At 42.6% G+C, this 57671-nt stretch carries 48 protein-coding genes and 1 riboswitch (2 of these 49 only partly in view); of the genes, 27 read left to right on the forward strand and 21 right to left on the reverse strand.

Translation table 11 applies throughout. The annotated features are described in order from the left end of the window. Window positions 1-476, reverse strand: the start of a protein-coding gene (gene putA / locus JMX18_RS04205) for a bifunctional proline dehydrogenase/L-glutamate gamma-semialdehyde dehydrogenase PutA (protein ID WP_201584758.1). It extends 2761 nt beyond the left edge of the window; 476 of the gene's 3237 nt are visible here — the first part of the coding sequence; it begins with the start codon at window positions 474-476; its stop codon lies beyond the left edge, outside the window. A 603-nt stretch (window positions 477-1079) separates the two neighbouring features. Next, on the reverse strand, window positions 1080-2375 hold the full coding sequence (locus JMX18_RS04210) for an NCS2 family permease (protein ID WP_201584760.1): 1296 nt from the start codon (window positions 2373-2375) through the stop codon (window positions 1080-1082). Between the two features lie 494 nt (window positions 2376-2869). On the opposite strand from JMX18_RS04210, the gene tolQ reads away from it, so the two are divergent. From tolQ to JMX18_RS04230, 4 genes are all read left to right on the forward strand, one after another. Then, window positions 2870-3619, forward strand: a complete 750-nt coding sequence (tolQ, locus tag JMX18_RS04215) for a protein TolQ (protein ID WP_201584762.1) — start codon at window positions 2870-2872, stop codon at window positions 3617-3619. A gap of 1 nt (window position 3620) precedes the next feature. Then, window positions 3621-4079 (forward strand): protein TolR, encoded by a 459-nt coding sequence (gene tolR / locus JMX18_RS04220; RefSeq protein ID WP_201584764.1) that lies wholly within the window; start codon window positions 3621-3623, stop codon window positions 4077-4079. Window positions 4080-4170: 91 nt separating this feature from the next. Beyond that, the gene (locus JMX18_RS04225) at window positions 4171-5118 is read left to right on the forward strand and encodes a TonB C-terminal domain-containing protein (protein ID WP_201584765.1); all 948 of its coding nucleotides are present in this window, start codon (window positions 4171-4173) and stop codon (window positions 5116-5118) included. 99 nt (window positions 5119-5217) lie between these two features. Continuing rightward, a complete protein-coding gene (locus JMX18_RS04230; RefSeq protein ID WP_201584768.1) occupies window positions 5218-6525 on the forward strand; it encodes a PD40 domain-containing protein in 1308 nt (435 codons plus the stop codon). Window positions 6526-6645: 120 nt separating this feature from the next. On the opposite strand, the gene JMX18_RS04235 is transcribed toward JMX18_RS04230, so the two are convergent. The 6 genes from JMX18_RS04235 to JMX18_RS04260 form a co-directional block, all read right to left on the reverse strand. Next, window positions 6646-7293: a c-type cytochrome gene (locus JMX18_RS04235; RefSeq protein ID WP_227674552.1), complete on the reverse strand. Its 648-nt coding sequence runs from the start codon at window positions 7291-7293 to the stop codon at window positions 6646-6648. Window positions 7294-7371: 78 nt separating this feature from the next. Beyond that, window positions 7372-8973 (reverse strand): flavin monoamine oxidase family protein, encoded by a 1602-nt coding sequence (locus tag JMX18_RS04240; protein ID WP_201584770.1) that lies wholly within the window; start codon window positions 8971-8973, stop codon window positions 7372-7374. 279 nt (window positions 8974-9252) lie between these two features. Then, complete coding sequence (locus JMX18_RS04245) at window positions 9253-10686, reverse strand: cytochrome c (protein ID WP_201584772.1); 1434 nt, start codon at window positions 10684-10686, stop codon at window positions 9253-9255. Between the two features lie 670 nt (window positions 10687-11356). After that, entirely contained in the window at window positions 11357-11965 is a 609-nt protein-coding gene (locus tag JMX18_RS04250; protein WP_201584773.1) for a flavodoxin family protein, read from the reverse strand. Between the two features lie 31 nt (window positions 11966-11996). Continuing rightward, window positions 11997-13073, reverse strand: coding sequence for a polyphenol oxidase family protein (locus JMX18_RS04255; protein WP_227674553.1), 1077 nt, complete (start codon window positions 13071-13073; stop codon window positions 11997-11999). A 6-nt stretch (window positions 13074-13079) separates the two neighbouring features. Next, window positions 13080-14102, reverse strand: coding sequence for an RluA family pseudouridine synthase (locus JMX18_RS04260; RefSeq protein ID WP_201588216.1), 1023 nt, complete (start codon window positions 14100-14102; stop codon window positions 13080-13082). A gap of 880 nt (window positions 14103-14982) precedes the next feature. Here JMX18_RS04260 and JMX18_RS04265 point away from each other — a divergent pair. From JMX18_RS04265 to yfaE, 15 genes are all read left to right on the forward strand, one after another. After that, a complete protein-coding gene (locus JMX18_RS04265; RefSeq protein ID WP_201584775.1) occupies window positions 14983-16221 on the forward strand; it encodes an outer membrane protein assembly factor BamD in 1239 nt (412 codons plus the stop codon). Window positions 16222-16538: 317 nt separating this feature from the next. Then, entirely contained in the window at window positions 16539-18704 is a 2166-nt protein-coding gene (dnaG, locus tag JMX18_RS04270; RefSeq protein ID WP_201584777.1) for a DNA primase, read from the forward strand. Between the two features lie 554 nt (window positions 18705-19258). After that, window positions 19259-21178, forward strand: coding sequence for an RNA polymerase sigma factor RpoD (rpoD, locus tag JMX18_RS04275; protein WP_201584779.1), 1920 nt, complete (start codon window positions 19259-19261; stop codon window positions 21176-21178). 122 nt (window positions 21179-21300) lie between these two features. Further along, a riboswitch (TPP riboswitch) is annotated at window positions 21301-21415 on the forward strand. Window positions 21416-21547: 132 nt separating this feature from the next. Continuing rightward, window positions 21548-22195, forward strand: a complete 648-nt coding sequence (tenA, locus tag JMX18_RS04280; RefSeq protein WP_201584787.1) for a thiaminase II — start codon at window positions 21548-21550, stop codon at window positions 22193-22195. Window positions 22196-22272: 77 nt separating this feature from the next. Next, window positions 22273-22971: a class I SAM-dependent DNA methyltransferase gene (locus tag JMX18_RS04285; RefSeq protein ID WP_201584789.1), complete on the forward strand. Its 699-nt coding sequence runs from the start codon at window positions 22273-22275 to the stop codon at window positions 22969-22971. A 95-nt stretch (window positions 22972-23066) separates the two neighbouring features. Further along, window positions 23067-23462 carry a YbeD family protein gene (locus JMX18_RS04290; RefSeq protein WP_201584791.1) on the forward strand — a complete coding sequence of 132 codons (396 nt, stop codon included), beginning with the start codon at window positions 23067-23069 and terminating at the stop codon, window positions 23460-23462. Window positions 23463-23989: 527 nt separating this feature from the next. After that, window positions 23990-26266 carry a class 1a ribonucleoside-diphosphate reductase subunit alpha gene (gene nrdA, locus JMX18_RS04295; protein ID WP_201584793.1) on the forward strand — a complete coding sequence of 759 codons (2277 nt, stop codon included), beginning with the start codon at window positions 23990-23992 and terminating at the stop codon, window positions 26264-26266. 86 nt (window positions 26267-26352) lie between these two features. After that, window positions 26353-27984, forward strand: a complete 1632-nt coding sequence (locus JMX18_RS04300) for a P-loop ATPase, Sll1717 family (RefSeq protein WP_201584795.1) — start codon at window positions 26353-26355, stop codon at window positions 27982-27984. A gap of 40 nt (window positions 27985-28024) precedes the next feature. After that, window positions 28025-28687 carry a DUF4145 domain-containing protein gene (locus JMX18_RS13190; RefSeq protein WP_227674555.1) on the forward strand — a complete coding sequence of 221 codons (663 nt, stop codon included), beginning with the start codon at window positions 28025-28027 and terminating at the stop codon, window positions 28685-28687. A 114-nt stretch (window positions 28688-28801) separates the two neighbouring features. Continuing rightward, window positions 28802-28936: a hypothetical protein gene (locus tag JMX18_RS13240; protein WP_265088812.1), complete on the forward strand. Its 135-nt coding sequence runs from the start codon at window positions 28802-28804 to the stop codon at window positions 28934-28936. Window positions 28937-29253: 317 nt separating this feature from the next. Beyond that, entirely contained in the window at window positions 29254-29505 is a 252-nt protein-coding gene (locus tag JMX18_RS04310; protein WP_201584797.1) for a type II toxin-antitoxin system Phd/YefM family antitoxin, read from the forward strand. Beyond that, window positions 29495-29782 (forward strand): type II toxin-antitoxin system RelE family toxin, encoded by a 288-nt coding sequence (locus tag JMX18_RS04315; protein ID WP_201584799.1) that lies wholly within the window; start codon window positions 29495-29497, stop codon window positions 29780-29782. Before JMX18_RS04310 ends, JMX18_RS04315 begins: the two co-directional genes overlap by 11 nt. 41 nt (window positions 29783-29823) lie before the next feature. Beyond that, a complete protein-coding gene (locus JMX18_RS04320; RefSeq protein ID WP_201584801.1) occupies window positions 29824-30192 on the forward strand; it encodes a hypothetical protein in 369 nt (122 codons plus the stop codon). 64 nt (window positions 30193-30256) lie between these two features. Further along, window positions 30257-31390, forward strand: a complete 1134-nt coding sequence (gene nrdB, locus JMX18_RS04325; RefSeq protein ID WP_201584807.1) for a class Ia ribonucleoside-diphosphate reductase subunit beta — start codon at window positions 30257-30259, stop codon at window positions 31388-31390. Between the two features lie 103 nt (window positions 31391-31493). Beyond that, window positions 31494-31763: a class I ribonucleotide reductase maintenance protein YfaE gene (yfaE, locus tag JMX18_RS04330; protein ID WP_201584809.1), complete on the forward strand. Its 270-nt coding sequence runs from the start codon at window positions 31494-31496 to the stop codon at window positions 31761-31763. Between the two features lie 139 nt (window positions 31764-31902). On the opposite strand, the gene JMX18_RS04335 is transcribed toward yfaE, so the two are convergent. Continuing rightward, window positions 31903-33234, reverse strand: coding sequence for a S1C family serine protease (locus JMX18_RS04335; RefSeq protein ID WP_201584811.1), 1332 nt, complete (start codon window positions 33232-33234; stop codon window positions 31903-31905). 316 nt (window positions 33235-33550) lie between these two features. Here JMX18_RS04335 and JMX18_RS04340 point away from each other — a divergent pair, with 316 nt between their 5' ends. Then, the gene (locus JMX18_RS04340; RefSeq protein WP_201584819.1) at window positions 33551-34387 is read left to right on the forward strand and encodes a Nif3-like dinuclear metal center hexameric protein; all 837 of its coding nucleotides are present in this window, start codon (window positions 33551-33553) and stop codon (window positions 34385-34387) included. An 887-nt stretch (window positions 34388-35274) separates the two neighbouring features. Continuing rightward, window positions 35275-36465, forward strand: coding sequence for a transglycosylase SLT domain-containing protein (locus JMX18_RS04345; protein ID WP_201584829.1), 1191 nt, complete (start codon window positions 35275-35277; stop codon window positions 36463-36465). A gap of 104 nt (window positions 36466-36569) precedes the next feature. Here the strand turns inward: JMX18_RS04345 and JMX18_RS04350 are convergent, their stop codons facing one another. The 4 genes from JMX18_RS04350 to JMX18_RS04365 form a co-directional block, all read right to left on the reverse strand. Beyond that, window positions 36570-39602, reverse strand: a complete 3033-nt coding sequence (locus JMX18_RS04350) for a LysM peptidoglycan-binding domain-containing protein (RefSeq protein WP_201584837.1) — start codon at window positions 39600-39602, stop codon at window positions 36570-36572. 378 nt (window positions 39603-39980) lie between these two features. Then, entirely contained in the window at window positions 39981-40475 is a 495-nt protein-coding gene (locus JMX18_RS04355; protein ID WP_201584839.1) for a hypothetical protein, read from the reverse strand. Window positions 40476-40808: 333 nt separating this feature from the next. After that, window positions 40809-41945 (reverse strand): CNNM domain-containing protein, encoded by a 1137-nt coding sequence (locus JMX18_RS04360; protein WP_201588218.1) that lies wholly within the window; start codon window positions 41943-41945, stop codon window positions 40809-40811. 377 nt (window positions 41946-42322) lie between these two features. After that, window positions 42323-43410 (reverse strand): IS3 family transposase gene (locus JMX18_RS04365; RefSeq protein ID WP_201583165.1). Its coding sequence is split into 2 segments (ribosomal slippage): window positions 42323-43158 and window positions 43158-43410, totalling 1089 coding nucleotides; the frame shifts between segments, so codons are not numbered across the junction. Between the two features lie 322 nt (window positions 43411-43732). Between JMX18_RS04365 and yajC the strand changes: the two genes are divergently transcribed. From yajC to JMX18_RS04395, 6 genes are all read left to right on the forward strand, one after another. Further along, window positions 43733-44059, forward strand: coding sequence for a preprotein translocase subunit YajC (gene yajC, locus JMX18_RS04370; protein ID WP_201584848.1), 327 nt, complete (start codon window positions 43733-43735; stop codon window positions 44057-44059). A 299-nt stretch (window positions 44060-44358) separates the two neighbouring features. After that, entirely contained in the window at window positions 44359-46236 is a 1878-nt protein-coding gene (gene secD / locus JMX18_RS04375; RefSeq protein WP_201584850.1) for a protein translocase subunit SecD, read from the forward strand. Window positions 46237-46245: 9 nt separating this feature from the next. Then, window positions 46246-47487 carry a protein translocase subunit SecF gene (gene secF, locus JMX18_RS04380; protein ID WP_201584852.1) on the forward strand — a complete coding sequence of 414 codons (1242 nt, stop codon included), beginning with the start codon at window positions 46246-46248 and terminating at the stop codon, window positions 47485-47487. Window positions 47488-47619: 132 nt separating this feature from the next. After that, window positions 47620-49005, forward strand: a complete 1386-nt coding sequence (locus tag JMX18_RS04385; protein ID WP_201584854.1) for an MATE family efflux transporter — start codon at window positions 47620-47622, stop codon at window positions 49003-49005. A gap of 136 nt (window positions 49006-49141) precedes the next feature. Next, entirely contained in the window at window positions 49142-49786 is a 645-nt protein-coding gene (locus tag JMX18_RS04390; protein WP_201588219.1) for an AzlC family ABC transporter permease, read from the forward strand. Next, entirely contained in the window at window positions 49776-50135 is a 360-nt protein-coding gene (locus tag JMX18_RS04395) for an AzlD domain-containing protein (protein WP_201584861.1), read from the forward strand. Before JMX18_RS04390 ends, JMX18_RS04395 begins: the two co-directional genes overlap by 11 nt. Window positions 50136-50321: 186 nt before the next feature. Here the strand turns inward: JMX18_RS04395 and purF are convergent, their stop codons facing one another. From purF to JMX18_RS04435, 8 genes are all read right to left on the reverse strand, one after another. Beyond that, the gene (purF, locus tag JMX18_RS04400; protein WP_201584863.1) at window positions 50322-51857 is read right to left on the reverse strand and encodes an amidophosphoribosyltransferase; all 1536 of its coding nucleotides are present in this window, start codon (window positions 51855-51857) and stop codon (window positions 50322-50324) included. Between the two features lie 128 nt (window positions 51858-51985). Continuing rightward, window positions 51986-52483: a CvpA family protein gene (locus JMX18_RS04405; protein ID WP_201584865.1), complete on the reverse strand. Its 498-nt coding sequence runs from the start codon at window positions 52481-52483 to the stop codon at window positions 51986-51988. Window positions 52484-52584: 101 nt separating this feature from the next. Next, a complete protein-coding gene (locus tag JMX18_RS04410; RefSeq protein ID WP_201584867.1) occupies window positions 52585-53631 on the reverse strand; it encodes a quinone-dependent dihydroorotate dehydrogenase in 1047 nt (348 codons plus the stop codon). A gap of 110 nt (window positions 53632-53741) precedes the next feature. Next, window positions 53742-54317: a DUF4870 family protein gene (locus tag JMX18_RS04415; RefSeq protein WP_227674557.1), complete on the reverse strand. Its 576-nt coding sequence runs from the start codon at window positions 54315-54317 to the stop codon at window positions 53742-53744. A gap of 134 nt (window positions 54318-54451) precedes the next feature. Further along, window positions 54452-55000 carry a type II secretion system protein GspM gene (gene gspM, locus JMX18_RS04420; RefSeq protein ID WP_201584874.1) on the reverse strand — a complete coding sequence of 183 codons (549 nt, stop codon included), beginning with the start codon at window positions 54998-55000 and terminating at the stop codon, window positions 54452-54454. A gap of 42 nt (window positions 55001-55042) precedes the next feature. Continuing rightward, a complete protein-coding gene (gene gspL / locus JMX18_RS04425; protein WP_201584876.1) occupies window positions 55043-56449 on the reverse strand; it encodes a type II secretion system protein GspL in 1407 nt (468 codons plus the stop codon). A 185-nt stretch (window positions 56450-56634) separates the two neighbouring features. Further along, complete coding sequence (gene sixA / locus JMX18_RS04430) at window positions 56635-57093, reverse strand: phosphohistidine phosphatase SixA (RefSeq protein WP_201584878.1); 459 nt, start codon at window positions 57091-57093, stop codon at window positions 56635-56637. Between the two features lie 49 nt (window positions 57094-57142). After that, on the reverse strand, window positions 57143-57671 hold the 3' portion of the coding sequence (locus JMX18_RS04435; RefSeq protein ID WP_201584880.1) for an NAD(P)H-dependent glycerol-3-phosphate dehydrogenase. 788 nt of this gene lie beyond the right edge of the window; only the last 529 of its 1317 coding nucleotides appear in the window; its start codon lies off the right edge, out of view — the gene reads right to left on this strand; it ends in the stop codon at window positions 57143-57145.

Here is a 57671-nt window from a genome sequence, read left to right on the forward strand (position 1 = left end):
ACCACCCGACCGGTCATCATCATTCCCCAAGTGGAGGCATTGACTATAAAACCATTATCATCTTTTAAATGCTTCTTCCAATCGGCCACACTCATTTTGTCGCGAATAAGCGCATCAGCGGTATAGCTATCGGGTACCCGAATCAAAGCCTCTGCTAAGCTCATTAGCAAAATACCTTCTTGAGTATCGAGGCTGTACTCTAACAATAACGAGTCCACCATTTTTACTGCTTTGCCATCACTGCGGACATACTCAACCAGCTGGCGCGTTTGGTTACTAGCATTTTCACGCTCTTCATCACTAGGTTTGGCAAGAGGTAATAACTGAGTCAAAAAGCGATCTTCATCAACGCTATATAACGGTGAGATATGGGCATACAGCTCATCCGCTGACTGCTCAATATACTCAGGCGCTAGCATGTCGGTAGGCTCAAATAAAATAGGTTCTTCTGGGGTAAACTGACTTATCGGGTTCATAACAACTCCATAACTATCGTTTTAAAAGCATAATAAATGGGGCGTTAAGGCTTTTGGGTATAATAAAAAAGCAAACGCCGCCATTACAAAACGAGCAAATCCAGCATAAGCTAGAAACGGTTAACTAGGTCGTTGAGTTTCAAACGGGCTACGTTAACAATACAAAGGCAACAACTAAGAGCTAAGCGGCATTAGTGCCTTCTTCTTGTTAATAGTGAAAGGAGTATGATCAGCAGGCTTTGAGCTCGATAACAACTTGATAATAGTTCATCATTTAATGACCATTCAAGCATTTAATGCTAGCAAGGAGCTATTTAAAAACCAAATCTGTGATCGGATATGACTTTATATAATATAGGGATAATATGACGTCATAGTTGATTCACTGTAAGAAAAACCTCTACGGCGTTGATTGAGGTGATGCGCTTAACCTCATAATACTATCATGAAAGAGCGTTACAAACTAACGCTATCCTGTATCTAGGATAGTGGAGTTAATATATAAAACCCATTTGATAAGTTATTGTCGTTAATAAAAAAACCCTCTTTACCTATCGATAAGTAAAGAGGGTTTTGACTTAGAAAACTGACTTTGATTGAAGTCTATAAGAATACAATCTTTGCCAATAAAACAATCGTTAATACCCATACTGCGATGGTAATGTCAGAGAATTTACCCGTTATAAACTTCAGAGCAGTAAAAGTGATAAAACCCAGCGCAATACCATCAGCGATAGAATAAGTCAAAGGCGTGAATAACAATACCACGGTGACCGGCGCAGCTTCAGTCAAATCCTGCCAATCAATATCTCTTAGCACGCCGAGCATCAATACGGCTACGTAAAAGATAGCGCCAGCGGTAGCATAAGCAGGAATCATACCTGCTAGCGGCGCAAAGAACATACTAAGTAAGAATAGCACCCCAACGGTCACCGCCATCAGTCCAGTACGACCGCCTGCTGCGATACCTGACACACTCTCAACAAAACTGGTGGTTGATGAAGTCCCTAATACGGAGCCGGCGACCGTTGCCGTCGAATCCGCCAATAAAGCTTGACCAATATTAGGAATGTTACCCTCTTTATCCACCAGCTTAGCTTGACTGGTAGTCGCTAATAAAGTGCCGGTAGTATCAAATAAATCTACGAATAAAAAGGCAAAAATAACACTGATCATACCTACATCGAATGCACCCGCTATATCAAGCTGCATAAATGTTGGGGCTATAGATGGCGGAGTAGATATCACGCCTGTAAACTGGGTCTGACCCATTAATAAGCTAATAACAGCGATCAGTAAAATACCAATAGTTACTGCGCCTGGGACCTTTTTATAGGCTAACCCCAAAATAACAATAAACCCTAAAGATGCCATCATAGGTGAAAAAGCTTTCATATCACCAAGTGCGACCAAGGTGGCATCTTGGCCAACAATTACGCCTGAGCTTTGCATAGCGATAAAGGCCAAAAACGCACCGATACCGGCGACCACGCCTTGTTTCAGGCTCATAGGAATGGCATTGATAATCCATTCACGAATTTTGAATAAGCTCAAAAGTACAAAAATAACACCTGATAGAAATACCGCGCCGAGTGCGGCTTGCCAAGTGTAACCCATACCCAATACTACGCCATAAGTAAAAAAGGCGTTCAAACCCATTCCGGGCGCCAAAGCTACGGGCAAGCGGGCGTAAATCCCCATGATAAAACAACCTATCGCAGCCGCTAAACAGGTGGCTACGAACACAGCCCCTTTGTCCATCCCAGCATCTGCTAATACGTTAGGGTTTACAAAGATAATGTAAGCCATGGTCAAAAAAGTGGTTAGACCTGCGAGAATCTCGGTTTTAACAGTGGTATTACTACCATTGATACCGAAGTAGCGTTCGATTGCGTTCATAAGTGACGTTTCCGACTGACTGGTGAGAATACTGCAAGTACCGAAGCATAAACAAGACTTCAGCAGGGGAATGGCATTATCTTGGATTGGAGAGCTACAGTAATAAAGGTGCACATTTTAAAGAAGTTGAGCTATTAATTCAATTGCTAAGCGCTGGATAAGGCTTTCTCCTGGTTATTCACTACTAATAAGAGACAAATGCCTAGCAATACTTCATTATTATCAGTAGCAGTCTAAGAATAATAGATATTCATGCCGAAAAATAGCAGGCTACCCTAGCCTGACTGTTAATAAATAATCTTTTACTACTTAACCCTCCCCTAAGTTAGTATAATCGTTTCTAAATCTTGCCCTTAGCTAATTTTGAATGATAATATGCTGGCAATTATAGCCATAGCTATCTATAAGCTTTTGCTGAATATTAAATTTAAGTTTCAAGGTTTTTTATTTTATTATTTGAGTTAATCATTATTAATTGTCAGTGAGCCCATGAAATGCCTGAATCATTAAATATTCTTGACCTGATTGTACAAGCCAGCCTACTGGTACAAGTTGTTATGGGACTATTACTGCTAGCATCACTAATCAGTTGGGTTATTATCTTTCGGCTTAGTGCAAGATTGGGTACGGCTAAAAACTTTGATAAGCAGTTTGAGACTTGGTTTTGGTCGGGCGAGGATTTAGCAAAGCTGTATCAAGGGGTGCAAGGCTCACCCGACCGTCAAGGGCTTGAGCAAATATTCTATGTTGGCTTCTCTGAATATCTAAGAATGCATAAGAAACGACAACCGAAAGACGATATCATCGACGGTGTTGAGCGTAAGCTACGCGTAGGTCTGGGTCGGCAGCAACAGTTGCTTGAAGCAGGCATAGCGACGCTCGCTAGTATTGGCTCTGTAGCCCCTTATGTGGGTTTGTTTGGGACGGTCTGGGGTATTATGAATGCCTTTTTAGGACTATCACAAACCGAGCAAGCAACATTAGCCTCAGTAGCGCCTGGTATTGCTGAAGCTCTGATTGCCACAGCAATGGGGCTATTTGCCGCTATTCCTGCGGTGCTGGCTTATAACCATTTTACCGCAAAGTCAGGGCGACTGTATGAATCACGGGCATTGTTCTGTGATGAGATGACCGGCATGCTACAACGGGAGACCAGCACGCAAGCTAGTTTGCCAAGAGAAACTAGCATTGTAGAGAAAAGTATGAAAAACAGCCCTGAGACTGGTCAAGTCAGGGAGCTATAATATGAGACCAAGCCCTTATCAGCGCCAGAAAAAACCGCTTAATGCCGATATGAATGTCGTACCTTATATCGATGTAATGTTGGTATTGCTAGTGATATTTATGGTCACCACGCCGATGCTAACCACGGGTGTTGATGTTGATCTACCGCGCGAGCAAACCAATAGCATGGCTCAAAACCAGCTGCCGGTTATTGTCTCTTTAACCAGTAGCGGTGAGATTTTTATTAGTTATGAAAATAATATAGACATGCCTATCAGCGAACCTGAGTTGATTGATACTCTGTCAAACTTGCAAGCACAAGGTAGTATGAATGGCCAGCAACCTTTGCAAGTTATGATTAATGCGGATCAAAACAATCAGTATGGCGCAATCATGTCATTGATGGCTAACTTACAGCAAGCCGGAATCCAAAAAGTAGGCCTGTTAACAGGTGCGCCCCTACCCACTCCGCAGCTATAATAACAACCTACAGCTATTAAACAACATGGTTGTAAAACACCTTATTATTAACACTTTAACTTGATCAATTACGCCTCTGAGTAGCTAACCAATGAAACAAGCGCCTGCCGTCTATGTCCCTACTGAGCCTGAAGGTAATGGTATTACTTTACCTACCTTATTGAGCTTACTGGCGCATGGCATCGTGCTTGGTTTATTGATTTACACCTATCAGCAGCCTGAATTAGAAACTCCAGCTAGCATCGAAACTACTATGGTGACCCCAGGTGAATTGGCTGAAATGCAAGCGCTGATATTAGCCAATCGTGCGGCTACGCAAGCGGCTAGTGGCAGTAATTCAGCAACCGCCGAACCTACTAATAATAGTAGTGAGCAAAGTATCACTCAGTCGTACCCACCAAACGATCCGGTATTTACACGCTTTGATGAGCCTGCGGATCGATCATTGATGATAACTAAAGAGCATCAACAGAGGCTGCTTGAGCAATCAGAAGAATACGAACGTAATATAGCCCGATTGGCCGCTGAATTAGATGCGACTACTGAGCAAGAGCGTAGTCAGGTCGATCAAGATAAGCAACAAGAGCTAGATAAAAAACGTGAGGAGCTAGAGTCTTTTCGTCAGCTGCAAAACCATCCTCCTAGGATTGAGAAGCCTACTAGAAATGATCGTAATATAGAAATTAATACAGGCTCTGGTAGTACTGGCGAGAGTATCAGCATAACAGCGGGCGAGTCCACCGTATCAAATACAGCTAGCGGCGGCAGTCCCAACCGTTCTACTGGAGAATTTAAGAATAGAATAGCCGAAGAGATTCAGCAACACCTTAATGCACCGCAAAACACCCAAGGGACTACTGCTAGAGTACTACTCAAACTAGACGCACGAGGAGCAGTGCTATCCGCCAAAGCCAGCGGTGCTAATCCGGAGGTAAATGCCGCCGCCGAAAGAGCTGCTTTTGCTGCTAGCCCATTGCCTATTGACCTAAATAATCCTAATGCGTTTAGGGAATTAGTGGTTAATGTTACCGTTAAATGATAGCTATAAAATGAAAGCAACACGCCCTAATCTGCTATAGTATTGAGTAATTATTAAATTACATAATCATCAACGCGTATCCACGCTAGGATATTCTATATGAAGCTGTCTTTACCTTCTACTTTGAATCTAACTCCACTGGCATTATTACTTCCTTCACTGTTTTTAGTACCCGTTTATACGGCTACGGCAGCGCCGATGGAAATTGATGTGACCGTGGTAGCGCCAAGACAACAAAACCAAGTCGCTTTTGTGCCTTTTGCGGGTGATTCCGTTTTATCTCCTATTATCCTAAACGACTTAAGCCAAACCGAGCTGACGGTTACTAACAAGAGTCTACCACAGCAGCCGCGTAGTAGTAGCGAGCTGACAGGAACATTACCGGTCTGGCAAAACTTAGGCATCCCCTATCTGGTCGTTGGTAATACTCGTACCGAGCGCGGTAAAGTTATTACCGATTATGAAGTGATCAATGTTCAGTCAGGTCAAGTCATCGAAGGCAAGCAAACCCTCAGCGCAGATAATAACCAGCAGAGCATGCGTTATGCCGCTCACGTCATCGCTGACAAAGTCTACGAGCTTATTACCGGCACACCCGGAGACTTCTCAGGCCGTATCGCTTATATCGAAGAGACTGGCGTTGGTAATAATAAAGTCTCTCGTCTAAAAGTCATGGATGCTGATGGCGAAAACGCCAGAACCATTACTGAGGTCCAAGGTTCTATTTTCTCGCCCGCCTGGTCACCAGATGGCACCCGTATCGCTTATGCGGTGCAGCGCGAAAAGTCCTATCCGGTCATTTATGTACAAAATATCAGTGGCGGCGGCGCTAATGTTATCACCCCTTATAAAGGCAGTAACTTAAGTCCTTCTTTTTCGCCAGATGGCAGCAAGATACTGTTCTCTAGTAGCTTTGAGGGTAGCGCTGGAATTTATGAGATAAATGCCAGCGGTGGTAATCTAAGGAAGCTGGTTAACTGGCCCAGCAGTGAAGTACAGCCAAGCTATGCGCCTGATGGCAAGTCATTCTTATTTGTCTCTGACAAAGCTGGATTTAATAAGCCGCAGATCTATCGTTACGAATTTGGCTCAGGGCGTACTACCCAAGTCTCCAGAGGCGGCTATGCCACCAGTCCGCAGTTCAGTAGCGATGGCTCCCAAATCGCCTTTTTAAGCGGGCGTTCAGCTGCGGTTATGAACAGCGGCGGCGCAGTCACCGCAAATCTGGGTAACACTGGTATTGACGAGGCGCCAAGCTTCTCCCCTAATGGCAAGCGCGTGGTCTATGCCTCAACCCAAGGCGGTAAAGGCGTATTGACCATCAAGTCTCTCGCTGGTGGCAAAGCATTTGGCAAATCAGGACAAGGCATCATCCGTTCTCCTGTATGGTCACCAAACCCCAAATAACTGATAAATATACTACCGCAACAACAGAGCGCCCGATAATTTATCGGGCGCTCTTTCACTGTCAAATAAGTATTTTCGGACATTACCTCAATAGTTATAGGTTGCTGTTATCCGCAAGCTTTACTGGGTTGGATCTGTGGCTGACGATGGTGGGTTTGCATGACGTAATTCTGCTACATCTTCCGCAGTGACAGTGTCGGTAAAGTCATTAAGCTCACTGTGCACATATTGAGTAACGGCAGCTATCTGCTCATTATTCATCATGCCATGGAAGGCAGGCATACCACGAAAGCCATTAATAAGAATATCTATAACATAAGACTTAGATTGCATTTTACTATTATTAGCCAGCGGCGGATAGTAACCTGCCCCAAACGCACCTTCACCTTCATGCATATGACAACCTGCACAAGAGTCATGATATAGCTTCTTACCGTCAGTAGTTACAAAGGCATTTGTGCCTTCAAACTTTGCTTCCCATTCTGTAAGACTGGGATCATTCGCTATACTGTCTGGCAAGGAGCTGAGATCAACTATGTTCATCTCTGGATCACGAAGCTCTTCGCGGGTCATATAGACAGCGCCCCAAGCACCGGTGTTACGACTCGCTTGATAGTCTGGCTCCTGTATCGCTTCTTGTTTACTCGCCAGTGTTTCTGCATCTTTGTCTGTTTGACTACAGCCTAATAGCGTAGCGCTACCAACGACACTTAGCAATATCATAGCAAGTGCCTTGGGTTTCATAATTTCCATGGTTATATTGTCCATGATAGCCTCTGAATTTTTATCTTTATATGAATTTTTATCATAAAATGGAATTTTATTGCTATAAAATATTACTTTACATTAACCTAGCATCTTTGCTTTTTTATGTAAGCGATTGGCAGCATCTAAGCCTGATAAAATAGCGCCTTCTTGCCATGCAGGAATATGCGAACAATGCTCGCCTGCCAATACGATACGATGATCAATACTACATAAGGTATCGTAATGCTGTTCACGTCTAGATTGGTTCCAAATACCATAACAACCTAACGTCCATGGTATACGGTGCCAAACGACCGACGTTCCGGTACGGAATTCTTCTGGATACTGAGGATGAATGTACTTACCATACTCAAGTGATACATCAATGCGCTCTTGGGGCGTCAAAGTATTAAATTTATAAGAAGTTGCGCCAAAGCCATAAGCACCTAGCAGCACACCTGTACCTGTTTTAAACATATCTTCTGATGGATAAGCGATTTGGGTAATAGGCATATCGGTATAGGTCACTCCACCATAAATCCACTCATCCTCCTCCCAGAAACGACGATTAAATTCCAAACCTACTTTATAGGAAGTATCATAAGGTACCGCAGCCATGGCTTGTTTCATGGGCTTTGAGACATTGATATCGATTTGAGTCAGCACGGTAAGAGGAATATTACAGACACACCAGTCGGCACGAACGCTCTTAACTGCTCCATCAGGATTATTGGCATCGACATATTCTACTGTTACACCAGTTTCGTCCTGATTAATCTTAGTTACTTTTGCGTTGAACTCAATCATATCACTACATTCACGAGTGAAAGCGTCACCGATTTTACCCATACCACCTACAGGCTGGAACATCGTAGGGTGATGCTCATATAAGGTATGGTTAGCATAAATGTCTGCCCACATACCTGAATCTAGTAGCTCATCTAGTGGTAATGGCTTAGAAGGCTCAGAGTTTGGCATCAAACCGCCCCCAGGAAAGACATTATAACCACGGCGTGCACTAGTCGCCTCAGAGGCGCGATAACGATAGTCTTTATCGAGTACACCCCAGCCTTTTAAGCCTTCAAGTAGCTTTTCTTTGTCTTCATTATTGACCGAGCGATCCAAACTGCCGACATTAACCGCTTTTGATAACAGCTCCGAGACATGACCACGCACATCACTTCTTACATCACCTAAACGCTGCGGTGCCCCATTAAAGTGAGTGCTACGATGCAAGTAAGCATGGTTATTAGTTTGGACAAAAGGCTCCATAGCCACACCAAACTTTTTGCAATAATGGAATACTGCATAGTGATGAGTAGGGAGACGCCATGGTCCACCATTGAAGTAGTTACCTTCTTCAAAATCACAAGTGACTTCTAAGCCGCCAAGCTCGGTATATTTATCCCCGCTATGCAGTGTCCAGCTACGTCCACCACCACGATTTTGATATTCTAGTACCTTTACATTGTAGCCCGCTTTACGCAGCTCGTAAGCAGCAGTCAAGCCTCCAAGGCCCGCACCTAGAACAATAATACTAGCGCCAGGAGGCGCTCCTTTTAAATCCATTGCTTCGGTAAAAGTCGATTCTGATGCGAAGCCTAAAGTGGTCATCGCCTGATACATAGCCGTGGCACCAGCAGTTTTACCGATCATTGAGAGCAGTTGGCGCCGCGTAGGTGATTGAAGCATATCTTTCATGTTAATGTCCTTTTGGTATGACTTAATAATGATCAATAAACACAGACTTTATTATCTCTAGCTTGGTCGTCTTAGTATCATTTAGAGGGCTAAACACGATATCCTCAGTCCAAATGCTTATTGTTTTGTCATTAACCTTAATTTTATTATGAGTAATTTCTAGTAAATATTCTTTTATAAGTATCTCTTATAACTATAGAGTCCACTCAGTTTTCTATTGGTCTAATGATTGGCTCTAAAATCATTTGTAAACACTATTAAATTTTAAAGCCGCTCAAATTAATGGGTGCGTTTCTTGCGTACCATATTCCAGATAATCAAACCGATAATAAGCAGCACAGCAATGATGCCAAGGGTGGCTAATATACCGGCATACTTAATTAAGAAAGGTCGTTGATCTTGAGGTGATATCACACTATCAACATCAGCAGCACTAACATTACTGTTAGCAAGACCGCCGAAATTAACGCGAACATAGTTGGAAATATCAGCAATCTGGGCACTATCTAGCTCATCTGAGAACCCTGGCATTATAGGACTGGTATTCGTTGCCCCATCAACTCCATGCAGAATAACGTTAATCAAACTAGCCGGGTTATCACGGCGGATGCTACTTAATCCTACGATAGGTGCATAACGTGCATCAGGCTGACCATAACCATCGACTCCGTGACAGCTACCACATGCCGCAAGGTACAATCCCTCCGGAGAACTACTATCCACATTGGCTTTTGCTTGCGCTAAATAGTCTTTTTGAGCGATAAGATCATGGGTAATAGACTCATTTATCGGTCTTTTCAGGCTTGATACATCGGCAACGTTAACCTTATCATCAGTTTGGATAGCAGGAACCGCTTTTAGGTAGGAAGCAATAGCCCCTAAGTCTTCATCTTCCAAGAAGCGAGTACTATGAGCAACTACCTCTCCCATAGGTCCGCCAGCGAAGACGCGCTGATCAAGCTCACCCGTACGCAAATAGGTAACAATATCTTGTTCACTCCAGCTACCAATACCACTGGATTCATCAGAAGTAATATTAGGCGCATGCCAAGTACCTAACTGAGCACCGGCTAAATACTTACTATCATCAACGCCCATAGTACTGTTACGAGGGGTATGACAAGTACCGCAGTGCGCAAGATTGTTAACCAAGTACTCACCGCGTTGCTCGGTCGCACTTAAACCTTCACGATTCTCATTAGCGGGAAGGTTGAGCACATTCCAACCCAGCATAAGGAAACGGAAGTTAAATGGGAAAGGTAATTTGGTTTCGTATTCAGGTTTTTCATCAACCGCTGGCACCGTCTGCAAATAAGCAAATAGCGCACTGATATCCTCATCAGTCATACCATTATAAGAAGGATAAGGCATGGCCGGATAAAGCATATGATTGGGAGCTCGGCCTTTTTGTAAAGCATTCTTTAGATCAGCTTCGGTATAATTGCCAATGCCGTAGCGTTTGGATGGGGTGATATTAGTAGCATAAATATCGCCCATTGGGGTTTCAATAGCGGTACCACCGGTATAATCTTCGCGGTGACAGGCCATACAGTCAGCAGCACGTGCAATGTACGCCCCTCTATTGACTAGATCACTATTGGCTGGGCTTACATTCGGTAAGCTGGCGCTGGGAACGCTCGCTCCTTCGGCCATCGCGGCGCTGGAAGTGATACCGATAGCAAGCATCGATAGCACCATATAAAGTGGCTTCATAATATCCTCGTATAACTGGCAGCGTGGTTATGTTTTAATTTTTAGCTTTGTTTTTTCTTAATTTTGTCTAGCAAACAATAGTCTAGCAAACAATAAAAAATTAGACTATTTGATAAAAGAAAAATACTGCTTTATAAAAGACAACTTTAAACTATTTCTAGATTATTGCTAGATTCTTAACGTATCTATCCAATTTATTTACAAAAACAATAAATCATTCTCAGCTTATGACTCGGTAAGCCTGTTGACTTGTAGGCTATAGTTCGATATAGGATAAAGTGGATTTAAGGGCATTATCATTTACTGAAGTAGTAATATAGCGAGCGATATACCCAGCTACAATGTTACGTTATAGCGTATAATTCATGCTGTAGGCATTTTATTTTATGCAGAATCATCCCATACTGAGAGCGATCATGAAAACTCTTGCCTTTATTTATACCCTTGTTTTGACGACGCTATTAAGTGGGTGTCAATCTATTCAGTTTTTTGACAGCCCTATCCCTGTAGTCTCTAAACCTGCTATAACTAAGCCGATTTAAAGCAGCACTAACAACCGATTATTTATCAGCTTCACAAAAAAACAGACGCCAATATTGACGTCTGTTTTTATTTATTATGACTCTGTATTTTGATTATATGATTTACAGGTTTATAGTAGTTATTAGCCTCAGCTGACGGGTCTATGTTTGATAATGGTTTTTGCTAAGTGATTACCAAACCAAATAGCCGTATCAATATCGCCTTTCCCCGGGGTTTCCTCTGGTGGCGCATTGAGTGATTGAGTCATCAACCCCAAAAAGCTCGACACCCGGTTTAAGTCATTTTCCCCATGACCTGTAGGCATCAGTGGCATGCCAATCCAGTTCATACCGTGCTGCATAGCATACAGACATATCTGCTGCAGCACTGCAAGCTTATCACCGCTCAAGCCACCTGAGTTAGCAAAACCAGCGGCCCACTTACCCTCCCACTTACGATGGAACCAGCGCTTAGAGGTTTCTTCCATAAAGGTTTTTATCTCAGCAGTAGCACTACCCATATAGACAGCACTGCCAAAAACCAACAAATCAGCCTGATCCAAAAAATCCCAATCCACATCATAAATATCGATTGCTCGAGCTTGCGCTTCTGGTAGTTGCTGGCGCGCCCCTGTAACAATCGCTTCGGCTACACGCTTGGTATGACCATAGTTACTATGATAAACGACCGCTATGGATAACCCATGCGCTGGATCTGCAATAGATTTAGATGGTGAAGGTGATGCGGATGTATTCATACGAACTCTACAATAAGTAAAAGGTTAGGAATTAGATAGCTGGGCTACGCACGATAATCAGTGCCATACGTCCAGTGGCTGACTGCTGTAAATGAGTTTGGCGACGATAAGAATAGTAACGCTGATCGGCATAACTACAAGGATAGTCATCATTACCCACATTTATACCAGCACTCTGTAGTTGATAAGCAGCCAACTTAGGCAAATCTAGCTTGATCTTGTCTTCAGTTGTGCGTTCAGTTGTGCGCTCAGTTACGAATAAGCTGTCTATAGTTTTATTTTTAACGATTACTTTAGCGCTATCTGCAAAATTATCAACTGCCTTATGTAAATAATCAGGTTTAGGATAACTGGATTTCGTATGACTAGACGCCGTCACAACATCAGCAGCTGTACAGAATAGTTGATCAAATTTATGGATGGCGGCCGCTGATAAGGATTGATTTTCTATACAGCCCGCCAGCAACTTTTCTCGAACCTGATAACCTAACTCATAGTTATCAACGCTGATACAAGCGCCTATCCAAGCCTTTATCTGCCCTACTGAGTTAAAGCGTTCGGCTGTGGCTTTTATAATCCCGCAAGCCAGTCCTTGCCAGCCGGCATGAATGGCGGCTATCTGTCCTGTTGCTGGCTGATAGAGAACGATAGGTACGCAATCAGCGGTCATGATTGCCAAGCCAAGCTGATCCTGACGACTAATCATCGCATCAGCATCTACTGGATAGATACTAGGCGTATGCTGGTCAATATCATAAACCTGCTTATCATGCACCTGGTTAACCCAGTGCAAGCTCTTAATAGGTAAACGCTGCTGTAAAGCTAACTGCTCATTGATAGCGGTCAGCAGTCGCATACGGTTATCCAAGACCTTAAGCGCCTTATCTTTGACATGTAACCCTAAATTAAACTCGCCGTAACTAGTCTGCGCGGTAATATTGAATGGCTGATCATTAGATAGCGACCCCTCAACTTCTGAATCAAAGGCTGTCTCATTAAAAGACGACAGGTTTGTACAAGCTAGCGTTTGAAAGATATTCACATCACCCAGCTGAGTCAGCTCTACCATAGGAGGTTTATCATTCATCGCATAGGTCTCGTCACTCATTTAGAATTACTCAGCGCCATAATCATCATTCAGCACGGCTACTAATTGCTGCATATCTTCAGGCATAGGCACGGATACTTCAATATCCTCACCAGTCACCGGATGTACAAAACCCAGTTCATAGGCATGTAAAGCTTGGCGCGGGAAGTTCAGAATAGCCTGACGCTGCGCTTCACTTAAGCCTGCACGCAACTGGCGACGACCACCATAAACCCGATCACCCACTATAGGATGAGTGATATGACTCAAATGGACGCGAATCTGATGAGTGCGTCCGGTCTCAAGCCCTACATCTAATAAACAGTAACTATCATTGAGCGGCGTAATAGCCAAAAGATGAGTTACCGCCTCACGCCCAGCCGTCATAACGGTCATTTTTGTACGCTGATTACGATGGCGGCCAATAGGCGCATCGATACGACGATGACGGCCAAGGCTTGCCGCATCGCCTGCGACTATACACTGGTAGTGACGGTAGACTGATTTGTCTTTTAGCTGCGCCATCAGTGCCATTTGCGCAGGCTTAGTTTTGCCAATCAATAGCAGTCCTGACGTATCTTTATCGATGCGATGCACCAATCCGGCACGTGGCAGATGGTGCTGCTGTGGATAGTGATATAATAAGGCGTTGACTAAAGTACCGGTTTGATTGCCTGCACCTGGATGCACCACCATGCCTACCGGTTTATTAATGACCAACACATCCTGGTCTTCATAAACCACCTCAATAGCGATGTTTTCAGGCTGATCTTCACTATGCTGCTGTAAGGTCGTCGATAGATGCAAAACATCACCCGCTTTTACCCGTTGCTTGGGCTTTTGGGTAGTGCTATTACTTATTAGGCTACCGTCACTAATCCAGCTTTGTAGCTGCGCTCGGGAAAAATCGGTAAACACTTTTGAAGCCAGTTTATCAATGCGCAAACCAGCTTCATTTTCAGTGACCGTATGAGTCACGTCTATAATTACAGGTACCGGCTGTCCCGCTACTGACAAGCTTGCATTAGGCTCATCATCTATATCATCCATATCGTCTAATAGTTCATCAGAAAATGAGCTTTCAAGCAGCTCATCATCTGCTGATAGATCGCTATTTTGTTGATGATTATCAAGGTTATCGGTAGCAGATAAGTCTTTTTCAGACTTAGGCGGCGTAGGTAAGTCGGTATTTGGCGATGTTTTTTCGGTCATAGCATCATTATTCATAACAGATTCATACATGGCAAAGTCACCAGAGTGAGCTTTGAGTAAGTAAATAGAAACAAGCAGTTGACCTTTGACAATAATCCTCATCAAAACAGCCAAACTAGAGTCGGCATAGTGTAGCATGCTCAGCGCTCAAGCCCTATAGCCATCATCAGCTATCTGTCAGCCATACTAGTTTTTCTAAAGTTATCTCAAAAGCTTAAAGCCAGTAAAGAGAACGGACAAAGATAAATAAACAGCATGGTAGCTCCTACGCTAATAACTTCTGTAATATAACGTAGTGGTAATTTACTGTATATTTAGCACAGCGGACCTTATTTATCGTCGCCCATTAATGCTGTGCATGCTAAACTAGCAAAAATTTATTAAGCGATTAGCACCTTTTAGGATTCTAAGCAGTAGATAGGTGCACTTATTAATTCGCCTATAAACTGTTTTGAATACTTATTATGTTGTCGATTAACGATAAAGTCGCACACAAAAATAGACGAAGCGCTGGTTATTCTATAAAGTACAGTCATATTTGCTGTATGCTATGGCTCACCCAAGTAGGGTAACTATAGGTTAGTTCATTCTTATAAAGCATTAATAATACCTGCTTAACGGCTATTTGTTTTAATGGACTATCGTTAATTTTATTCCTAATTTATTATAACGTATGATAGCGTTGCTGCTATTATGCATCTTGCGTCGGAGAAGAAGTATGCGCCCTGTTGGCAACACGTTTATCAAATTATCCTCAGTGACTCTACTTACCCTCAGTATGAGCTTGGTAGGTTGTCAGACCTTTAAGAACCTAACCGGTCAGGGTGATGAAGACGCAGTCGAAACGGCTGAAAAATCAGAGCAAGCCTATTACCGTGACGCTATCAATAAGATCGAAAAAGGTCGTTATTCTCAAGCTGTCGAAGACTTGTCTAACTTACGTACCTTCTACCCTACTGGGCAGTATGCTGAGCAAGCCCTGCTGGATATTATGTATGCGCAGTATGTGAGCGGCGATTATGAAACCGCAGCGGCGAGCGCTGAGCGTTTTATTAGTTTATATCCTGCCAACCCACAGATTAGCTACGCCTACTACGTACGTGGTATCGCTAATATGCAAGGTCCCTCCGATGGCCTGAAGATATTCAAGGTCGATCAATCTAAACGCAGTACCGCTTATTACCGTCTAGCATTTGCTAACTTTCAAGAGCTGGTTAATAAATACCCTAGCAGTCCTTACGCTCCTGATGCCGCTCAGCGCATGACCTATATTTATAACCAGTTCGCTCAAAGTGAATTGAACGCCGCTAACTGGTATATCGAGCGTGAAGCCCATGTCGCTGCAGTCAACCGTGCCAAGTGGGTCTTTCAGTATTATCCGCTTAGCGAATCAGTACCCGAAGCCATTGCTATTCTAGCTTACAGCCATGAGCAATTAGGACTCAATGATCTGGCGCAAGAATATAAAACCTTGCTACAGATTAACTACCCTAATTGGCTCACTGATGATGGCCGAGTAAAACTGGCTACGAAACGAGACCGTTCATGGCTAAACAAGTTAACTTTTGGCCAATTAGGCCGGGTTAATGTTGCAGACTCTGCACTCGTTGAAGGTCAGTATAGCGGCGCTACCAAAACTCAGATAGTTCGTAATGCTAATCAGCTAAGATTACCCGCTAGTAATGCAGAATCTGCTACGATGTCATCAGCTATAGGTGGGCCGGTACGTAATAGAGGGGTTAATGTTGGTCTTGGCTTGCCTGAGAGCTCAACTGAACAAGTTTCAGGTCAAGGTAGTGCCAGTGCTGCTGCAAGAGAAGCGGCTGTTGATCCCCAGAACACCAATCCAAGTCGCCGCACCACTTTGCCCAATACTGATGGCCGTGATCGTATTCGCTTGGCACCATCCGATAGAAGCACTACTACCGATAATATAGAGTCAGAGGATGACAATTAAAAGGGATTGATGACTCTAGTCGTCTGTACTTTTTAATTTTATTTATAGCTGCCCACAAATTATAAATTTATAAGGTCAACTGTATAGTTGGCCTTATTTTTCTATTGAAACAATAAATATAATCTGTTGTTTAATAGGGGTTATAAAGAGTTAAATAGCAGATTAAGTTTAAAACTTATATTTCTGTTAAATATTATTTGCTTAGGCTATTTTATTGTCGTTCAAAATCAATAAGCCTACTCCTGACCGATACTATAAAATAAATACAAGCTATAAAATAATTCTTATTTTATAGCTTATGGTAAACTATCCTTCTCATGAGTATTCCTAGCCATATCCTTGATCAATTAAATAGCCAAGCCGATCTCATTAGTATGATTGGGCGGCACACTACGCTTAAACGGGCAGGTAGTGAATATAAAGGCTGCTGTCCGTTTCATGGTGAAAAGTCACCTTCCTTTTATGTCAATCCGCAAAAAAACATCTACCATTGTTTTGGTTGTAGTGTCGGCGGTAATGCTATAAGTTTTTTGCGTGATTATGAAAATCTAACCTTTATTGAAGCGGTTAATGAGCTGTCTAAACAAACCGGCATCGAGGTGCCTAAAGAAGAGCAGCAAAACGTCAGCTATCAACGCACTGCCCCAAAATCTAAAACTATACCTAAAGCCGCTCAGCCGGTGAATACCCCAGTACCGCCGTTACCTTTATCAGCAGCCAATACACCTACTGATTCTCATACTTATGATCAGCCACCAGATTATAATAGCGACAGCTATGAGCGTTTATCAACTTTTATACCTGCTGATCAAGCTTATGAAGTTATAGATTATAGCGATACCGCTTACTACGCCAGCGATGCGCAAGACTCTCCTCCTGCCTGGTTAGGAAGTGAGGGCTCTGTAAACTTAGACGCTAGACATGCTACTAGCCATAAAGGCCACTATGAAAACAATGTGGAACAGAATGCAGAACAGGACGGTAACCTATATGAGCTACTGACCCGAATTCAGCAGTTCTATCAACACAATCTGAGCACTCATCCGCACGCTAAACATTACTTTACTGCACGCGGTATTACCGAGCAAAGTATTGAAAATTTTGGCTTAGGGTATGCGCCCTTTGGTTGGCAACATCTTGAACATCAGTTTCCGCAGGATATTGAGGGGTTAAAAGCTTTAGGTTTGGTACGCCAATCAGAGTCAGGACGTGATTATGATCTGCTGCGAGACCGGATTATTTTCCCTATTCGAGACCATCAAGGACGTACCATTGGTTTTGGCGGACGTGCGCTTGATGACGAGGTCAAACCTAAATATATTAATTCATCCGACTCGCCTGTATTCCATAAGCAGTATGTGCTTTACGGCTATTATGAGTCACGCCAGCAGCGTGCTGAGCGCTGGTTAGTAGTTGAAGGCTATATGGATGTGATCGCCCTTTACCAAGCCGGTATTTATGGCGCTGTAGCATCGATGGGCACAGCAATCAATGAAAGTCAGATCTCGCGTTTACTCACTTTAAATCCGACTTTGACCTTGAGTTTTGATGGCGATAGTGCAGGACAAAAAGCGGCTTGGCGCACCCTTGAGGTCGCTCTGCCCGTACTCAGCGATGATAAAGAGCTGCGCTTTTTGACCCTGCCTAATAACCATGATCCCGATACCTTTATAAAAGCTCACGGCGCCGATGCCATGCGCACTCAGCTCAAAGACGCTATGCCGCTATCGCAGTATATTTTTGCCTACCTAAGCGAGCGTTACGATTTGAGCTTAGCAGAAGGTAAGGCTAAGCTTATGTCGCAAGTGCGCACTTTGACAACTGCGTTACCTAAAGGCAGTAGCTTTCGTTATCTATTAAATAACGACATTTACCAAAAACTTGGCGGCAAACGCAGTCAAAATGTTGAGGCCAAAGACGCCTTGCTTGATTTTGATGGCGACATGACCATTAGTCAGCAATTACAATTGTGTTTTTTATTCCAGCCACGCGCACTTATCGATAATCCTATTGAATCCATTTGGCAGCAGGCTGGTATTAGCCAGCTGGATCTACCCGCTCATATCAAGAAAAAGGCTACTACTGAGGCCTTCAGACCGCTGGCATGGGAGGATTTGCAGGACGAGGCTTTACTTGAAGTGGTAAGCACTATTGAACGCTGCTTGAACTATTTGCCGACCGAACCAAATGCGGCGGCACACTTTATTTTGTCTAATGTTGAAGCATCTACCCAACAGACACTGAGTCGTAGCTGGGGGTCATTTTATAAGACCCTCATTAGCAGGAACATCCTAAGTCTTGATGAGCTTATCGAGAACCTAGTGATGCAGCTGCTTAAATTGCATATGCAAAAAAAGATGCAGGAGCTGATAAAGAACCCTGATCACATCAAGCTGGCTATTGTGCGCAAGCAAACCCAGCTATTGAATGATTGGCTACGTGCCAAGCAGGCTGAACAATCGACCCAAATGATCGGTCCTTAAGCGCTTATTCATATGAATTTTGCTGTATCTTATAGTTTATAAGCTGTTTAGCCTTTAAAACAATCGGTATTGCCCCCACTATTTATAGTAATGCTAAAGATTGATATAAAAGTAGCATAAGCATGAACAGCCGTTACCAACTATAAAATATAGAGTCTATACCAAACCTATAGCCGATGATAAGTGACGCTAAAAGTAGCTGCTAAATTTATTAAACCAAGCTGGCAGCGGATTATTACAATTGTGTTTGAACGGGGTCGCCTGTGATAAACTATATCACGGTAATATGCGCCGCAAGGCTGAGGTTTAAATAGCCATAGTTTAGATGGCGAGGTCATTTTTATATTTTTGAGATGTTTTATTTTTAACCGTTTTTAGAAGTTGTTTTAAAAATGGTTATTGTAGTTTTTGAGCCTTTATTTATAACACTTCATTTTCCTAACTATACACTCCTTAAGCTATTTTGTGATTAATCTATCGATTAAATCAGCGCCCTGAGCAAGCGATAAGCCGTTATAGTAAGAAAATGTCCGATGCAATCAAAGCGAGTATTTATGAACGATAAGTCAGTTTCTAAATCCACCTCTCAGCTGGCCACCTTAATCCAAATGGGTAAAGAGCAAGGTTATCTCACCTATGCTGAGGTGAATGACCAGCTTCCCGACTCCATTACCGAAAGTGATCAGATTGAAGATATCGTCCAGATGTTAACTGACGTTGGTATCAAGATTTTTGAATCGGCGCCTGATGCTGATGATATTTTGATGAACGACGACTCAAGCGATGATGACATGGCAGCTGATGAGGCCGCAGCGGTATTAGCTTCGGTTGAAACCGAGCCTGGCCGTACGACTGACCCTGTACGTATGTATATGCGTGAGATGGGTACGGTTGATTTGCTGACTCGTGAAGGTGAGATTGCCATTGCCAAGCGTATCGAGGAAGGTATTCGTGACGTACAACATGCTATGGCATATTGGCCGGGCACGGTACGTTTTATCCTTGAAGAATATCAAAAAGTCCTCGATGGCGAAAAAAAGCTCTCCGACGTGATTACTGGCTTCTTAGATCCTGAAACCGAGGAAGACCGAGTAGCTGCCAAAGAAGAAAAAGATCGTATTAAAGAAGAAAGAGAAAAGGCTAAAGAAGAAAAGGAAAAAGCGCCTGTCATCAAAGCAAAAACTAAGGCCAAAGATGATGATGACGAAGACGAAGATGAAGTCGATGATACCGAAGAAGAAGCTGAAGAAGAAACCGGCGGTATCGATCCAGAAGAAGTACGTCTGCGCCTAGAAGAGATTGAAAATCTATTCAATATCGCCAAACAAGCTTTACTAGATTACGGCCGTGGCAGCCCACAAGCTAACGAAGCTTATGAGCAAATGGCAAATCGCTTTATGATGCTTAAGCTTAACAATCGTTTATCAGACCAAGTGATGGCTATTATGCACGACGTCTATGATGATGTGCGTAAACAAGAGCGTCAAATTATGCGTCTGGTTATTCGCCGTGGTCGCATGCCGCGTGAAGAGTTCCGTAAGACCTTCCCAAGCAATGAAACTAACGTTGACTGGCTAACCGAACGCTTAAAAGGCAAGCCTGCTTTTGCCGAAAATCTAGAAAAAGTGGTTGATGACGTTATTTTATTACAGCGTAAAATCCGTGATTACGAGCAGCAGCTCGACATGGAAATTCATGATATGAAAGACGTAGCTCGCCGGATGGCAGTAGGTGAAGCAAAAGCTCGCCGTGCCAAAAAAGAGATGGTAGAAGCTAACTTGCGTCTGGTTATCTCTATTGCCAAAAAATACACCAACCGTGGCCTACAGTTCTTAGATTTAATTCAAGAAGGTAACATTGGCCTTATGAAAGCGGTTGATAAGTTTGAATATCGTCGTGGTTATAAGTTCTCGACTTATGCTACTTGGTGGATTCGTCAGGCCATTACCCGTTCTATCGCTGACCAAGCACGCACCATTCGTATTCCGGTACACATGATAGAGACTATAAATAAGATCAACCGAGTCTCTCGTCAATTATTACAAGAAATGGGACGCGAGCCGACGCCTGAGGAATTAGGCGAACGCTTAGAGATGGACGAGGTCAAGGTACGTAAAGTGCTTAAGATTGCCAAAGAGCCTATTTCTATGGAAACCCCTATCGGTGATGATGAAGACTCACATTTAGGCGACTTTATTGAAGATGGTACGATCTCAAGCCCTGTTGATGACGCAACAGCGGCGGGCCTACAAGAAGCAACTCGTGATGTACTGAGTAACCTAACTGAACGTGAAGCACGCGTGCTAAAAATGCGCTTTGGTATCGATATGCCAACCGATCATACTTTAGAAGAAGTCGGTAAGCAGTTTGATGTAACCCGTGAGCGTATTCGTCAAATTGAGGCAAAAGCCCTGCGTAAACTGCGTCATCCTTCACGCTCTGAGCATCTGCGTTCTTTCTTAGAAAACGACTAAGCTATCTAACGATATTTAAACACAAAAAAGCTGAGCCATTGCTCAGCTTTTTTGTGCCTGTTTATAATACGCCTACCTCTTGCTAAGAGTAGCTGGATTCGTTTATCATAGCCTGATCGATTAAAACCTTGTCGGGGTGCTTTGATTTTAGTATTTAAAAATCTAAAATCATTGCTGAGAGATACCCGCGAACCTGATGCAGTTAGCACTGACGTAGGAAACAAGCGTGAGATTTTCCCAATTGACACTCAATTATGCCTTGCCAGTTTATATAACATAAACCGGTAGGGCTTTTTTGTGCCCGCTCTTCGTTGTTTCTTATCAGCTGCTTACTGAATACCATTATTTTTTTATAAGTAAGTGAGCGCTATGGACTATCAAACCCTCCGTAATAATTGTCCCGCATGGGATGATTACCTTCATCATGACTTTATCAATCAATTGGCTACCGGTACTCTGCCCAAAGACAGCTTTCGCCATTACTTGAAGCAGGACTACTTGTATTTGCTGCAATATACACGTGTGATGGCTTTGAGTGTTTATAAAAGCGACACTTTGGCACAAATGCGTCTTGGTCAAGCTGGCATTAATGCCATGCTAGATTTAGAAATCGGCATGTATTTAAATTTTTGTGACCAATGGGGTGTGAGTATTGAGGAAGTAGAAAGCACTGCAGAATCTACAGCGACTATTGCCTATAGCCGCTACTTATTAGATGCGGCCATGTCAGGCTCTTTAGCTGAGCTCTATGCTGCTATCGCCCCTTGTTTGATGGGCTATGGTGAGATTGGTAAACGTCTTCAAGCAGAAGGCTTCCTCCCTGATAACCCCTATCAGCCGTGGATTGATGTATTTGCCAGCGATGAGTTTCAAGCCATTACTGTCCAAAACGAAAACCATATTAATGAGCTACTGGGATCAGTAAGCCCTTCTCAAGGCGATAAGTTGCAACAACTGTTTAATACCGCCGCGCGTATGGAGGTTAATTTTTGGCAGATGGCTTTAGAGATTGCCTAAATAACTAGCTATTAGATAGTTAGATAGCAAACCTGCCCCTTTTATTTAAGTCAACAATACTACTCAGGAGAAATATTATGGCCGTATTTGACGAACATGCTAATGCATACGATAGCTGGTTTCTTGATAATCAAAATTTGCTTGCCAGCGAACTCAAACTGGTTGCTCACTTCTTAACTAAAGATAGCACTACCCTATCTATAGGCTGCGGTAGCGGACTGTTTGAGATGCTATTATTAAAGGATTATGACCTCTCTATCCACTATGGTGTTGAACCTTCAGCAGATATGGCCGCCATTGCCAAAAAACGAGGCTTAAAAGTCGATATCAGCCCCGCTGAAACTTATGAAATTGAGCCTGACAAATTTGATATTATTCTATTTAATGGCAGTGTCAGCTATATCAGTGATTTAGACTTATGTATTAAAAAGGCGTTTGCGGCGTTAAAATCTGGCGGTAAGCTGATCCTTATCGATGTGCCAAAAGAAAGCGGCTTTGCCAGCTTATACAACTTGGCAGGCTCTTTGGATACATGGTCACACCCCCTACTCGAGCACATCACACCCGCTAATCCTTATCCTATCGAGCTGGTAAAATCCGCCAATTGGCGTACTTCTGATGAGAAAATTAAGCTGATGCAAGCCAATGGATTTATAGATCTTGAGTATGCCCAAACCTTGCTTACCCATCCGATGTACGCTAATGACAAGGTGCAAGAGGTCATTGAAGGCTATGACCAAGGGGATTATGTAGCGATTTGCGGTTATAAGAGATAAGCCCTTGCTCACCGCCTCCCAGCACTTGAAAAACCGCCTAAGTGCCACTATAAACAGGGAACAAAGCTACTCTCCTAAAAAATAAGGATACCACTATGAGTGATGACCCAAAAAACACCAGCAACCAAAACTACAGTGATCAAGATCGAGCCCCTAAAAAAGAGTTTAAAGTCACTGAACTAGGGGTTAACGACGGCATCTTAAAAGGTAAAAAAACCGACATCCAAAACCCTGAGCTTTGGGAGTTCCCGATGGACTATCCTATGAGCATTATCGGTCACGAAGGTCAGCATGACAGCCTGCTTAATGAAGTCAAGCTAATCTTAGGCAGTCAATTCCCTGAATTTGACTTGGCTTCTATGGAAGTAAAACCCTCTAAAACTGGTCGCTTCCACTCTGTGCGTGTTAACTTGTACTTGACCGAGGTTGAGCAAGTGAACAGTCTATATGCTGCCCTCGATGATGCAGAAACGGTTCGTATGGTGGTATAGTAAACCTAGCTTAACAATGACCAAGTAAAATCACAATAACACTGAATCAGTACTGGATCAGTAAAACAATCGCTGCTCATAAGAGTGGCGATTTTTTATGTTATAGGTTACAATCAGCGCCCGTATATTTATCCCTATTATGACTAATAATAGTTACGCACTAACTACTAGGATATGTTGCTTATTTGACTCACTGTTTACAAAATAATTTATTATTTTAGTCAATTGCGTCTATCCCTTATCCCACCGCTCTTTGCCCAAGTTTAGATAGTCCTAACCTCTGCAACAACATAAATTTACTCTAAAATCAATATAGCATTTTCAAAATTTTCCCGCTATATTGTGCCTACCTACTAACAAATACGCTATATATAGTGCTTAGTGATTTTTATCATCATTATAAGCTGTAGTAAGCTTTTGCTTAAAAAAAGCTCAATACTGCAGCGCTAAAATGATAGCGCCATAAAAACCACAGATTAGGTTGGTTTACATCATATAAATCTTAGCAATCAGATAACGAGGGCAACATGACACATATCGACAAAATCCAAGTGACCAAACGTGATGGACGTTTAGAGCCCATTGATTTAGATAAAATCCATAAGGTCATTGAGTGGGCAGCTCACGATTTAGATAATGTGTCAGTGTCTCAAGTTGAGCTCAAGTCACACATTCAGTTTTACGAAGGTATCAAGACTCGTGATATTCACGAAACCATCATCAAATCAGCTGCGGATTTGATTTCAGAAGACACTCCTGATTATCAATATTTAGCGGCACGCCTAGCCATCTTCCATCTGCGCAAAATCGCTTATAACCGCTTTACCCCACCGCACTTATTTGATCATGTCAAAACTTTGACTGAAGCAGGTAAGTACGATGAGCATATTCTAGCCGATTATAGCCGTGCAGAGTTTGACGAGCTTGATGACTATATCGATCACTGGCGTGATATGAATCTGGCCTACGCTGCTGTTGAGCAGATGACTGGGAAATACCTGGTACAAGATCGGGTGACTAAGCGTGTTTACGAAAGCCCGCAGTTCTTATATATGCTGGTCGGTATGTGCCTGTTTGCCAATTATGACCAAGCTGAGCGCATGAGCTATGTCAAACGCTTTTACGATGCTTCTTCACAGTTTAAAATCTCCCTACCAACGCCTATTATGTCTGGTGTGCGCACCCCATCACGCCAGTTTAGCTCGTGCGTATTGATCGAGTGCGGCGATAGTCTCGACTCTATCAATGCCACTACTAGCGCTATCGTACGCTACGTGTCACAGCGTGCAGGCATCGGCATCAACGCCGGTCGTATTCGCGCCCTTGGTAGCCCGATTCGTGGCGGTGAAGCGCAGCATACCGGCTGTATTCCGTTTTACAAACTGTTCCAAACCGCAGTTAAGTGCTGCTCACAAGGCGGCGTACGCGGCGGTGCGGCTACCTTATTCTACCCGTTATGGCATTTAGAAGTTGAGTCGCTACTGGTACTCAAAAATAACCGCGGGGTTGAAGACAACCGTGTCCGTCATATGGATTACGGCGTACAGATTAACAAAACCCTTTATACCCGTTTGATTAAAGGCCAAGATATCAGCCTGTTCTCACCTTCTGATGTGCCAGGACTATACGACGCTTTCTTTGAAGATCAAGACGAGTTTGAAGCGCTCTACACCAAATACGAGCAAGATGAGTCTATTCGTAGCCGCCAAATTCCAGCAGCAGAGCTGTTCAGCCTGATGATGCAAGAGCGTGCCAGCACTGGTCGTATCTACATCCAAAACGTCGATCATTGCAACACCCATAGCCCATTTGATCCTACGGTGGCACCGATTCGCCAATCGAACCTATGCATGGAGATTGCGCTACCGACCAAACCTCTCGATAACATCAATGATGAAACTGGCGAGATTGCACTTTGTACTTTATCGGCGGTGAATCTAGGTAAAGTCGAAAATGTCAGCGATATCGAAGAGCCTGCTGAGCTCATTGTACGTGCGCTTGATGCCCTCCTCGACTACCAAGACTATCCAGTAAAAGCGGCTGAAAATGGCAGTATGCGCCGCCGTACTTTAGGGGTTGGGGTCATTAACTATGCTTATTACCTTGCCAAGAATGGCGTACGTTATTCAGACGGTTCGGCATTGGGTCTGACCCATCAAACTTTTGAAGCGCTACAGTATTATCTACTAAAAGCCTCAAATAAATTGGCAAAAGAGCAAGGCGCCTGCCCTGCCTTTAACGAGACCACCTATTCACAAGGTATCTTGCCTATTGATACTTATAAAAAGGACTTGGATCAGATTTGCCAAGAGCCGCTGCATTTAGACTGGGAAACTCTGCGTCAGGAAATCACTGAGCATGGCCTGCGTAACTCTACTTTGACTGCCCTTATGCCGTCTGAGACTTCTAGTCAAATTGCTAATGCCACCAATGGTATCGAGCCGCCACGTGGTTTGGTTTCTATTAAAGCCTCTAAAGACGGTATCCTCAAGCAAGTGGTTCCTGATATCGGTACGCTTAGAGACCAGTACGAGCTACTATGGCAAATGCCTAATAATGACGGCTATCTAAAGCTGGTCGCTGTGATGCAAAAGTTTGTTGACCAAAGTATCTCGGCCAATACCAACTATGATCCGACTCGTTATGAGGGTCAGCGAGTGCCGATGAAGACTTTGCTGAAAGACTTGTTGACGGCGTATAAACTGGGCGTGAAGACCTTGTATTATCACAACACTCGTGATGGTGCCAATGACGCACAAGCGGATATGGAAGATGATTGTGCTGGTGGGGCTTGTAAGATATAACCTATTTAAATTAGACGTTAATAGTAATTTGGGCTAATAGAAAATGTAGCCCAAATTACTATTATTTAAAACAGGTAATGATCATTATGGAAGATATAAAAATAAGACCTAATATGAAAATAGGTCAGTTGGATGCTGAAAGTGACGGTAAGTTTTTATCAGAATGTTATATCAACAACGGACTTATTGATGTTTTAATTAATACAAATACCAGTGAAGCTATAATTTTAGGAAGAACAGGAGCTGGGAAAACTGCATCTTTGCTAACTATAGATGAAAGAATAGATCAAGAGCATTCAAAGCTACTTGACTTAGAAAATGTCTTTTTAAGATACATAGACAATTCGAATATAATTAAATTTTTAACAGATAATGATGTTAATTTAGATCTATTCTACAAATATCTTTGGCGTCATGTTCTAACTGTTGAGTTTCTGAAATTGAAATATCCACATCTGAAAGACAAAGGTAAGTTCTTTCAATTTATAAACGATTTAAAAGATTTGATACGTCGTCCTGAGGAAAAAATTGCATTAAATTACTTAGAAGAGTGGTCTGATAAATATTGGGTTGAAACTGTAGAGAATATAGAAGAGATAGTAAAAAGTTTCTCTAATGATATAAGTGCAGGATTTGAAGCAGGTTTTTTTGATAGTAAGATATCTTTAGATGGTGGTCAAACCTTAACTGAAGAACAAAAAATTCAAGTTAAAAACAGAGCACAAAAAACAGTAAATAACCTACAAATATCTGAACTCTCTAAAGTAATCGATTTGATGGATAAACACGTATTTAACGATAGTAAAAAACCATACTATCTATTGATCGATAAACTAGACGAGAATTGGGTATCAATAGAAGTTAAATATAGTTTAATCAAAGGATTGATTGAAGAAATTAGACATTTTAGAAAAATTCAAAATGTGAAAATACTGGTATCTTTAAGAGTAGATTTATATCAACTGACTTTGGAGAAAACTCGTTCTAGTGGCTTTCAAGAAGATAAGTTACTGTCAATAATTTATAATCTAAACTGGACTGAAAAGGTATTAAAGGACATAGTTGATAAGCGTATTACTTTTTTATTTAAACATCAATACACAAACAAAAATATTGTTTTTGAAGACTTATTTCCTTCTACTAATAGTAGAAATGGCGATCCTTGGCAATACTTGATCAAAAGAACTTTCTGGAGACCAAGAGATATATTGCACTTTGTAAACTATTGTTTGAATCAGTCTATAGAAAAAAATCTAGTGGACTGGAGTTCAATATACAAGGCAGAAAAAGAGTATTCTAAAGAAAGATTGAAAGGATTGTATGAAGAATGGCATGACATCTACCCATCATTACAGTATCTGTCGTACTTACTATCGGACTCTAAAGAAATTATTTCTTTAGAAGATTTCAATATGATCTTATCTGAAGATAAACTTATAAGTTTTTACCAAATTCTTAAAAAGAATCAAGTCAGCGATGAAATTTCAAATAATATCTTTAGTTTTATAGATGATGGTATATCTAATAGAGAAGATATTATGTTCGAAATTTTAAGCTGTTTATACCGATCTGGCTTAGTAGGTCTTTCAGATAATTTGCCTGATAGTTTTGACTGGTCTTTCCGAAACTCTTCATATAAATCCAGTTTTGAATGTAGTCAATCTAAATGGATTAAAATTCATAAGATGTTCCATCAAGCCCTCAATACTAGAGTATAAATTCTTATGTACGATAACAGAATTAGTATAGGATTCTTCTATGAATTTTACTGAACCAGAATTTATGAAAGAAAGGTTTAACTGCCCTTTGTGCGGAACATACGCACATATGCGCTGGGAAAGGTTACACGATTCAAATAGGTACGTTAATTTCTTTATATCTAATTGTGCATGTTGTGATAAAAATAGTTTATGGAGAATAATTACCTTTAAGAGCCCTTTTAGTGAACCAGAAAATGCTGAACTAATATATCCAGATTTTGGATTTGCGGCATTGCCTGATGATGATATGCCTCATGACGTAAAGGTTGACTATGAAGAAGCTGCTAGAATTTTCTCTAAATCTCCTCGTGGTTCAGCAGCTTTGCTGAGATTAGGATTGCAAAAACTATGTAAGCATTTAGGTGAGGATGGAGAAAAGATAGATAAAGATATTCGCAGTCTCGCTGCCAAAAATATATTACCACCTATGGTCGTTAAAGTTGCCGATACGGTTCGTATAACAGGCAATAACGCGGTTCATCCTGGAACTATGTCAGAAGAAGATTTTGATAATGTTGCTTTTAAGATGTTTGATCTCCTAAATTTTATAGTTAGAAAAGGAATCTCTGAGCCTAAAGAGCTTGAAAATTTATATCAACTTACACCAGAAGGTCCTAGAAAAAGTGCAGAAGCTAAAGACGCTCAATCAAAGCAAGCGTAGGTTGGGTGGAGCTTGCGACACCCAACACTTTAAATAGATAATCTGTTGGGTCTCGTTCCTCGACACCAACCTACCTTTAGAACATAGCCGTTATTTTAGGCTGGAGTTACAATTTTGCAAAACCAAGATGCTGGGCTAAAGCCACAGCATCTACGCAAAACATATTCAACTCTAAGGCTTATGTTGGCTCGTGATGTAGGGTGCGCCCAGCGCACCGAAGATATGAATATTATGTTTGACGGTGCTTAAAAAGCACCCTACAAAAGAAACATACATAGCGATATTGATAAGAAAGACCAACCCTGCCCTAAAGAGGTCGTTTAGCCTCGACTGTAGCGGTATCCTGCTAACGCTGATGGCGATGCAGTCTCAGTCTGGGAGTGGTCGCTCGAACGTTGGAACGCTACCAGACTGGGTAGACTGCACGCCAGCGGCTAGGCAGATACAAGCGGTAGGCGGGATTGGCTACCCAAAATATTTAAAGTTAATACAACAACAAACAAGACCTAATTTTCGTGCTAAAATTAGCCCTATATTTAGAGCTTAATATTAGAGGAAAACCTATCATGCAACCGATATTTGCGACACAGACAGCCAGTATCTCAGAACTAAAAACCAACCCTTCGGCACTGATTAAACAGTCGGACGGTGAATCCATTGCTATTTTAAATCACAATAAACCTGTGGCTTACTTAGTCTCAACAGATATGTATGAGCGCATGATGGAAACGATGGACGATATGGCATTAAGTCAAACCGTTGATGCACGAATGAATGACGGGCAAGTACCTGTAAAGGTAACGTTGGATGACTTATAATCTTGAGTTTCATCCTTTAGCATTAAAAGAATGGAAAAAGTTAGCCCCCAGCATTCAGCAGCAATTTAAGAAAAAATTACAGCAGCGATTAGCAAACCCTCGTATTCCTGCTTCAAAACCTTCAGGACACACGGATACTTATAAAATTAAATTACGCACCATAGGTTACCGCCTAGTATATACCGTAAAAGAGGATGTGCTGGTAGTTTATGTATTAGCAGTAGGCAAAAGAGAAAATAACAAAGTATATGAAAGCCTTGGGTCGCACCAACCATAACTGAAACACAAAAAAATAAAAAATAAACGGAGGTCATAAACATGAAATATACCGCAATCATCAAAGACGGTGGTTTGTTTATACCTAACGTATTTTCAGATATAAATGATGGCAGCTCACATATTGTACAGGTAGAGATGGATATCGAAAACGTTCGTCAGCAATTAAACGAAAATGAAGCGCCCAAGAAAGCCGATGCAAAATCACCCAAAAAACAAGTAGCAAGGCAAGCAAAGAAAGCAGTGCACAAATCAGCAAAAGAGGTTGAGTTGGATACACCGCGCAACAGTGCTGTCGATGAGTTAGAAGCTTTAGACGATATAGAGCTCAGTGAAATCCTGAAAGCCTATATCAATGACGGACTCAATGATAAAGAAGAATCGCTACAAATATCTTTGGAAGACTTATAACCCATTTTTGTAAATGTTTTAAAAAATTTAAATCAATAACCATAAAACGGATAAAGGCAATATTATGACTTATTCAATTTTTTCCCAAACGCCAAACGATGCGCTTAAAGAGCCGATGTTTTTTGGTCAACCCGTCAACGTGGCGCGTTATGACCAGCAAAAGCATCCGATATTTGAGCAGCTGATCGAAAAGCAATTATCGTTTTTTTGGCGTCCAGAAGAGGTTGACGTATCCAAAGATCGGATTGATTATGGCAATCTATCCTCACATGAGCAGCATATTTTTATCAGTAATCTAAAATATCAGACCCTGCTTGACTCCATTCAAGGTCGTAGCCCTAACGTGGTGATGCTGCCTTTGGTGTCTATTCCTGAGCTGGAGACTTGGATTGAGACTTGGACGTTTTCTGAGACCATTCACTCACGCAGCTATACCCATATCATTCGTAATATCGTCAATGATCCCGGTATTGTGTTTGATGACATTATGCAAAATGAACATATCTTGCAGCGCGCCGCTGACATTGCAAAATACTACGACGATTTATACTATAACTCACAGCTGTACAATCTATACGGCGCAGGCACGCATAATATTAATGGCAAAGAGATTACCGTTGATTTGCGTACCCTAAAGAAACAGCTGTACTTGTGCATCATGGCGGTCAACGTCTTAGAGGCGATTCGCTTTTATGTATCCTTTGCTTGCTCGTTTGCTTTTGCTGAACGTAAGCTCATGGAAGGTAATGCTAAGATTATTAAACTGATTGCTCGTGATGAGGCGCTGCATTTGACCGGTACCCAGCACATGCTGAACCTAATGCGTAATGGTAAAGACGATCCGGAGATGGTCGAGATTGCCAAAGAGTGCTATGAGCAAAGTATTGATATCTTTACCAGTGCTGCTCAGCAAGAGAAAGAATGGGCGGGCTACCTGTTCAAAGACGGCTCGATGATTGGCTTGAACAAAGACATTCTGTGTCAGTATATCGAATATATCACTAACTTACGTATGGAAGCGGTTGGCCTGCCATCAGCGTTCCCGAACTCCAAATCAAATCCAATTCCTTGGATCAATACTTGGCTGTCATCTGATAACGTGCAAGTAGCGCCACAAGAGACCGAAATCAGCTCGTACTTGGTCGGTCAGATTGATTCGGACTTGTCAGATAGTGATTTTGATGATTTTGAACTGTAAGGTTGCAGCGCTAATTATTTATATAGCAGCCTAAAGGTTAGCAGTAGTTTGGATGTTAAGAATAGCTTAGATTTAGCAAGAACAAGGTATGACAAGGTGCATTATGACATGGGTGATGACCAGTAAAACCAAGTTTTATTTACACGACGATGAGAGCCTACTCGATGGGCTACTTCGTACTGGCCATGATGTTAATTTTCAGTGCCGTGAAGGTTATTGTGGCAGTTGTCGTATTCGAAAAGTGGCAAGCTCACATCCGGTTAGTTACCCTTTTCCTCCGCTCGCCATGATTGAAAAAAATGAGATACTGCCTTGCTGCTGTCAGGTACGCGGCGTTATCTATCTTGATCATGAAATGGTAAAAGACTCCTAATTCTATCTAAGATGCATGCCATGCATAGTTTATAAGCTCAAGGTCTCCAAAATTAGAAAAGTGCGCTACCTTTAAACAGGTAGCGCACTTTTTTAGCTAGAGATTACCAGGCTATCGATACTTTTATTGAGCCTAGCCTTTACTGAGGTGCGCCATTATTTTCAAATAGTTTAAGTAGCTCTTCACGCATACGATCACGCTCCTCTTCTGACATCATCGGTACTTCCTGCTCCTCACCTCGTATATCAGGATGGCCACGACCACCAAGACTTTCGTCATAGAGGATACGCGGGGGCTGCATTTCTTCCTGCGCTGGGCGCTCCTCTAAGGCCACTTGGACTTCAGCATTCTTACCATTACGTAATATCTGCGTATTTAACACCGTATCTGGCGACTTACGTGCTACATACTGAATCAGTTTATTTGCGTCCGTCATCTCGACATCGTCGATAGTTAAGATAATATCACCAACTTGTAAACCGCTTTTAGCAGCAGGTCCTTGTGGCACCACGTTTAGCACCTCGACACCAGTTGAAGTTTCCAGCTGAGTTGGATCACGCAGCTGTGATTGAATCTCAATACCAAGCCAACCACGGCTTACGCGGCCATCTTTAATCAGTGCATTCATCACCTGCTCAACGATAGCTGTCGGAATTGCAAAGCCAATACCCATTGAACCGCCAGAGCGAGAGAAAATGACTGTATTGATACCGACCAATTCACCACGAGCATCGACCAGCGCCCCGCCTGAGTTACCTGGGTTGATAGCGGCATCAGTCTGGATGAAGTCCTCAAACTTATTGACTCCTAGCCCCGTACGGCCAGTAGCTGAGATGATCCCTTGGGTTACTGTTTGACCTACACCGAATGGGTTACCAATCGCCAGGGCCAAGTCGCCCACCCGGCTAGGAGCTTCTCGAAATGCCAGCGGTGTCAAACCGTTCATATCGACCTTAATCACTGCCAAATCACTGTCAGGATCCGTACCAATAATTTTTGCGCGGCTTTTACGACCATCATTGAAGGCAACGGTAATTTCATCAGCCTTTTCGATCACATGAGCATTAGTCACAATGTAACCGTCTTCTGAGACAATCACCCCAGAGCCTAAGTTAGTCGGGCCATTACCTTGCGGAGTATTACCATGGAATTCAAAAAAACGGCGTAATACTGGATCATCCATATAAGGATGTTCTGCCATAGCTTGGGTGGTATAGATATTGACCACTGATTGTGAAGCTCGGGCTACGGCATTGTGATAAGACTCGATAGGATCTGGCGTATCAGCGACCGGCGCTTGTAGCTGTTGCTCACTAGGCTCCGTCCTAGGAGGTTCCCATGTTGCTTCTGATGATGGGGTCTTCATACTCATAAACAGCCAGATAAATGCCGCAATTAACGCCAGCAGTAAAACCCAAGGTAACCACTTCCAAACGGTGGACTTGCGATTGGTGTTCGGGGATGACGACATACAGAACCTCTATAAATGATTACAGATAAGCATAAACTTGCTAAAAACAACCCCTAAGCTCATTGATAGGCGTTATAAAATTATGAGAAAAAAGTATTTACAAACGTAAATTATAACTGGCAACCAGTAAGAATAGTAACGTATCGTGTACCATTTCAGTTATTAAGTAAACCCGATTTATAGCATTACAGCTTTGATATGGTATGCTTTTCTAGCCCATTAAATAAGTTTTTCTTTGACTATTGCTTTACTTTTGAGCCTTTAACCCTATGCTAAGATGACGTAGCAAATTTCAGTATTCTATAGTGAGTGTGAAATGACCATAAATAATAGTAACCCTAATAATAACACCACCCTATCTCAGCCTACTATCAGCGCTCAAGCACTAACCCAGTTTTGTGACGACTATTTATCGGTGGCGGCCTTTAAAGACTACTCACCCAACGGCTTACAGGTCGATGGCGGTCAAGCCATCAAGCGTATAATTACCGGTGTAACGGCTTGCGAAGCATTAATTGACGCAGCCATCGATACTCAAGCACAAGCTATTATGGTACATCATGGTTACTTTTGGAAGGGAGAGCCTGAGCCGTTAGTGAGCATGAAAGGTCGCCGTATTCGTAAGCTCATGCAACATGGCATCTCGTTAATCGCTTATCATCTACCGCTTGATGCTCATCCCCTTATTGGTAATAATGCCAAATTGGCTGAAGCCCTGAATCTGACGATTACTGGGCCGCTTTACCCCGATGAATCTTATCCTGTCGGCAATATAGCCAGTGGTCAGCCTCAAACGGCTGAAAGCCTAATAACTAGTATTACCCAAACCTTACAGCGCACGCCCTTGCATATCGCAGGTCACTACTATCACACTGATAACCAGCCCGCTAATGCAAGATTGATTGAACGTATTGGCATATGTACCGGCGGCGCCCAAGATATGATCGAACAGGCGGCCGCTATGGGCTGTGATGCCTTTATCTCAGGCGAGATATCAGAACGAACCACTCACAGTGCCCGAGAGCTAGGTATTGATTATTTCGCCTGCGGTCATCATGCAACTGAACGTGGTGGTATAAAAGCTTTGGGCAATCTAGTCGCTGAAAAATTCGACATACCGGTCACCTTTATCGATATCGATAATCCTGCTTGAACAAAAACACCAGCTATTTTTACCGTTTATCCTTTAATTGTTAAGCTTTATCACTCTTTAGTCAGCAGATCTTGAATAATATATTAACTAACCCTATATAAGTTACTTGTAAGAGAATGTTTTGTCATGAAACTTTTCATTTGCTACAGCCTCCGGTTATGGCATTGAGGGTATATTCTTGTATTTTGGTTGGATAAAAGCTACAGGGTTATACGCTTAACGTCGCAGCGATAGAAAGTTTGATTTTATTAGATAAGTATCACCTTAGTGATGAATCTATTAAAGTTGACTATCTATGAGTGTTGCTGAGTGCAAGCGTAATGATAATATATGGGTTTATAAAATTATTATCTTATAAATCTAGGTATTATTAGCTAGTTAATATTGATTACGCTTGGGTCTCAATAATTTATTCATGACCTTATCTATGTTTGACACAGCATTTTAGTGCTGCTGCTCGGTATTAAGGGTTTTTATTATTAAGCTTTGTACTATTTAAGCTTTGTACTTAAAAAGCGAGCTACTTAATAACATTATGTTTTGAGTGGTAACGTATTTTAGATGGTGACTTTTTAGAGATTATTATTATTAATTTATCTCCTTTTGGCACGCGCTTTATATCAGTTTTGCACAAGCGTGTGGTCATAAGTTTATCGTTTAGGGTCGCTATAGTGGTAACCCCTAATACTAGCATGACTATTAGCACAAAAGCTGGCTTATGCAGCTTTAGTCAAACAAAGTAATACTGTAGCTGTATATGCCGCAGTATTAGCTGCGATATGCTTAAAGTTTTTATCAATATATTCACCGTACGACTCGGTCAATATATCGAGAAAAGCGCTAAATATATCGGTGATAAGCAGGATGGCTAAAATCAGGAGACATCCATGCAACGTATTACTTATCGTGTAAAAGGGTCTGCGCAGGGAGCCAAACGTCGTATTTCTTATCTACTACGTCCCTCTAAGCGAACTTTAAACACTAAAAGTAACCTCGTTCCATTGGCTCGTTTTGCCAAGACTAAAAAACTAGCCCAAGTATCTAGCATCGCTCTACTCTCTTTACCGGCCGAGAGTTTGACGACCATAAATGCGCAAGTGCCTACTTATGACCGCGTTATGATGGATCAAACTCTGACCGTTGCTGCAGTACCCGGCGATAGCACCTATTTTGCTACCGATGGTTTTCAGCATGGTTTTGGGTTTGATTTGCTACGCAGTTATGCCGATGAGCTTGGGGTCAACATCGACCTAAAAGCTTATGCTAGCGAAGAAGCCGCGCTAAGAGCTCTGCAGTCAGGTGCGGCGGATATGGCTTTAACTACCGCTAGTACCCAATTAAAAAATGAGCTTAGTCTATCCTCGGTTAATTTAAGCTGCGGATACGATACCAGCTTGACTAATAATGGCTTGCATCCAAAAGTAAGCTGGACTTTTAAGCAGTCGCACGACCCCCTAGCAAGAAAAGCCAGCGCCTACTTATGCGATAGTATCAAGTTAGAAAACACTCAAAAGCTTGCAGCGTTTTATAACCAAAGCTTGCTTAAAGACGCCTATAGCCAAAAACACTTTAAACAGACTCTGACTGAAAAACTACCCAGCTATCAATCCTCCTTTGAGATGCAAGCGCAGAATTATAATCATGATTGGGAGCTGCTAGTGGCGATGGGCTATCAAGAGTCTCATCTGGATGCCAATGCAGTTTCACCTACAGGGGTGCGCGGTCTGATGATGCTGACCAATAGCACCGCCAAAGCTATGGGGGTGTCTAATCGAGTCGACCCTTACCAAAGTATTGGCGGCGGGGCGCGTTATTTAGAACAGGTTAAAGCTGACTTTGCCGATGTTCCTCAAAAGGATCGGATTTGGTTTGCGCTGGCTGGTTATAACATGGGACCTAATGCTGTAAAACGTATCCAACGTAAGCTTCGTGAGCAAGGTATTGATGATAAAAGTTGGGCAAACGTTTATGCCTACTTATCAGAAAACAGAGCTTCTAATAGTCGTTACGGACAGGCGATGCATTATGTCAGTAATATCCGCAGCTATCTTGAGACTATAAAAACCCAAACCGTTTAAGCGCTTCGAAACAGGATGTTTGAATAAAATATAAATAAAAAGCTGCTCTTATTAATAAGGGCAGCTTTTTGATTTTACCGTCTATACGTTATAAAAATATCGCATTAACGATTGGGTACGGTTAGGCGTTGACCACGCTGCAGCATAGTATCAGGGGCAATATTATTCATATCCGCCAGCTCTTTAGGTGATACGCCATACTTACGTGCCAGTCCAATTAAACTATCGCCTGATCCGACCGTATAGCTAACTGTCATTTTTGGTACTTTTAGAGTCTGTCCACGTTGCAGCTGTGCCGTTCTTGTCAAGTTATTGGTAGCTGCTAAATCATCAACCGATACGCCAAAACGATTTGCCAGTGCGATTAGACCATCACCCGGCTGGACTTTATAGTTTTCAGTATTACTGATCTTGGTGCCCCTATTGCTGGTCGAGGTGCTGCTAGTTGAGGCGCTGCTACTACTAGCAGTGCTACTGCCGCTAGCCGGAATAGTGATGGTACGCCCTAGTATTAAGTTGGAGTTGGTACTCAGGTTATTTGCCGAAGCCAAGTCACTCAAACCAATATTATAGCGTCTGGCAACGCCCGTTAGCGTGTCTCCTGACTTTACCTTATAGCTGATCGGCTGAGCATTCAACTGACGATTAACTTCCGCCTTAGAAACCGGTACTTTTATTGTTTGACCACGCTGCAAGCGGGCTCTGGCATCAAAGTTACTATTTACAGCAGCAATATCAGTGGCACTAACACCTAAATCATTAGCGATACCGATTAAGGTTTCGCCTGCTTTCACTGTATAGTTGCTAGTCGCAACCGAACTACTTGTTGCACTACTACTGTTGGAGCTACTACTGCTAGCGGCAGCAAACTTTACATTAGCCGGTACTTTTAGCACTTGACCCACATAAAGTGAATCAGTAGTGCGCAGGCCATTGAGGTTAGCTAAAGTAGAGGTTGGTATATTGAATTCCCGTGCTAGAGCAATCAAGCCATCACCTGGTTTTACTCTATAATTTTTGACACTGGCAGACGACTGACTCGGTGTAGAAGACGGAGCTGCTGGCGTACTTACAGGAGCTTTAACTTTTCCAGGTACTAACCAAAGCTTCTGGCCTCGAAGCAGATCTGCCCGACTACTTAGATTATTATAGTTTGCCAATTGGGTCACGGATAAGCCAAAACGATTGGCCGTACCAATAAGGGTGTCCCCTGCCTGCACTGTATAGCTTTCAGGTTGGCTAGCGGCAGCAGTACTAGCGCTGCTCAGAGGTTCAATAGGTTTGGCATTATAAAGGTATAAGGTACTACCAGACAGCAGATTGGCGCTCGCATCTATCTGATTCCACTCAGCAATATCACGCCAGCTCACCTCCGCACGACTAGCAATATTCGATAAGGTATCACCGCGCTTCACCGTATAAGTAGTGCGTTTACCTTGTGGTTTTGGCTTACTAGTAGGCGTAGTTGCAAAACTAAGTTTTTTCTCCTCACCCCTTGCCTCAAGAATAGACTGCTGGGTTTGGATAGCCGATAGTTTAATATTGCCATCGACTGGGCTGACCGCTTGGCTGACCTCAGAGGTTTGCGATTGAATTTGCTTGGCAATAAAATCACGCTCTTCCTTACTTAAAGGAGGTTCTTGGACAATAGTATTATTCTGAGTAATTTTAGCCGAAGTGGTGGGTAGGCTATTACTCTTTTGAAGCTCAGCATTAATCTTGTTAGTTTCACTACTGGTGATGGGCGGCTCAGTGCTAAATGAAGCTTTATCACTATAAACCGAACTGCTAGTAGGCCTAGCAGACGGAGAGATATAGCTGGTTGTTTGCTGCGGAACAGTCGCATTAGCAGCATAATCAGCAAGCCCACTGCCAGTAGAAGGCAAGGATGAACTAGTATATGGCGCACTGTTATAACTTGGACTGCTTGAACTGGTAGTAGGACTGATAATAGTCGTACTCGGACTAGTGGTCGTTACGCCAGACGATGCCAGTACGTTACCTGTACCATTACCTCTGAGAGAGCTAAGCTTGGCATCGACATTAAGACTCACATCGTTAGGAATGACTACTCGCTGCGGGCCCGAAGAGTCAATTCGTCCTGAGATTAAAGCCGTATTAAGTCGCTCTAGCTCATCATAGCTGGTACCGGTAACTTGAGCTACTTCTCGCAAACTCACGCCATAATTGACCGGTACACTACGAAAGTGCTGACGGTTGGCAATAGCAGGGAGGTAGACACCATATTGTTCGGGTTTAGAGACGATATCTGCAACTGCTAGGAAACGTGGAACATAGTTCATGGTCTCAGTAGGCAGTCTAAGAGACCAGTAATCGGTCGGCAAGCCCTGCGCAGCATTCGCATCAATCGCTCTTTGGATACGGCCAGGACCGGCATTATAAGACGCTAATGCCAGCTCCCAACTGCCAAATTGGTTATACAAAGCGGTTAAGAAGTCATAAGCAGCACGTGTTGACTCGATTACATCACGACGACCATCGTAGCTACTGCTCTGATTAAGACCATAAATACGGCCGGTACTGGGAATAAACTGCCATAAACCAGCAGCAGCAGCACTACTGGTAGCACTTGGATCGTAAGAGCTTTCAATAACGGGCAATAATGCCAGTTCAGTGGGGATATTACGGCGCTCGGCTTCACGCACCGTATGATATAAATAACGGCTTGAACGTGCAGCTAAACGGTTCAAATAATCTTGGCGGCTGATAAACCAGTTCTTTTGGCCCTCAATACGTTGATTATAAACAGGTTTATTATTCATACCATAACCAGCACGTAAACGATTCCAAAGATCACCATACTGCTGAATGGCCAGTTTATTGTCTTCAACCATCGTCATGTCGGTAGCTTCTAACAAATCAGCCAGCTCATCCAAACTATCAGCATCTAGGTAGGCTGTTGAGTAATCATCGGTACTGGGGGTGGTGGCTACCGGTCGACGAGTTACTGTAGTTTGAGTAGTCGGCCGCTTAGTCACTACCGGAGCTCGGTTAGTAGTTACGCCAGTATTTTTTACGCTTGAGGTATTACTACAAGCACTGATCAATAAGGTTGACACTGCAAGCGTCAAGGGTAAAGCAATAAATGAGCGAGAATGTGAGGACACAGTAGACATGATAATAAAGGCTTCCTAGCGATAAGAATAGATAGTAATAAAATAGAGGTGAAACCGTTAACACAGTATTAATAACATCTCAATGGAGTTCAAACGTACTAAAGCTCGATTATGATCCTAATCACACTTAACGATTGCTTAAGGACTAACTTCACTAGTAATTACATTGAGTTATTACAGAAACTTAACCTATTATATAAACTTAACCATAGCATAATTAGGGTTCAATGCTAGGTCAATCATCGCTGGATGACTGTTCCATCACATTTACAAATTTAGCCAGTCGTGAGCCTATTTAAGAACAAGATCAAATCACAAATTTACTCAATTACTTGTTTGCTCAAGAGTAATCAATTACTAGTAGCTAATCAGTATTAATTAATCAATAGTGACTTGAGAGACAGCTCTTAGTAAGACCGCATTACCTGTGGACAAGGTTAAAGTAGTACGAGAATTGGTCACAAATGAAACTCTCTTGCCGTCTTTTACCCAACTTTCAACCGTATTAACATTGGCTTTTGCTTGTGAACCAGTAATGACAATATTACTAATGTCGATATCATAATTATAGTTCGAAGCTTCGTTCCAGCTTTTTTGTAAGAGCTTAAGATATGCATCTTTATCTAAGCTGGTTGACTTACCTTTCCTTGATAAAGAGATTAAAGCATCATCAGAGACTAAGTTTGCTACTTGGTTAATATTTTTACTATTTGCCGCCGACTTCATAGCAGCAGCATAACCCTGTACCAAGCCCTCAGTCATAGTGGCAGCTTGCGCACTGATAGCTACTGTACTAGCAGCAATTGCCAACGACGTTATACTGGCTCCTCTAATAAACAGAGCCAAGAAGCTGTTTTTTCCTAAAATCTTCATTATAGTCCTTAGCAATATGATAGGTATTGCTGTAAATACTCATTTATTGTGACTCAATTATTGTGATCTAGTATTATCAACTGATAACTAAGTCCTTATTTTACCATACTGAAATTAGAGCACTGAGTTTAGAGCAGTAGTTACAACTGGAACTAAGAACACTATTGCAAATGATTAATTCAAGTTACCGCTAGTATAATTTTAGCTTTTAGCCTAGCATTAATTCCTTACAGTCATGTAACGCCGTGTGTAATAATTGCATGTACACTTATCACATTCAATACTCAATAAACATCAACATATCCTATATTTGGGCAAATCAGGGGTTAATGATTAGTGATTATCATAACGCTCGTCATCACTAAGCTTCATGCCTAAGCGCTCTACTCTTCTATCCATCATTTGCCGGGCTAGCGCTTGCATATCCTCGACCCGATCTATTTCATCGACAATCTCAAGTCCAAGTAAGGTCTCAAAGACGTCTTCTAGAGTGACCAATCCTTTTACCTCACCATACTCTCCGACAGTAATAGCAATGTGGATACGGTTTTTAAGCATCAACTCTAATAAGTCGAAAAGCTTCATTTTGGAGAAAACAAAGGTAATTTCACGTTGGAACTGAGTCAAAGGTTTATGCATAGCATGATTAACCTTGGCTAACAGTATATCGGTTTTTAATACAAAACCAGTCACATTATCAAGATCGCCATCATAAATAGGTAAGCGCGAAAAAGTCAGTTTTGGGCGATCAGCCAATAATTCAGCCACGGTTTTGTTTTGCTCAAATGCCAGCATTACCGAACGTGGAGTCATAATATCTTCGACCTTAATAGCACCAAATGCTAAAAGGTTACGTATAATACGGGACTCTAGGGGATCTATTTGTCCTGATTCTTCACCAATACTAGCAAGAGCCGCGAACTCACGACGACTAAAAGTTTGCGGCTCTTTACCGCGAACCAATAGCTTAGTTAAACGCTCCGATATCCAAATTAGTGGATACAAAACTACAATTATGCCGCGTACAAAATAAGCCACCATACCGCTCAGTTGACGCCAGTATACGGTTCCTAGAGTCTTGGGAATAATCTCTGATATGAATAAGATAGCTAAGGTCATAACCGCTGAAAACAAACCGAACCAAGCACTACCAAACACAATAGTAGCCTGTGCACCAGCACCAATAGACCCTAAAGTATGTGCCACGGTATTTAAAGTTAAGATGGCAGCCAGTGATTGATCAATATTATCGACCTTTAATCGCTGCAACATACCAGCTTTTTTAGGATTGCTCTCTTGGACATCAGCAATAAAAGAAGGGGTCATACTAAGGAGAGCGGATTCAGCCAGAGAGCAGATAAAAGAGATGCCGATAGCTATTACTACGAATAACACCAACAAAGCTATATTGCTAGCGGTGGGCGCTGCTGCCGATACATCCGCAGCCAAAGCTGCATGAGGTAGCAACATCAACCATAGAGCTGTAATCGGAAAGGCGGCTCTGGGTGCTACTCTACTACCGATGCCACTAGAAGCTCTTGGCGGAGGTTTAGAAGACGCTTCTTTACGATAAGCGCGGGCTCGACCAGCATGAGATATAAATAAAGATTTCAGGAACAAGTTGGGTAACCTAACTAAGATAAATAGGACAAAACGTATTAGCGTTTTGAATAATAAAAAGCTGTAAATTGAAAGCAAATATAGACAGCTGATATTAGCATTGATGCTTTAATTTAACAATAATTTGTCTACTGATAACCACAGTCCATCATATTATACTCTGACCTCGATTGTTAAGTGGCGTTAAGGGGTAACCCTCCCAAACTTAAGACACCTAATAAATAGAATTAAGCTGCCTGATTGAGTTTCTGTATCGGTGTAAAACCGCCATTGCCCATGTTTGGGCGCTTATGATTATAATGGTATAACCAGTTTTCTGCTTGTGCGCGTACCTGCTCTAGATTATCAAACAGCTCCTGATTTAACCAATCATATCTCATGGTTCTGTTAAAGCGCTCTACATACGCATTTTGCTGTGGATTGCCAGGTTCAATATAGCTTAAGATGATGCCTTGCTGCTCAGCCCAGTCTTTGAGCGCATTGCTGATGTATTCAGGGCCGTTATCGCATCTTATCTGCACAGGTTTGCCTCGGTACTCAATAAGCTGATTAAGACTGCGTATGACCCTCCCGGCCGGTAGCGAGAAGTCAACTTCAACGGTGAGTGCCTCACGGTTGTAATCATCAATGACATTGAACAGTCTAAAGCCGCGGCCATCAGTTAAGCTGTCGTGCATAAAGTCCATGCTCCAGCTTTGGTTAATCCTATCAGGTACTGCTAATGGTATTGGTTTAGCACGTTTAATGCGACGCTTAGGCTTGATTCTAAGGTTGAGTTCAAGCTCGCAGTAGATGCGATATACCCGCTTATGGTTGTACGGCAGTCCTAGCACATTACGCAAGGTTAAAAAGCACAAGCCAAAGCCCCAGTTCTTGTTCTCATCAGTCAGTTTGATAAGTAAGTCCGCTATTTGCTGGTTCTCATCTGTTACCACCGACTTGTGATAATAACAGGTGACGCTGATGTTAAAGATACGGCAAGCACGGCGTATGCTAATGCTACGATCTTCAATGTAGTGACAAACCAACGCTTTGCGCCCTTGGGGCGCTACCACTTTTTTGACATAGCATCCTGTAGGATGTCGGATTTAAGACATTCATCAGCGTACATCTTCTTTAAGCGGGCATTTTCAACTTCAAGCTCTTTAAGACGGCTGATAAGTGTGGCGTCCATACCACCATATTTAGATCGCCAGTTGTAGAAGGTGCTTTGGCTGATGTTATGCTCACGGCATAGCTCGGTAATAGGGACGCCTTGTTCGGCTTGTTTTAGGATGTTGACGATTTGGTTGTCGCTAAAGCGTGTCTTTTTCATAGGATTCTCCTGCTGGTGTATTTTAGCAGTTAATCTCTATTTGTAAGTGTTCTTATTTATTGGGGGGATTACCAAGGTATTACGAGTGATTTTCTGCTTGCAGCTATTCTGCTGTCTATTATAACGTCCTATATTGTATTTCCCCTATTATATATAGTGCTAAAGTAGGCGCATTATTAATTAGCATTTCCATCAAAACATCCCCCATTCAGGTTATACTAAGAAAAATACGCTTGTGCCATGATTAACTAATGCCAAGTCTAAGAATTTTTGTTACTATGCGTCTAATTTTATTGTTATATGCGATTCACTGAGAGAAATTATGAGCTTTTTTATCCAGTCAGCCCATGCCGCTGAAACTGCTGCAGGCGCTTCATTATTTGGTCAAATCTTATTACCAGTAGCTTTTTTTGCTATTTTTTACTTTTTGGTTATTCGTCCACAGTCTAAGCGTACTAAAGAGCATCGTGCTATGGTGAGTGCGTTGACCGTTGGCAATGAGGTCATCTTCGCCGGTGGTTTGATGGGCCGTATTAAAAGTCTTGAAGGCGATTATGCCGTAGTAAGTTTGAATAATCATACTGACATAAAAGTACAACGTGCTTCTGTTATCTCAGTATTGCCAGCGGGTACTATCGAGAGTATATAAGTGCTAGTAATGAGACATGATTCTCGGCACTTATTATGATATTTATAGGCTTTTTATAAATGATAGCAATGACCGTTAATAGTTTACGGTCATTTTCTGCTATGGGTTATCGAAGTTTTATCGCCCAAAATATTAAAAGTTGTTTTAGAATAATAATTTTATACCCTATTATCATAGCGGATGATCGCAACGATGACTGCTAAGCCAAAACATAGCCGCCACTCTTTGCAATCACAAACTTCCCATCTGCTGACTTATGGCCTATGTCGCCAGTATTTTATCAACTTAAAGAAGTGATTATGCAATATCCCGCTTGGAAATACCTACTCATCGTCGCCGTGCTAATCATTGCCGGTTTATATGCGGCCCCCAACCTTTATCCTGATGAACCTGCTGTGCAGATCACCAGTGCGGCAGCGGGTACACAATTATCTGAAGGCATTTTGACTGAGTCACAACGCTTATTAGAAGATGCTGGCATCAGTTATCATGATGGCACTTTTGAGGACAATAGTGCCTTAGTACGCCTTGATACGCCAGATGCTCAGCTAAAGGCTCAAGAAGTCTTACGTCAAAATTTAGGCGATAATTATGTGGTGGCACTCAACCTAGCCCAAACGACGCCGCAGTGGCTGCGAGACATTGGTGCTAAGCCGATGAAGCTAGGTCTGGATTTACGTGGCGGGGTTCGTTTCGTGCTCGAAGTGGATATGAATAAAGCCCTTGAGCAAAGGCTGACCAGTGCCAGTCGTGACGTACGTCGTGACCTGCGAGCGGAACGTATCGCAATTAAAGGTATAAAAACTGAGCCCCAAGGTATCGTATTGCACTTCGCTGATACCGATGCTCGTAACCGGGCACAAAATATCCTGCAAGGGTCTATGGGTAACGATTTTGCGTTGCAATCCTCTATTGATGATCAAGGCCCTGCCCTTATCATGAGTTATAACGACGCCAAGCTAGATGAAATTAATAGCTATGCTGTCAATCAAAACCTAACTACTTTACGTAATCGAATTAGTGAGCTTGGCGTTACTGAAGCTCTGGTACAATCACAAGGTGCTAGCCGTATTGTAGTTGAGCTGCCTGGTGTCCAGGATACAGCTGAAGCTAAGCGTGTTCTTGGTCGTACGGCCAATATTGAATTTCGTATGGTTGCCGAAGGTAGCGAGAACTTTACAGGTGGCATCCCTCCTGCGGGTACGGAAGCTTTTCCGTTTGAAACCCTTGATGGACCGCCGGTACTGCTTGAGCGCCAAGCGATTGTCACCGGTGATAAAGTAACTAACGCTCAAACCAGTCTTGATGAAAGCGGTCGTCCTGAGGTTAATATTACCCTAGATAGCGCTGGCGGTAGATTGATGCAAAACGCTACCCGTACAGCTGTTGGTAATCAAATGGCGGTGTTGTTCATTGAAAATAAACAAAGAGTCACTTATGAAGAAGACCCCGCTACTGGCGAAACGGTTGAAATAAGAACGCCTTATGCAGAAACTAAAGTCATTAACCGTGCCAATATCCAAGCGGTATTAGGCTCTTCATTCCGTATTACGGGTCTTGATAGTAATGCTGAGGCCGCTGAGCTGGCATTATTGCTACGCTCAGGAGCATTAGCAGCGCCAATGTATTTCGTTGAAGAGCGGACTATTGGCCCTTCACTAGGGCAAGAGAATATCGATAAAGGCTTATTCTCTACTCAAGTCGGTTATCTATTAGTTTTTGCCTTTATGATTGTGTTCTATCGTCTATTTGGGGTGATTGCTAACGTGGCCTTGGCGGTTAACGTCATTATCATTATCGCTATTATGTCGATTTTAGGCTCATCGCTCACCTTGCCTGGTATTGCTGGTATCGTACTGACTATTGGTATGGCAGTAGATGCTAACGTGCTTATCTTTGAGCGGATACGTGAGGAGCTGGCCAACGGCGTCCGGCCAAAATCTGCCATAGTTGCCGGTTTCGATCGTGCTTTTAGTAGTATTTTTGATGCCAACATCACTACGTTATTAGTAGCATTTATCCTGTTCGCCATCGGTACGGGTCCGATTAAAGGCTTCGCCATTACCTTAGCTATTGGTATTATAAGCTCACTATTTACCGCCATTTTGGTAACTCGAGCGCTAGTACAAATTGCTTATGGTAAGCGTAAATCTATCAAACGTTTGAGCATCGGTTAGGAGAATAACATGGCGATTGATAACAATAATCCGCTAGAAAATAATAACACCCCCACCCCCGGTGGCTCAGACGGTTCAAATGACAATAAGCGTAGCCGCCGTAAAAAGCCGCGTCGTGACGGTAGAGGTAGCAATACTCAGACTAATCAATCTAACAGCTCAGCACGTAAAGGCAAATCACGCCGTGATGATAAAACTACTCAAGCGTTGGCAACCCAAACGGCTGTCGACCCCCAAGAGTCATTAGATAGCGCTGCTGAGACTGCTGCTGCCGAAGCTGAAGGCGGTATCAAAGCCATCGGCAATCAGCGCATTATCCCTTTTATGAAGATAGAAAAGCCTATGGCTCTTTTATCGCTCTTAATGGTGATTGGTAGTATTATCGCTATCGCGGTTAATGGTCTAAACCTAGGGCTTGATTTCACCGGCGGCGTATCTGCTGATGTGCGCTATGAGCAGTCTGTAGAACAGGTGGATGTCATTCAAGCTTTAGCTGAAAACGGTTTTGATGATGCTGTCGTTCAGTATTTAGGCACCAACAAAGAGCTATTGGTACGTCTGCCACCGCAGTCCGATAATATCGATGGACTTAATGCCAGTCTAAGCGATGCGCTAGCATTAGCTGATAACGATGCTGAGATCAGTAATGTCAATATTATTGGTAGCCAAGTAGGTAATGAGGTTTATCTTAACTCAGTGCTGGCTATCGCTTTAGCCTTAGCTTGTATGCTAGGTTATGTAGCACTGCGCTTCCAGTTCAAACTGGCTCTAGGTGCGGTACTATCACTCTTTCATGATGCTGTCGTTACCATTGGGGTTTTTGCCTTATTCGGTTTTCCGTTCGACTTAACCGTACTAGCCGCTGTATTGGCCTTAATTGGTTATTCGTTGAACGATACCATTGTCGTTTATGACCGTATCCGTGAGAACTTTCGCCGAGTACGCGGTATTACGCCACGCCAAACTATTGACTTGTCATTAACAGAGACTTTGCGTCGTACGATTATGACTATCTCGACTGTACTCCTAGTCGTATTAGCGATGATGTTCTTGGGTGGTGATGGTCTCTATTGGTTCTCAGTAGCCCTGTTTATTGGTCTACTAGCAGGTACTTACTCCTCTACTTATATCGCCAGCTCTATTCCTTTAAGAATGGGACTATCACGTGATGACTTTGTGGTAAAAGTAAAACCTGAATTTGAAGAGGAAATTGTAAACTTCAATGATCCAAAAATGTTTGAGCAAGACTAACCTTTTGAACCAGTTTAGGTAACTGAATCATCTTGCTTAGTACGATAAAAGCACCTATTAGCTAGGTGCTTTTGTTTTTAAAGGTATAAGTTACCAATCATCCAACCCGCCTTAGTAGAAGCGATTATTACAATGCCAGCTACCTCATCAACCTCAAGGTCACCTATTGATACGCGCTATAAGCGTATTATTGCAATTGCTATACCGGTGATGTTGGCTAATTTAGCTATGCCACTCCAAAGCGTGATTGATACGGCAATTGTGGGGAATATGAATGATGCGGCAAAACTTGCTGGCATGGGGCTTGCCATTCAATTGTTATCATTAATACTGGTCAGCTTTAACTTTCTTCAATACGCCTCATCGGGTTTATCTGCCCAAGCGTTAGGTCAAGTAACTCAAGTCAATAAAGAACAAACTAAGCAAACTTCAATCACTTTACTGTCCATTCTGCAACGCGCTTTATTGTTAGCTATCATTATTGGAGCGGTGTTATTACTGGCAAAACCATGGTTAATTGACTTTGGTTTGCAAGCCTTATCTGCTAATCCTGCTAGTGGACTGGCGGCAAAAACCTATCTAGATGTGCGCTTTTGGGGGGTCATTGCCGAACTGATGAACTTTGCCTTTATCGGTTGGTTTGCCGGTCAAGGTAAGACTCGCTATATGCTCTACCAGCAAGGATTTATTGCTCTGCTCAATATTATTTTGACACTATTTTTCGTCTATGGTATGCAAATGGGCTTGGTGGGTGTTGCGCTAGGTACTACGCTGGCTTTTTGGTCGGGCGTACTAGTGGCATTATGGCTCAGTCGTCGGCATCTACAATTGACCTGGGCTTCCCTGTTTACTACTGATCCACAGCATTTTACCAAATCTAAGATGCTTAGGCTATTTTCATTGAATAAAGATATCTTTATTCGGACACTTATCTTGACCTTGAGCTTCGCTTGGATCACGCGGCTATCCGCTCAAAGTGGTGATCTGGTATTAGCAGCCAATGCCATATTATTACAAGTGCTAAGTATTTCTGCCTTTGCTCTCGATGGTGTAGCGGTCTCTGCTGAGAGCTTAAGTGGCCAAGCAGTCGGCCGTAAGGACTGGCGAAGTTTTCGCATTATCGTCAAACGCACCGGCATAGTCAGCTATGGTTTGGCTATAGTTTTGAGTACTATTTGGTGGCTCGCTATGCCAATCTACTTACCTATGATGACCAATATTAACAGTGTCTTTGAGCTGGCTTTTGCCTATCGTCATTATGCGGTATTGTTGCCGCTGGTTGGCGTCGGTGCTTATTGGTTAGATGGTATCTTTTTTGGATTGACCGCAGGAAATATCATTCGCAATGCCGCTCTATTATTAGCTGTGGTGTTTTTCCCGTTAAGCGGCCTGCTTTATCAGCGCTATGATATGACTGGGATTTGGCTTAGCGTTTGGTGCTTATTACTTCTGCGTATGCTCATCCTTGGCGGGTTTTTATATCGGGTACAGCGTAGCGGTAAAATTAGCCCTGAATAAATTCATAAACCCAATAACGACATTAATATAATAAATCTAGATCAGCTTAGGACATTACGTGACCACTTATTCTAAACAACAATTACAATCGAGCTACCAGTGGGCTGAAGGCTTCAAAAAAAGTATTCCAGTAGCAATGGGCTATATTCCAGCTGGTATCGCCTTTGGAGTATTAGCGCAAGTTGCCGGTGTCCCGCTGTGGGCGATTATTATGCTTAGTGTAGTTTTATATGCGGGTGCTGCCCAATACGCTTGCTTGCCTATGCTAACCGCAGGCCTACCTATTAGTAGCCTTGCTACCAATATAGCTGCTATAAATCTGCGCCATATTTTCTACGCTGTACCCTTACTGGACGCTATGCCCAAACAAAAACTAGCCAAGACCTATTGTTTATTTGCCCTTACGGATGAAACCTTTTCAGTCATGACTAGCTTACCAACTGAGACCCGGCAAAGGCTGATATTGCCTTTAAGTTTATTTAATCAAAGCTGGTGGGTATTAGCCTCAGCTATGGGGGGATTAATAGGGAGCACCCTCAATGATTTGGTGCCACATTTAGATTTTGCTCTGATTTGCTTGTTTGCAATTTTAGCTTACGAGCAATTTCAAAACATTAAACGTTATTTCCCTATTGGTATTGCCCTTATTGCTCTAATCATCGCCTCGCTATTTACTAGTGATTGGTTGTTACTGATTGCTATTGCTGTGTGTATGCTACTGATTTTAGCACGTGGATTTTGGCTACAACGTCAATCATTAGGAGGCTCGAATGACCAGTAGTTACCTCATTTTAGCGACCTTAGCCATGGCTGGAGTGACTTTTATTACTCGAGCTATTCCCGCACTTACTCCCAAGAAGCTACTCGATAAACCGTGGCTGCATCGGTTAAATGAAAGCTTGCCGTTATCGGTGCTGGTGCTACTAATACTGACCAGTTTGTCCTACTCAGGTTTATCAGCAGATACTGGTTTAAATAGTACAGAGCTGCATTTATTATTGGCACAAATTGGAGCGCTGCTGTTAGTATTGTTAATTTATCATGTCAGCCGGCAGTTGCTGGTCAGCATGATTGCTGGTATCGCTGCCATTAATGGACTGCTTTGGCTACTGAATACTTTTTTAGGCTAGTTTTCAAGGCGATGGCCATGATTTGGATTGTTATTTAAGCGGCTATTACATCAGAATCAACACTCGGCCAGCATTACAAACAACTATTTAAAACTCCCCTTCTTAAATCATAAAAAAGGCTGGATTCTATTAGAATCCAGCCTTAATATTACTTGTTACCTAATTTTTATCATCAAGCTTTGACAATTACATCTCTTCTACACCCATCATATCGACAGGAGTGTCAGCAACGATTTGAACGCCTTTTTTACCCGTTTTAGCCGTCTCACTACGCTGCTGCTGTAGGTGATCAAGATAGGCTTCATTGATTTGACCGGTGACATAGCAGCCGTTAAATACGGCACAATCGAAGCCTTCGACCTTGCTGTGCTTAGTATCTTTTACCGCATCAATTAAGTCGTCTAAGTCTTGAAAAATCAAACGATCGGCACCGATAATCTCTCGCACTTCTTCCACACTATGGCCTGAAGCTATAAGCTCGCTACGTACAGGCATATCGATACCATAAACGTTGGGGTACTTGACCGGCGGCGCTGCACTGGCAAAAAACACTTTTTTAGCACCAGCATCACGGGCCATTTGTATAATTTCATGACAGGTAGTACCGCGAACAATAGAATCATCAACCAATAAGACATTCTTACCTTTGAATTCAAGCGGTACAGCACTAAGCTTTTGGCGTACCGACTTTTTACGTTGCTGCTGTCCTGGCATAATAAAGGTACGACCGATATAACGGTTTTTCATAAACCCTTCACGGTATTTGATATTCATCTTCAGCGCCAATTCCATCGCTGAGGTGCGCGAGGTATCAGGGATAGGGATAACCACATCGATATCGTGATCCTCACCCCACTCATCTAAGATCTTCTGGCCTAATTTCTCGCCCATACGCAGGCGTGACTTATAAACTGAGATATTATCCATAATGGAATCGGGACGCGCAAAATAAACGTACTCAAATATACAGGGCGTATATTCTTGCTGCTCAACGCATTGGTAAGTATGCAATTGATGGTTTAAATCAATAAAAATAGCTTCGCCCGGCTTTACATCACGAATGATATTAAAACCACAACCAGTTAGCGCCACAGACTCCGAGGCCACCATGTATTCTGTACCACCATTGGCTGCTAAGCGCTCACCAAAAATAAGCGGGCGAATACCATTAGGATCACGAAAGGCTAATAGTCCATGGCCGGTAATCATAGCCACTACCCCATAAGCCCCTTCACAGCGATGATAAACAGCTTTTACCGCCTCAAAGATATCGTCAGGAGTAGGATGAGTCTTGCCTAAATTTTGCATTTCATGTGCCAATACATTTAGCAGCACCTCAGAGTCTGAGTCGGTATTTAGATGACGCCGATCCTCTTTATACAGCTCTTTTGCCAAGCTCTCAGCATTGGTCAGATTACCATTATGAGCTAAGGTAATACCATAAGGTGAGTTGACATAAAATGGCTGTGCTTCAGCGCTGCTTGAAGTGCCAGCGGTTGGATAACGCACGTGACCAATGCCAAATTGCCCCACCAGTTTGATCATATGGCGGTTCATAAAGACATCACGCACCATGCCGTTTTCTTTACGCAGATATAAGCGTCCATCTTGCAGGGTTACAATGCCAGCAGCGTCTTGACCACGATGTTGCAACATGGTTAAGGCATCATAAAGGATCTGGTTGACAGGCTCATGAGCTGCAACTCCAACGACTCCACACATAGTTATGTCCTATTTTGAACCGAAAATTAATAGTGCTATAGCAGTATTGATAACATAAAGGATTATCATTGACCGCAGGATTGAAAAGCTTTACTTAGGCTTTAGAAGAAAAACTTAAGTAAATAAATTTATGATTGATTAATCTGATTCCAAGCAGCACCTAGCATATCCGAAGCCAACTCCTTACCCATTGGTGCATAAGGCAAAAGCTCTGGCGCAAGTACTGAAGTTTGCCACTGCGGCATCTGTACCAATAACGGGGCACTAACACTCATAATGACCAATACTACTAATACATTCTTAGCAGCGCCTAATACGCCGCCCGCCATTTTATCTACCACGCCCAGCCGCAGAGTTTTGAGCGCACCTGAGAATACAAATGCCACCAGATGCATGGCTGCTAATATCACTAGTACTACTAATAAAAATGCCAAAGCCATTTGTAGTACAGGGTTTTGGACGATAGCAGATAACTGCGGAGCAATGGAGCTGGCTAAACGAGTAGCAGCGATCAAAGCAATAAACCAGCCAGCCAGTCCTACTGCTGTTTTAATTAAACCCACTTGAAAACCGCGCCATAAGCCAATTAAGACTACAATGGCAATCACAATATCTAGACCACTCATATTTATCGCCTTTTAGTTTATTATAGTCGCAGCTGACTCAATTGACACTTAAAATTATTAGGCCTTACGGGTTTTATTTCAATATATTTTATCAGTACATTCTAGTTGATACCTTGCTCTTCCATGGCGTCGTAGTAACCTCCGATTGCCTGAATACAAGACTGTACTAGTCCCGGACCTCGATAAATAAGGCCCGTATATAACTGTACCATATCAGCGCCGGCTTTAATTTTTTTCACCGCTTTCTCGCCGCTATCGATGCCACCTACTCCGATCAAAGCGACCTTATCCTCAAGTTGATCCGAGAACTGTTGTAGGATTTGGGTACTGATATGGCTGACCGGACGACCTGATAGACCGCCTGTCTGATCGCCATCAATCAAGTCCTCAACCCCCACCCGGCTCAAGGTAGTATTGGTCGCAATCAACCCATCAATCTCAAAATCTAACAGTTGCTGTGAGATATAATCGACTTGTAAAGGCTCTAAATCTGGCGCTACCTTTAGCACTAACGGCACATAGAAGCCATACTCTGTCGCCAGCTGATTATGACGGTTTTTAATAGTATCTAGTAGCTGGGTTAAGGCTTCACCACTTTGTAAATCACGTAGATTTTCGGTATTAGGTGAAGATATATTGATCGTAATATAAGAGGCATGAGGATAAACACGTTCTAAACAATAAATATAATCATCCGCTGCTTGGGCAACCGGAGTGCTGGCATTTTTGCCGATATTAATACCGATATTGCCTTTATATTTACAGCGTTTGACATTTTCAACAAGATAATCGACGCCTTGATTATTAAACCCCATGCGATTAATAATGGCATCGGCTTGTTTGAGCCTAAATAAACGCGGCTTATCATTGCCCATTTGTGGCTTTGGAGTCACCGTACCTATTTCAATAAAGCCAAAGCCCAATTCAGCGAGCGCATCGATATAATCGCCATTTTTATCAAGTCCCGCCGCCAAACCTACTGGATTGGAGAACTGTAACCCCATACAATCGGTAGGCTGCATGGGCTGACCATAAACCAATCCTAAAGCACGGGCTTTATGAGCTTTTTCTAATAAAGACAAAGTCATATCATGGGCGTGCTCTGGGTCCATCTTAAATAAAAACGGGCGAAGTAAGGCGTAGGACATAATGACGATAGACTCTGGTTAGAATGTTGAGTGAAGCGCTAAAAAGCGCGGCAATTATAGCAGTTTGATGGACATAAAACTAAAGCCTTATGACTAAATTTATTACCCTTTTAGGGCACAGGGCGATTATCAGTTAAGGCAATCCAGCCGCGTACAATACGGTATAGATGCCAAATAAAGGTAAAAGCGATAATAAGTAGACCTAAACCTGTTAATACAATCGAACCAATGGCTAAGTTGTTACTTTCCGCTATAACCCCTATTCCCAAACCGCCTACAGCGAATAGGATTAGTAAAGCGCCGACAGCGAACAGCACAATACTATACCAAAAGGTCTTAATCTGCCAATCAAAATGAGTAGCGAGCCAAGTATGCTCAGCATCATGACGTTTAGCGTAATTCATTACAATAGGCACAATCCACAGCAAACCCGCTGTAAAATAGCTCAAGACATATAATAGATAAGTAAGGTGATTATAAGCGACTAAAGAGCGTTGTTTTTTATCAGTTAACAATGGGGTTTGCGGGGCGGCTGAGCCTGATAAAGGATAGATGGACTGCTCATCAACAAAAGGCTGGCTTCTAAAAGACTCCTGCCTCAAAGCATCGTCATATTCAGTAGGTTTGCTAAGGGGTTGTTGACGACGTGCACGTTCATTAGCTTTAGAATCAGACGAGTTATTCATAATAATTATCCTTAAACTGGCACGTAACTAACATTTATAACTGACAGCGATACCAATCATAGGTGCTCGGTAGTGGCTTCTATGCTTTTAATTGTGGCACGCTACCCTATTTTCAAGATACTCAGCAGAGCAAACTAAAAGGCAACCGCCGCTTGTACTGCGATTTGTTTGGTGATTAAATCTTGCTGCATGGTTAATTGAGTGAGCTGTAAGCCTTGCTGTTGCAGTTCGCTAAGTGCTGCACTGACTACCGCTTGGCTATTATGATTAAAGCTCAGTTGTACGGTGTCATTAGTAGCGATAACTTGAGCATCATTAATACCCGAATCGTTCAATAAGGTGCTTACCCTGCTGGCTGGAGGCAGTGCCACCATACTATCAGTATTAGCCGTATTGAGTGCACTATTATCAATATTAGCTGCTTGCGCTCGCAACCAAAAATAATCAGCAACCTGCTGTTGATAATCTGCCTTACTGCTTTGGGCAGCTTGATGTATGCTATAACCCCCATAGCCGCCGACAAATAGCAGTAAAAACACCATAAGTAAGCTTAACGCCAGCTGATCACGAGGCGCTAAAGCTTGCCAGCGTGACCACAGCAACTGCTGATAACTATGCATCTGTGCGAATAACGCATTTTCCGCTGGTCTATTACTTTTAGCTCGAGGCGAGAGTATCTTCATGGCTTGACCTTGGCGTAATCGCTACGGTTATCTAATATACAATTAAGAGGCTAGTTGGCTACTTTCATTATTATCTTTATCTATGATATTTACTGTAATTTGTCCACTAAACTGCCCTTGCTCATTACTATTTACTCGCTCCAAAGTTGCCGCTATCCCTTGATCTAGCAAAGTATTGGTAAATTGATCAAGACTATTACGATCTGCTGCAATTAAAGTAAAGCTAAGCGCTGTAGGCTGCATAACCAACGCCTGCGCTTGTAATGAAGATTGTTTAATCAGCGGCGATATACGTGCCAGCATTGCCAAATGTGACGACGAATTTTGGCTATCGCTACGCAGCTTGGGTTGTAATTGAGTTTGTAGTTTTGTACGAGGATTGAGGGGCTCATTGGGGAACCAAGACTGATATTGAGCTGCAATCGCAGTTTGGGTGGAGGTAGCCGCCTGCTGGTAACGATACCACTGGACGCTATCGGTTACTATTTGCAGCACTAATGCTGATAACGCTACCATCATCGCTACCTTTAGGTAAGATGATATTTGAGAGCTGGATGACTTAGTAAAAAAGTTAAGCGCATGGCGCTCAGGATGCTCAATCGGTATTGGCACCGCAGATAGCGTAGTTAGCAATATCTGCTGCGCGCTCATCAAAGCTACTATCTCTGTCACTGTATTTTGCGTATCGTCAGTGGTTAATTCAGCATTTAACAAATTTGCTTTTTGTAGGCTTAACGAAGCACTGTTATTGATATTGGTGTTGATATTACTACCGCTATTATCAAAACTCTCATCTGATAAATGAGGCAATTCTTCAATAGCGGGGACTCTACAAACCTCGCTTAAATGTGGTAAACGCTCAAGGATTAAAGGCAAGTAGCTGACCGCTAACCCTTGGTAAAGCGATTGTCTCAATAGCGTCGTATAGCTATCACGGTAGAGGACGATTTGTTGACCTGCCCCTTCCTCTGGTGACGGCAATAGTAGGAAATCTGGTAGTAAAGCGCTGATATTTAAACCCACCAGTGCTGCACTTTGTTGCCAAGTTTCAATATCACTTTTTGCGAGCGCATATAGATAGTAGTTATTAAGACTACCAGTTTGACGAACGGCTAGCTGCTCAACAGCAGTAAGGGAGTTTTCTTCAAATAAATACTGCTTGCCGCTGGTGCCAAGTTGTTTGAGCTGAGTGGCGTTAAGCTCGGTATCAACTTGCAGAGCATAAGTAGAGGGGAAATACAGACATATGGTTTTGTGGCTATTATTTTTGTAGTAGCCTTTTTTTGCACTGATATTATCATTGGTATTAGCGCTGACATGAGCACTAACATGATTGGTGAAATAAGTATCGTATAACTGCTGCCAATTATCGACGGTTTGCCACTGTTTGCTATCGGCATGCCATACCGCCAAAGGACTGTTCTGCGCTCTTAACCAAACCTGTAACACTAAGGGTGTCCTTATCCGTTAAATTCTGTTTTTAAAACCGCATAAATTCACACAGCCTATGGTGAGCATCTACTTGTGAGCTGTTATAGCTTCTATAAGAATAGTCCTTATAATAGACGAATCTAGCAGCCAATTATAGGAGTTTTAGCTCAATCATTAGCAACCCCCTAATTACTCTGCTGCATTTATCTCGTCTGATCAGGTACAAAGCGCTTAATTTCTTTAGCCATATCTGACATGACAAATTCCATCTCAAACACTCGTGCTTCTGCCAATGCAAAAGCTTCTGGGCTGTCACCGGTCAGTAAGCTTGCGAGATTAGCTACGATAGGCATATGACAAACTACGACCAAACATTGCGCATCGATATTAGCCAGCACAGCTAACGCATTCTGCGCACTATCAGAAGGTGTAATATTATCTTGTACGCTAGCAGGTATATTTGGCATACGTGATTGCAGCTCAGCTAAGGTTTGCTGCGCTCTATCATAGGGACTCACCACAAACTGATCGGGCTGATAATGCTCAGCGATATAAGCTGCAGTTTGAGACGCTTGCTGTACACCGAAATCTGTCAGCTGACGGGCGCTATCAGGGTGGGTTTCATTCTCTGCTTGTCCATGGCGCATTAATATTATTTTCATAACACTCCTTAATAATTGAGGTTAATTTTTATATTATTTATTTACCCATTTATTTATCATTTTTTTGGTTAAGGGAATCATCAGATAGCTGGTCAGACTCAGCACCCGATGATTGCATATGAGCACTAAGTGCAGCATTACTATGATCATGTGGCATGACAAATTCAACGTCACTACGGAATCCGGCTTCCATCAAGTGTAAGGCAACGCCAAGCGCCGCCTTATCTTCGTAAATAACCGCATAGAGCGCATGCGTAATCGGCATATAGATGCCTGCTTTACTGGCTTTTTCATGAACTTGTTGAATAGTATTTACCCCTTCAGCGGTTTGACCCAGCTTTTTTACTGCCGCATCAATGCTCATGCCGCGGCCAAGCATGTTACCAATGCGATAGTTACGGCTAAGCTCTGAGCTACAGGTCGCATATAAATCGCCAACCCCTGACAAACCTAAAAAGGTTAGCGGATTAGCGCCTTCCTCGAGTCCAAAGCGGCTCATTTCTGCTAAAGCACGGGTCAGCAGCATAGCTTTGGTATTCTCGCCCACTTCATAAGCAGCCGCCATACCCATAGCAATG

This window comes from Psychrobacter jeotgali, assembly GCF_904846315.1.
In the GTDB taxonomy this organism is placed as follows: domain Bacteria; phylum Pseudomonadota; class Gammaproteobacteria; order Pseudomonadales; family Moraxellaceae; genus Psychrobacter; species Psychrobacter jeotgali.

Bases quoted from the DNA above. Each gene is read 5' to 3' on its own strand.
- JMX18_RS04395 (WP_201584861.1), top strand. From the start codon at position 49,776: ATGACCAGTAGTTACCTCATTTTAGCGACCTTAGCCATGGCTGGAGTG.
- tolR (WP_201584764.1), top strand. From the start codon at position 3,621: ATGAGACCAAGCCCTTATCAGCGCCAGAAAAAACCGCTTAATGCCGAT.
- JMX18_RS04390 (WP_201588219.1), top strand. From the start codon at position 49,142: ATGGGCTATATTCCAGCTGGTATCGCCTTTGGAGTATTAGCGCAAGTT.
- yajC (WP_201584848.1), top strand. From the start codon at position 43,733: ATGAGCTTTTTTATCCAGTCAGCCCATGCCGCTGAAACTGCTGCAGGC.
- JMX18_RS04310 (WP_201584797.1), top strand. From the start codon at position 29,254: ATGCAACCGATATTTGCGACACAGACAGCCAGTATCTCAGAACTAAAA.
- JMX18_RS04360 (WP_201588218.1), bottom strand. From the start codon at position 41,945: ATGTTGCTACCTCATGCAGCTTTGGCTGCGGATGTATCGGCAGCAGCG.
- JMX18_RS04290 (WP_201584791.1), top strand. From the start codon at position 23,067: ATGAGTGATGACCCAAAAAACACCAGCAACCAAAACTACAGTGATCAA.
- JMX18_RS04210 (WP_201584760.1), bottom strand. From the start codon at position 2,375: ATGAACGCAATCGAACGCTACTTCGGTATCAATGGTAGTAATACCACT.
- JMX18_RS04300 (WP_201584795.1), top strand. From the start codon at position 26,353: ATGGAAGATATAAAAATAAGACCTAATATGAAAATAGGTCAGTTGGAT.
- gspM (WP_201584874.1), bottom strand. From the start codon at position 55,000: ATGAAGATACTCTCGCCTCGAGCTAAAAGTAATAGACCAGCGGAAAAT.
- dnaG (WP_201584777.1), top strand. From the start codon at position 16,539: ATGAGTATTCCTAGCCATATCCTTGATCAATTAAATAGCCAAGCCGAT.
- JMX18_RS04250 (WP_201584773.1), bottom strand. From the start codon at position 11,965: ATGAATACATCCGCATCACCTTCACCATCTAAATCTATTGCAGATCCA.
- JMX18_RS04285 (WP_201584789.1), top strand. From the start codon at position 22,273: ATGGCCGTATTTGACGAACATGCTAATGCATACGATAGCTGGTTTCTT.
- secF (WP_201584852.1), top strand. From the start codon at position 46,246: ATGGCGATTGATAACAATAATCCGCTAGAAAATAATAACACCCCCACC.
- JMX18_RS04410 (WP_201584867.1), bottom strand. From the start codon at position 53,631: ATGTCCTACGCCTTACTTCGCCCGTTTTTATTTAAGATGGACCCAGAG.
- JMX18_RS04230 (WP_201584768.1), top strand. From the start codon at position 5,218: ATGAAGCTGTCTTTACCTTCTACTTTGAATCTAACTCCACTGGCATTA.
- tenA (WP_201584787.1), top strand. From the start codon at position 21,548: ATGGACTATCAAACCCTCCGTAATAATTGTCCCGCATGGGATGATTAC.
- JMX18_RS04320 (WP_201584801.1), top strand. From the start codon at position 29,824: ATGAAATATACCGCAATCATCAAAGACGGTGGTTTGTTTATACCTAAC.
- JMX18_RS04255 (WP_227674553.1), bottom strand. From the start codon at position 13,073: ATGAGTGACGAGACCTATGCGATGAATGATAAACCTCCTATGGTAGAG.
- sixA (WP_201584878.1), bottom strand. From the start codon at position 57,093: ATGAAAATAATATTAATGCGCCATGGACAAGCAGAGAATGAAACCCAC.
- purF (WP_201584863.1), bottom strand. From the start codon at position 51,857: ATGTGTGGAGTCGTTGGAGTTGCAGCTCATGAGCCTGTCAACCAGATC.
- JMX18_RS04315 (WP_201584799.1), top strand. From the start codon at position 29,495: ATGACTTATAATCTTGAGTTTCATCCTTTAGCATTAAAAGAATGGAAA.
- secD (WP_201584850.1), top strand. From the start codon at position 44,359: ATGCAATATCCCGCTTGGAAATACCTACTCATCGTCGCCGTGCTAATC.
- JMX18_RS04340 (WP_201584819.1), top strand. From the start codon at position 33,551: ATGACCATAAATAATAGTAACCCTAATAATAACACCACCCTATCTCAG.
- yfaE (WP_201584809.1), top strand. From the start codon at position 31,494: ATGACATGGGTGATGACCAGTAAAACCAAGTTTTATTTACACGACGAT.
- JMX18_RS04335 (WP_201584811.1), bottom strand. From the start codon at position 33,234: ATGTCGTCATCCCCGAACACCAATCGCAAGTCCACCGTTTGGAAGTGG.
- JMX18_RS13190 (WP_227674555.1), top strand. From the start codon at position 28,025: ATGAATTTTACTGAACCAGAATTTATGAAAGAAAGGTTTAACTGCCCT.
- rpoD (WP_201584779.1), top strand. From the start codon at position 19,259: ATGAACGATAAGTCAGTTTCTAAATCCACCTCTCAGCTGGCCACCTTA.
- JMX18_RS04235 (WP_227674552.1), bottom strand. From the start codon at position 7,293: ATGGACAATATAACCATGGAAATTATGAAACCCAAGGCACTTGCTATG.
- JMX18_RS04345 (WP_201584829.1), top strand. From the start codon at position 35,275: ATGCAACGTATTACTTATCGTGTAAAAGGGTCTGCGCAGGGAGCCAAA.
- JMX18_RS04240 (WP_201584770.1), bottom strand. From the start codon at position 8,973: ATGAAAGATATGCTTCAATCACCTACGCGGCGCCAACTGCTCTCAATG.
- JMX18_RS04405 (WP_201584865.1), bottom strand. From the start codon at position 52,483: ATGAGTGGTCTAGATATTGTGATTGCCATTGTAGTCTTAATTGGCTTA.
- JMX18_RS04245 (WP_201584772.1), bottom strand. From the start codon at position 10,686: ATGAAGCCACTTTATATGGTGCTATCGATGCTTGCTATCGGTATCACT.
- tolQ (WP_201584762.1), top strand. From the start codon at position 2,870: ATGCCTGAATCATTAAATATTCTTGACCTGATTGTACAAGCCAGCCTA.
- nrdB (WP_201584807.1), top strand. From the start codon at position 30,257: ATGACTTATTCAATTTTTTCCCAAACGCCAAACGATGCGCTTAAAGAG.
- nrdA (WP_201584793.1), top strand. From the start codon at position 23,990: ATGACACATATCGACAAAATCCAAGTGACCAAACGTGATGGACGTTTA.
- JMX18_RS04265 (WP_201584775.1), top strand. From the start codon at position 14,983: ATGCGCCCTGTTGGCAACACGTTTATCAAATTATCCTCAGTGACTCTA.
- JMX18_RS04355 (WP_201584839.1), bottom strand. From the start codon at position 40,475: ATGAAGATTTTAGGAAAAAACAGCTTCTTGGCTCTGTTTATTAGAGGA.
- JMX18_RS04385 (WP_201584854.1), top strand. From the start codon at position 47,620: ATGCCAGCTACCTCATCAACCTCAAGGTCACCTATTGATACGCGCTAT.
- JMX18_RS04225 (WP_201584765.1), top strand. From the start codon at position 4,171: ATGAAACAAGCGCCTGCCGTCTATGTCCCTACTGAGCCTGAAGGTAAT.
- JMX18_RS04350 (WP_201584837.1), bottom strand. From the start codon at position 39,602: ATGTCTACTGTGTCCTCACATTCTCGCTCATTTATTGCTTTACCCTTG.
- JMX18_RS04415 (WP_227674557.1), bottom strand. From the start codon at position 54,317: ATGAATAACTCGTCTGATTCTAAAGCTAATGAACGTGCACGTCGTCAA.
- JMX18_RS04260 (WP_201588216.1), bottom strand. From the start codon at position 14,102: ATGGATGATATAGATGATGAGCCTAATGCAAGCTTGTCAGTAGCGGGA.